General features: G+C 64.5%; 53 protein-coding genes, 2 tRNA genes and 2 rRNA genes (1 of these 57 running past the window's edge). 23 read left to right on the forward strand and 34 right to left on the reverse strand.

From position 1 onward, the window contains the following. Both NKJ34_RS03980 and rrf read left to right on the forward strand, forming a co-directional pair. Window positions 1–121: ribosomal RNA gene (locus tag NKJ34_RS03980) — 23S ribosomal RNA — on the forward strand; the annotation flags it as partial. 118 nt (window positions 122–239) lie between these two features. Next, window positions 240–361, forward strand: a 5S ribosomal RNA gene (gene rrf / locus NKJ34_RS03985). Window positions 362–563: 202 nt separating this feature from the next. Here rrf and NKJ34_RS03990 read toward each other — a convergent pair. From NKJ34_RS03990 to NKJ34_RS04005, 4 genes are all read right to left on the reverse strand, one after another. Further along, window positions 564–1,019 (reverse strand): YbhB/YbcL family Raf kinase inhibitor-like protein, encoded by a 456-nt coding sequence (locus NKJ34_RS03990; RefSeq protein WP_253736989.1) that lies wholly within the window; start codon window positions 1,017–1,019, stop codon window positions 564–566. 50 nt (window positions 1,020–1,069) lie between these two features. Continuing rightward, entirely contained in the window at window positions 1,070–1,276 is a 207-nt protein-coding gene (locus tag NKJ34_RS03995; protein WP_253736990.1) for an HVO_2922 family protein, read from the reverse strand. 114 nt (window positions 1,277–1,390) lie between these two features. Next, window positions 1,391–2,848, reverse strand: coding sequence for an APC family permease (locus NKJ34_RS04000; protein ID WP_253736991.1), 1,458 nt, complete (start codon window positions 2,846–2,848; stop codon window positions 1,391–1,393). A gap of 79 nt (window positions 2,849–2,927) precedes the next feature. Then, complete coding sequence (locus NKJ34_RS04005; protein ID WP_253736992.1) at window positions 2,928–3,251, reverse strand: DUF8124 family protein; 324 nt, start codon at window positions 3,249–3,251, stop codon at window positions 2,928–2,930. 161 nt (window positions 3,252–3,412) lie between these two features. On the opposite strand from NKJ34_RS04005, the gene NKJ34_RS04010 reads away from it, so the two are divergent. Beyond that, window positions 3,413–4,603 (forward strand): redox-regulated ATPase YchF, encoded by a 1,191-nt coding sequence (locus NKJ34_RS04010; protein WP_253736993.1) that lies wholly within the window; start codon window positions 3,413–3,415, stop codon window positions 4,601–4,603. On the opposite strand, the gene NKJ34_RS04015 is transcribed toward NKJ34_RS04010, so the two are convergent. Both NKJ34_RS04015 and NKJ34_RS04020 read right to left on the reverse strand, forming a co-directional pair. Next, window positions 4,600–5,124 carry a CinA family protein gene (locus NKJ34_RS04015; protein ID WP_253736994.1) on the reverse strand — a complete coding sequence of 175 codons (525 nt, stop codon included), beginning with the start codon at window positions 5,122–5,124 and terminating at the stop codon, window positions 4,600–4,602. The two genes, NKJ34_RS04010 and NKJ34_RS04015, sit on opposite strands and share 4 nt — an antisense overlap. A gap of 49 nt (window positions 5,125–5,173) precedes the next feature. After that, window positions 5,174–5,557, reverse strand: coding sequence for a winged helix-turn-helix domain-containing protein (locus NKJ34_RS04020; RefSeq protein WP_253736995.1), 384 nt, complete (start codon window positions 5,555–5,557; stop codon window positions 5,174–5,176). Between the two features lie 164 nt (window positions 5,558–5,721). On the opposite strand from NKJ34_RS04020, the gene NKJ34_RS04025 reads away from it, so the two are divergent. Next, complete coding sequence (locus tag NKJ34_RS04025; protein ID WP_253736996.1) at window positions 5,722–6,294, forward strand: halocyanin domain-containing protein; 573 nt, start codon at window positions 5,722–5,724, stop codon at window positions 6,292–6,294. A gap of 26 nt (window positions 6,295–6,320) precedes the next feature. Here the strand turns inward: NKJ34_RS04025 and NKJ34_RS04030 are convergent, their stop codons facing one another. From NKJ34_RS04030 to NKJ34_RS04080, 11 genes are all read right to left on the reverse strand, one after another. After that, a complete protein-coding gene (locus NKJ34_RS04030) occupies window positions 6,321–9,362 on the reverse strand; it encodes an FAD-binding and (Fe-S)-binding domain-containing protein (RefSeq protein ID WP_253736997.1) in 3,042 nt (1,013 codons plus the stop codon). Window positions 9,363–9,453: 91 nt separating this feature from the next. Continuing rightward, a complete protein-coding gene (locus NKJ34_RS04035) occupies window positions 9,454–10,584 on the reverse strand; it encodes a Gfo/Idh/MocA family protein (protein WP_253736998.1) in 1,131 nt (376 codons plus the stop codon). Between the two features lie 3 nt (window positions 10,585–10,587). Further along, the gene (locus tag NKJ34_RS04040; RefSeq protein ID WP_253736999.1) at window positions 10,588–11,556 is read right to left on the reverse strand and encodes a sugar phosphate isomerase/epimerase family protein; all 969 of its coding nucleotides are present in this window, start codon (window positions 11,554–11,556) and stop codon (window positions 10,588–10,590) included. Between the two features lie 79 nt (window positions 11,557–11,635). Next, window positions 11,636–12,730, reverse strand: coding sequence for a Gfo/Idh/MocA family protein (locus tag NKJ34_RS04045; protein ID WP_253737000.1), 1,095 nt, complete (start codon window positions 12,728–12,730; stop codon window positions 11,636–11,638). A gap of 147 nt (window positions 12,731–12,877) precedes the next feature. After that, complete coding sequence (locus NKJ34_RS04050; RefSeq protein WP_253737001.1) at window positions 12,878–14,056, reverse strand: ABC transporter ATP-binding protein; 1,179 nt, start codon at window positions 14,054–14,056, stop codon at window positions 12,878–12,880. Between the two features lie 4 nt (window positions 14,057–14,060). Then, window positions 14,061–15,065 carry a carbohydrate ABC transporter permease gene (locus NKJ34_RS04055; protein WP_253737002.1) on the reverse strand — a complete coding sequence of 335 codons (1,005 nt, stop codon included), beginning with the start codon at window positions 15,063–15,065 and terminating at the stop codon, window positions 14,061–14,063. Next, complete coding sequence (locus NKJ34_RS04060; protein ID WP_425491753.1) at window positions 15,065–16,093, reverse strand: carbohydrate ABC transporter permease; 1,029 nt, start codon at window positions 16,091–16,093, stop codon at window positions 15,065–15,067. The genes NKJ34_RS04055 and NKJ34_RS04060 overlap by 1 nt, the downstream gene beginning before the upstream one ends. Before the next feature lie 30 nt (window positions 16,094–16,123). Further along, complete coding sequence (locus tag NKJ34_RS04065) at window positions 16,124–17,569, reverse strand: extracellular solute-binding protein (protein WP_253737003.1); 1,446 nt, start codon at window positions 17,567–17,569, stop codon at window positions 16,124–16,126. Between the two features lie 156 nt (window positions 17,570–17,725). Then, complete coding sequence (locus NKJ34_RS04070; protein ID WP_253737004.1) at window positions 17,726–19,432, reverse strand: L-lactate permease; 1,707 nt, start codon at window positions 19,430–19,432, stop codon at window positions 17,726–17,728. Window positions 19,433–19,687: 255 nt separating this feature from the next. Next, window positions 19,688–21,517 carry a PAS domain S-box protein gene (locus tag NKJ34_RS04075; protein ID WP_253737005.1) on the reverse strand — a complete coding sequence of 610 codons (1,830 nt, stop codon included), beginning with the start codon at window positions 21,515–21,517 and terminating at the stop codon, window positions 19,688–19,690. A gap of 1 nt (window position 21,518) precedes the next feature. Further along, a complete protein-coding gene (locus tag NKJ34_RS04080) occupies window positions 21,519–23,003 on the reverse strand; it encodes an ATPase domain-containing protein (RefSeq protein WP_253737006.1) in 1,485 nt (494 codons plus the stop codon). A 150-nt stretch (window positions 23,004–23,153) separates the two neighbouring features. On the opposite strand from NKJ34_RS04080, the gene NKJ34_RS04085 reads away from it, so the two are divergent. Continuing rightward, a complete protein-coding gene (locus tag NKJ34_RS04085) occupies window positions 23,154–24,008 on the forward strand; it encodes a hypothetical protein (protein WP_253737007.1) in 855 nt (284 codons plus the stop codon). On the opposite strand, the gene NKJ34_RS04090 is transcribed toward NKJ34_RS04085, so the two are convergent. Then, window positions 24,009–24,221 (reverse strand): YgaP-like transmembrane domain, encoded by a 213-nt coding sequence (locus NKJ34_RS04090; protein ID WP_253737008.1) that lies wholly within the window; start codon window positions 24,219–24,221, stop codon window positions 24,009–24,011. 275 nt (window positions 24,222–24,496) lie between these two features. On the opposite strand from NKJ34_RS04090, the gene NKJ34_RS04095 reads away from it, so the two are divergent. Both NKJ34_RS04095 and NKJ34_RS04100 read left to right on the forward strand, forming a co-directional pair. Further along, window positions 24,497–26,188 (forward strand): Na+/H+ antiporter NhaC family protein, encoded by a 1,692-nt coding sequence (locus NKJ34_RS04095; RefSeq protein WP_321169443.1) that lies wholly within the window; start codon window positions 24,497–24,499, stop codon window positions 26,186–26,188. Between the two features lie 33 nt (window positions 26,189–26,221). Further along, complete coding sequence (locus tag NKJ34_RS04100) at window positions 26,222–26,716, forward strand: asparaginase domain-containing protein (RefSeq protein ID WP_253737010.1); 495 nt, start codon at window positions 26,222–26,224, stop codon at window positions 26,714–26,716. Window positions 26,717–26,720: 4 nt separating this feature from the next. On the opposite strand, the gene NKJ34_RS04105 is transcribed toward NKJ34_RS04100, so the two are convergent. Next, a complete protein-coding gene (locus NKJ34_RS04105; RefSeq protein ID WP_253737011.1) occupies window positions 26,721–28,148 on the reverse strand; it encodes an FAD-dependent oxidoreductase in 1,428 nt (475 codons plus the stop codon). A 114-nt stretch (window positions 28,149–28,262) separates the two neighbouring features. On the opposite strand from NKJ34_RS04105, the gene NKJ34_RS04110 reads away from it, so the two are divergent. Continuing rightward, entirely contained in the window at window positions 28,263–28,418 is a 156-nt protein-coding gene (locus tag NKJ34_RS04110) for a DUF1289 domain-containing protein (RefSeq protein WP_253737012.1), read from the forward strand. 12 nt (window positions 28,419–28,430) lie between these two features. Here NKJ34_RS04110 and NKJ34_RS04115 read toward each other — a convergent pair whose 3' ends face one another. The 4 genes from NKJ34_RS04115 to NKJ34_RS04130 are packed head-to-tail and all read right to left on the reverse strand — an operon-like array spanning window position 28,431 to window position 31,694. Then, window positions 28,431–29,447 carry an amino acid ABC transporter permease gene (locus NKJ34_RS04115; protein WP_253737013.1) on the reverse strand — a complete coding sequence of 339 codons (1,017 nt, stop codon included), beginning with the start codon at window positions 29,445–29,447 and terminating at the stop codon, window positions 28,431–28,433. Next, window positions 29,444–30,178 (reverse strand): amino acid ABC transporter ATP-binding protein, encoded by a 735-nt coding sequence (locus NKJ34_RS04120; protein WP_253737014.1) that lies wholly within the window; start codon window positions 30,176–30,178, stop codon window positions 29,444–29,446. The genes NKJ34_RS04115 and NKJ34_RS04120 overlap by 4 nt, the downstream gene beginning before the upstream one ends. Continuing rightward, a complete protein-coding gene (locus NKJ34_RS04125; RefSeq protein WP_253737015.1) occupies window positions 30,175–30,891 on the reverse strand; it encodes an amino acid ABC transporter permease in 717 nt (238 codons plus the stop codon). Before NKJ34_RS04125 ends, NKJ34_RS04120 begins: the two co-directional genes overlap by 4 nt. A gap of 5 nt (window positions 30,892–30,896) precedes the next feature. Next, window positions 30,897–31,694: a transporter substrate-binding domain-containing protein gene (locus NKJ34_RS04130; protein WP_253737016.1), complete on the reverse strand. Its 798-nt coding sequence runs from the start codon at window positions 31,692–31,694 to the stop codon at window positions 30,897–30,899. 283 nt (window positions 31,695–31,977) lie between these two features. Between NKJ34_RS04130 and NKJ34_RS04135 the strand changes: the two genes are divergently transcribed. After that, entirely contained in the window at window positions 31,978–32,490 is a 513-nt protein-coding gene (locus NKJ34_RS04135; RefSeq protein ID WP_253737017.1) for a hypothetical protein, read from the forward strand. Window positions 32,491–33,457: 967 nt separating this feature from the next. Here NKJ34_RS04135 and NKJ34_RS04140 read toward each other — a convergent pair. The 3 genes from NKJ34_RS04140 to NKJ34_RS04150 all read right to left on the reverse strand — a co-directional run bounded on the left by NKJ34_RS04140 (window position 33,458) and on the right by NKJ34_RS04150 (window position 35,505). Continuing rightward, window positions 33,458–33,528: transfer RNA gene (locus tag NKJ34_RS04140), tRNA-Gly, on the reverse strand. A 187-nt stretch (window positions 33,529–33,715) separates the two neighbouring features. Next, entirely contained in the window at window positions 33,716–34,750 is a 1,035-nt protein-coding gene (locus tag NKJ34_RS04145; RefSeq protein WP_253737018.1) for an NAD(P)/FAD-dependent oxidoreductase, read from the reverse strand. Window positions 34,751–34,803: 53 nt separating this feature from the next. Beyond that, a complete protein-coding gene (locus NKJ34_RS04150; protein ID WP_253737019.1) occupies window positions 34,804–35,505 on the reverse strand; it encodes a class I SAM-dependent methyltransferase in 702 nt (233 codons plus the stop codon). 130 nt (window positions 35,506–35,635) lie between these two features. Between NKJ34_RS04150 and NKJ34_RS04155 the strand changes: the two genes are divergently transcribed. Next, window positions 35,636–36,718, forward strand: a complete 1,083-nt coding sequence (locus NKJ34_RS04155) for an NAD(P)/FAD-dependent oxidoreductase (protein ID WP_253737020.1) — start codon at window positions 35,636–35,638, stop codon at window positions 36,716–36,718. A 66-nt stretch (window positions 36,719–36,784) separates the two neighbouring features. On the opposite strand, the gene NKJ34_RS04160 is transcribed toward NKJ34_RS04155, so the two are convergent. After that, window positions 36,785–37,402, reverse strand: a complete 618-nt coding sequence (locus tag NKJ34_RS04160) for a histidine phosphatase family protein (protein ID WP_253737021.1) — start codon at window positions 37,400–37,402, stop codon at window positions 36,785–36,787. 120 nt (window positions 37,403–37,522) lie between these two features. Between NKJ34_RS04160 and NKJ34_RS04165 the strand changes: the two genes are divergently transcribed. The 3 genes from NKJ34_RS04165 to NKJ34_RS04175 all read left to right on the forward strand — a co-directional run bounded on the left by NKJ34_RS04165 (window position 37,523) and on the right by NKJ34_RS04175 (window position 40,504). Further along, a complete protein-coding gene (locus NKJ34_RS04165; RefSeq protein WP_425491772.1) occupies window positions 37,523–38,875 on the forward strand; it encodes a putative ATP-dependent zinc protease in 1,353 nt (450 codons plus the stop codon). 125 nt (window positions 38,876–39,000) lie between these two features. Continuing rightward, entirely contained in the window at window positions 39,001–39,654 is a 654-nt protein-coding gene (locus tag NKJ34_RS04170) for a hypothetical protein (RefSeq protein ID WP_253737023.1), read from the forward strand. 58 nt (window positions 39,655–39,712) lie between these two features. After that, window positions 39,713–40,504, forward strand: coding sequence for a helix-turn-helix transcriptional regulator (locus tag NKJ34_RS04175; protein ID WP_253737024.1), 792 nt, complete (start codon window positions 39,713–39,715; stop codon window positions 40,502–40,504). Between the two features lie 245 nt (window positions 40,505–40,749). On the opposite strand, the gene NKJ34_RS04180 is transcribed toward NKJ34_RS04175, so the two are convergent. After that, window positions 40,750–41,787 carry a deoxyhypusine synthase gene (locus NKJ34_RS04180; protein ID WP_253737025.1) on the reverse strand — a complete coding sequence of 346 codons (1,038 nt, stop codon included), beginning with the start codon at window positions 41,785–41,787 and terminating at the stop codon, window positions 40,750–40,752. Window positions 41,788–41,841: 54 nt separating this feature from the next. Continuing rightward, window positions 41,842–42,120 carry a hypothetical protein gene (locus NKJ34_RS04185; protein ID WP_253737026.1) on the reverse strand — a complete coding sequence of 93 codons (279 nt, stop codon included), beginning with the start codon at window positions 42,118–42,120 and terminating at the stop codon, window positions 41,842–41,844. A gap of 119 nt (window positions 42,121–42,239) precedes the next feature. Here NKJ34_RS04185 and NKJ34_RS04190 point away from each other — a divergent pair, with 119 nt between their 5' ends. Beyond that, window positions 42,240–43,010 carry a creatininase family protein gene (locus NKJ34_RS04190; protein WP_253737027.1) on the forward strand — a complete coding sequence of 257 codons (771 nt, stop codon included), beginning with the start codon at window positions 42,240–42,242 and terminating at the stop codon, window positions 43,008–43,010. A 1-nt stretch (window position 43,011) separates the two neighbouring features. Continuing rightward, on the forward strand, window positions 43,012–43,641 hold the full coding sequence (locus NKJ34_RS04195) for an RNA 2'-phosphotransferase (protein ID WP_253737028.1): 630 nt from the start codon (window positions 43,012–43,014) through the stop codon (window positions 43,639–43,641). A gap of 120 nt (window positions 43,642–43,761) precedes the next feature. Here NKJ34_RS04195 and NKJ34_RS04200 read toward each other — a convergent pair whose 3' ends face one another. Further along, window positions 43,762–45,168 carry an NCS2 family permease gene (locus tag NKJ34_RS04200; RefSeq protein WP_253737029.1) on the reverse strand — a complete coding sequence of 469 codons (1,407 nt, stop codon included), beginning with the start codon at window positions 45,166–45,168 and terminating at the stop codon, window positions 43,762–43,764. Between the two features lie 301 nt (window positions 45,169–45,469). Here NKJ34_RS04200 and NKJ34_RS04205 point away from each other — a divergent pair, with 301 nt between their 5' ends. The 3 genes from NKJ34_RS04205 (at window position 45,470) to NKJ34_RS04215 (ending at window position 48,779) form a co-directional block, all read left to right on the forward strand. Continuing rightward, complete coding sequence (locus NKJ34_RS04205; RefSeq protein WP_253737030.1) at window positions 45,470–46,804, forward strand: 5'-deoxyadenosine deaminase; 1,335 nt, start codon at window positions 45,470–45,472, stop codon at window positions 46,802–46,804. Window positions 46,805–46,877: 73 nt separating this feature from the next. Then, complete coding sequence (locus tag NKJ34_RS04210; protein ID WP_253737031.1) at window positions 46,878–48,233, forward strand: cation:proton antiporter; 1,356 nt, start codon at window positions 46,878–46,880, stop codon at window positions 48,231–48,233. 114 nt (window positions 48,234–48,347) lie between these two features. After that, window positions 48,348–48,779 carry a hypothetical protein gene (locus NKJ34_RS04215; protein WP_253737032.1) on the forward strand — a complete coding sequence of 144 codons (432 nt, stop codon included), beginning with the start codon at window positions 48,348–48,350 and terminating at the stop codon, window positions 48,777–48,779. 378 nt (window positions 48,780–49,157) lie between these two features. Here NKJ34_RS04215 and NKJ34_RS04220 read toward each other — a convergent pair whose 3' ends face one another. The 3 genes from NKJ34_RS04220 to NKJ34_RS04230 form a co-directional block, all read right to left on the reverse strand. After that, entirely contained in the window at window positions 49,158–49,715 is a 558-nt protein-coding gene (locus NKJ34_RS04220) for a metal-dependent hydrolase (protein ID WP_321169442.1), read from the reverse strand. 233 nt (window positions 49,716–49,948) lie between these two features. After that, window positions 49,949–50,806 carry an aldo/keto reductase gene (locus NKJ34_RS04225; RefSeq protein ID WP_253737034.1) on the reverse strand — a complete coding sequence of 286 codons (858 nt, stop codon included), beginning with the start codon at window positions 50,804–50,806 and terminating at the stop codon, window positions 49,949–49,951. 502 nt (window positions 50,807–51,308) lie between these two features. Further along, window positions 51,309–51,383: transfer RNA gene (locus NKJ34_RS04230), tRNA-Arg, on the reverse strand. A 123-nt stretch (window positions 51,384–51,506) separates the two neighbouring features. Between NKJ34_RS04230 and NKJ34_RS04235 the strand changes: the two genes are divergently transcribed. From NKJ34_RS04235 to NKJ34_RS04245, 3 genes are all read left to right on the forward strand, one after another. Next, complete coding sequence (locus NKJ34_RS04235) at window positions 51,507–52,358, forward strand: geranylgeranylglycerol-phosphate geranylgeranyltransferase (RefSeq protein WP_253737035.1); 852 nt, start codon at window positions 51,507–51,509, stop codon at window positions 52,356–52,358. A gap of 151 nt (window positions 52,359–52,509) precedes the next feature. After that, window positions 52,510–53,118 carry an RAD55 family ATPase gene (locus tag NKJ34_RS04240; RefSeq protein ID WP_253737036.1) on the forward strand — a complete coding sequence of 203 codons (609 nt, stop codon included), beginning with the start codon at window positions 52,510–52,512 and terminating at the stop codon, window positions 53,116–53,118. A gap of 70 nt (window positions 53,119–53,188) precedes the next feature. Beyond that, window positions 53,189–53,611, forward strand: coding sequence for a CoA-binding protein (locus tag NKJ34_RS04245; protein ID WP_253737037.1), 423 nt, complete (start codon window positions 53,189–53,191; stop codon window positions 53,609–53,611). Between the two features lie 23 nt (window positions 53,612–53,634). On the opposite strand, the gene NKJ34_RS04250 is transcribed toward NKJ34_RS04245, so the two are convergent. Then, a complete protein-coding gene (locus tag NKJ34_RS04250; protein WP_253737038.1) occupies window positions 53,635–53,943 on the reverse strand; it encodes a DUF5798 family protein in 309 nt (102 codons plus the stop codon). An 80-nt stretch (window positions 53,944–54,023) separates the two neighbouring features. Between NKJ34_RS04250 and surE the strand changes: the two genes are divergently transcribed. Next, window positions 54,024–54,812 (forward strand): 5'/3'-nucleotidase SurE, encoded by a 789-nt coding sequence (surE, locus tag NKJ34_RS04255; protein ID WP_253737039.1) that lies wholly within the window; start codon window positions 54,024–54,026, stop codon window positions 54,810–54,812. A gap of 137 nt (window positions 54,813–54,949) precedes the next feature. Next, window positions 54,950–55,961, forward strand: partial view of a succinylglutamate desuccinylase/aspartoacylase family protein gene (locus NKJ34_RS04260; protein ID WP_253737040.1) — the 5' portion only. It continues 14 nt past the right edge of the window; only the first 1,012 of its 1,026 coding nucleotides appear in the window; it begins with the start codon at window positions 54,950–54,952; the stop codon falls past the right edge of the window.

Consider the following 55,961-nt stretch of genomic DNA (forward strand, 5'->3'; position numbering starts at 1 on the left):
CATGAAAAAGACGTACCACAGAGGTCACTCGTAGAAGACGAGTTCGATAGACTCGGGGTGTGCGCACCGAGGCAACGAGGTGTTGAGCCCACGAGAACTAACAGACCGAGCCACAATCATACTATGCACTGACCCATTGTAATGGGTCCAGGCGCAAACTGGATTGCACGTATTCACACGATCGTACGGACCGTTCGACCGACTTGGACTTGCAGTGGTTCGACTCCACTGGTCGGCGTTACGGCGGCCATAGCGACGAGGTTCCACCCGTACCCATCCCGAACACGGAAGTTAAGCTCGTCTGCGTACCACGCAGTACTGGAGTGGGAGACCCTCTGGGAGCCGTGGTTCGCCGCCCCTACTCATCGGTGATTCCGCTGGAATCACCCTCATACCGTGATCCACACGGATCACACTCATACCAAGCCCGCAAGCAATAGCTATCGCTTGTGGGCTTTTTGCATTTTTGTACGTGACGAGCGATAGCTCCCGGTTGTGGCTGGCTGCTCAACCATTCGTCTAATTCGAGAGCGGCTGGGCTGTCTGGTATTGGATGTGTCTGATCAGGGTGCGTACGTTCCCTCAAGCTGGGTCTCGTCGACAACGTGGCCCTGGATCGCATCTAGGAGACTATCCTTTGTTGCCCCGGCGTCGAGATCGACCTGTTGGCCGAGGGCATAGAGGCGGAACCGGTAGCTGTGTTTACGGTCCGGCGGGTTTGGGCCACCGTATCTGCGCTCCCTGTAGTCGTTGTGGCCTTCGACAGCGTTCGTAGCGTCCGAGTCTTCGGGAATGGTTTCGGTATCGGGATCGATGTTCCAGACAACCCAGTGGTCCCAGACTTTACCTGCCGGTTCGACGGCATCTGGATCATCGACGATCAGTGCTAACGACGCGGCGTCGTCGGGGACTGCATCGATCTCCAGCGGGGGGTTGACGTTGCGTTCCGTGTACCCGTATTCGCGGGGAATCGACTCGCCGTCCTCGAACGCCGGACTCACGAGTTGCAGTTGTGCCATCGGTTGGCACTCGGCGTCGACATGAGTAAGTGTGCTGGCCGCCCGCGCTGCTACTCGTGGGTGTCTGTCGGTATGTCGACGGTCACGACGTCGGCCTCCGGCGCGTTCCGTTTGACGCTGTTGAGTCCCTGTTCACACTTCTGACGGCTGGCGTACCCCTCGCCGCTGTCAGCGATGATGTTCCCGTTTCGATGGACGAGTCGCCACCGCCACTGTCCCGCGTTGTCCTCGTAACATTCGAAGGTCGCTGAGGCCATGGCTTGCTGTCGGTCGAGTAGCCACTTCGGTCTGGTGGTGCCATCGCACCGAGGTGTGTTCGACCGGTCGACGAACGCCCAGTCGGGTTCCAACGAACGCCGAGCCGACTTCGGCTATTCGAAAGCACCGAACCAGAAGACGATGCCGACGATGACCGCGAGGATGCCGAGCATCATACTCACCGCTTCAAGACTGGCGAGCAGCGCGAGATTCGAGCCGATCGCGACCAGCGGAACCCATGGAACACCAGGAACGCGAAACCGACGCTCGCGGTCGGGCTCCCGACGTCGGGACTGAATCAGTGCCACGTTCACGAAGATGAGGCCGCTGAGAAGGAGAAAATCCGCGAAGTGGGCCAATGATTCGAGGCCGAGCACGATCCCCTCCGGCTGGCCGGTCCGCCCCGGTGCCGTCCCGAAGAGGACCGTAAAGCTCAGAAAAAACACGAGGATTAGCCCGCCGGTCACGACGACCGCGGTCGACGGGACACCCGACTGTGGGTCGACCCGTCGGACCGGATTCGGAAGGTGGTCGCGCCGGGCCATCGCCAGTTTCACTCGTGAGCCAGCCAGAATCGTCGCGTTGGCCGCCGAAATCATCGAGACCAACGCGCCGACAATGAACAGGTAGTAGCCGACATCTCCAAGGTAGTATTCGGCCGCACGCGCCATCGCGACCTCTCCGTTTTCGCTGAGGAACCGAGTAGCAGTGTCCGTGGAGGCAAGCCCCGTTCGCTCGGCGAGAAACGAGAGAAAGGCACTGTCGTTGATCGCGACAACGACCACAAGGACGACGAGCACGTACAGCACGGTCACGAGTCCGATACTCAGGAAGATCGCCCGCGGAACGGTCCGCTCGGGGCGTTTGATCTCGCCCTCGCTGGTTGCGATCGCCTCGAAGCCGAAGAACGTGATGAACACGAGCCCGGAGGTGAGCGCAATGTCACCGTACTGAGTGATGTTCTTCGAAAGCGAGGTTTCAACGACAGTCGACTCGAAACCCTGGAGTCCGCCGTACAAGAACAGGCCAATGAGTGCGATTTTGAGCCCGGTCACGACCAGCTGGAACAGCCCAGTTTCCTCGGCGCCGGCGAGATTGACGCCGATCAGCAGGGCGAGCACGCCGACACCCGGCAGCCAAAACGGGAGTACATCACCGATCGAGAGGGCCGGTAGGAGGAATCGGGCGAACCAGTCGACGAAGCTCGCGAGATAGAACGCCGCGCTCGCGGGGTAGCCGAGAATCATCAGCCAGCCGATGAGATACGACCACTCGGAGTCGAACACCTCGGCGACGTAGGCGTAGCCACCGCCGTCGACGGTATAGATAGTCGCGAACTCGGCGTAGGTCAGCGCGGTAAACGAGGCGACAATCGCCGCGAGCCCGAACGAGACAGCCGCCGCTGCACCGACGTTGGCGACCGCAAGACCGGAGAGGACGAAAATTCCGCCCGCAATCATCGTCCCGACGCCGATTGCGGTGGCTCCAAGCAGGCCGATCTCACGGGAGAGCTCGTCGGTCGACTCCGCTACCGACTCGGAAGAGTTTCTGTCGGGGGACACAGTAGCCACATCCGAGTCGAGTCGTCGTGCTGCAGTGGCCTAATATTGTGGACAGTCGGACCTACACCACTGTCGGAAGCGATTGCGATCAGGATTGCTCGTGGCTTTCGTCACCGCTGTCGACGAAATCAGGCACCGACAGATCGTGTGAGACGACGGTGCCGTCCGACTGCAGGGTGACACTCCCGAGCGTCACGGTATCGCCGGGCGATCCCTCCGCGGCGATCGAGCACAGCGTCGACTCCTGATCGAGGTGGTCCCACGTCACCTCGGCGACGAGCTGCTGGAAGGCTTCGGGATCGCGCCACCCCGAGTCGATATCGCTCGGGACGCGGACGACGAACTCCAGTTCCGACTCGGTGACGTGAATGGCGACCAGAAAGCGGTCGCCGTCGCTGTCGTCGGCGGTCATAGTCTCCCTTCGACAACCGCAGGCAAAACGACTGTGGGTCGACGGCGAACGGCCGGCGAGTAGTTTCCCCCTACTCACCGGTAGCCCGTGGCTAACGGTAGCACAACGCGGAGAGCCCGGAGGTAGAACGGTTTTTGCCGACCGAGCGGCCACCACGGGTAATGAGCTACAAGATCGGCCTGGTGGGCAAGCCATCGGTCGGCAAATCCAGTTTCTTCAATGCGGCGACGATGAACGACGTTCCCGAGGGAGCCTACCCGTTTACGACGATCGACCCCAGCGTCGGCGAGGCCTACGTCCGCGTCGACTGTGCGGCCCCGGAGTTCGACGAGAGTTGCACCCCAAACGTTGGCGTTTGTGAGCACGGCACGCGGTTCGTCCCGACCAAACTCGTCGACGTCGCCGGCCTCATCCCCGGCGCACACGAGGGCAACGGCCTCGGCAACCAGTTCCTGACCGACCTCAACGAGGCCGACGTCCTGATTCACATCGTCGACTTCTCGGGGAAGACCGACATTGAGGGTGAGGCCACCGAGGGCCACGACCCGAGGGACGATATCGACTTCCTCGAAGACGAACTCGACATGTGGTATCTCGGCATTCTGGAGTCGGGCATCGAGAAACACGAGACGAAGTATCAGGGGGCGGAGGCCAAGATCGAGGTCGACCTCGCCGAGCAGATGAGCGCGTTCAAGACGAACAAAGACGAGATCAAGCAGATCATCCTCTCGCTCGGCCTCGAACTGGATACCGAGACGTGGGACGCCGACGACCGGGAGGCGCTGGCCCGCGAGATCCGAAAGCGCACGAAGCCGATGCTGATCGCGGCCAACAAGATGGACACCCCCGAGGCACAGGCCAACTGGGAGGAAATCACCACCGATCCCGACTACGACCATCTCACGTTCGTCCCGACGAGTGCCCACGCCGAGAAGGCGCTGAAAACCGCCGCCGAGGGGGGCGTGGTCGACTACACGGCGGGCGACGACGATTTCGAGATCGTCGACGATATTTCGGCCGAACAAGAGGCCGGCCTCGAACAGATCCGGGAGTTCGTCGGCGAGTACGGCGGCACCGGGGTCCAGCAGGCCATCGAGACTGCGCTGTTCGACGTGCTCGGAAGCATTGCGATTTTCCCCGGCAGCGCCAACGGGAGTGCCGACGAGAAGGGCGTCTTCCGGGATTGCTTTATTCTGCCCGAAGGGTCGACAACCGAAGACTTCGCCTACTTCCTTCACTCCGATATCGGTGAGGGACTCCTCCACGGGATCGACTGCCGGAGCAACCGACAGATCGGGTCGGACCACGAACTCGACCACCGCGATGTCGTCGAGATCGTCTCGACCAACTAATCGTCCGCCTCGACGTCGTCGATTGCGTCGGCGAGCGCATCCAGCGCCGCCGTCGCGCTCTGCTTGGCGACCGCCTGCCGGTCACCGTCGAAGACGTGTCGATCCGCGCGCGCGAACGACGACTCGCTGCCCCACGGTCCGGCGTAGGCGACGCCGACGTAGACGAGGCCGACCGGCTTTTCCGCTGTCCCGCCAGTCGGCCCCGCGATGCCGGTCGTCGACACACCCCACGTCGTGCCGGCGGCATCACGGATTCCGCGGGCCATCTCGCGGGCGACCGACGCGCTCACTGCGCCGTCGGCGTCGAGTGACTCGCGGGAGACACCGAGTTCCTGCTGTTTGGCCGTGTTCGAGTAGGCGACGATCCCGCGGTCGACGTAGTCGCTCGCGCCGGAGACGTTCGTGAGTCGGACACACACGCGGCCACCGGTCAGTGATTCGGCGACCGAGAGGGTTTCCCCTCGGTCCCGGAGGCGGTCGCCGACCGTTTTCGCGATCCCATCGGTCGGGGTCGTTGGCATGACCGTGTTGTCTCGGGGCGGGGGCTTGAACCGTTCGGCTGTCGAGGCGTCAGGTTTCCTCGCGGATCTGTGTCCAGAGCTCTTCGAGCCGCTGGTCGGCCGTCGACTCCCGGCTCGGTCGATCGATGTCGGCACTCAGGCTGTGATCCTCACTAACCCAGACCCCGATCTCGCTGAAATCGAGCTCGTATCGCGTGGTGTGTTGGCCGCCCTGTCGGATCTGTGTCGACTCGGTGACGAGCGATGCCTCGGTGAGATGGTCGAGTTTACGGTACATCGTCGACAGCGGAATATCGCAGGCTTCCGACAGCTCGTTGGCGGTCATCGGCTCGGAGAGGGTTTCGATGATCCGTCTGGTTGGCTCGTCACCGAGCACGTCGAGTACGTCCTCGGTCCGGAACTCGTCGTCCCGAGCCGACGGGTCGCGAACCATTATACACTGGTAGAGCCGACACTCGGATAAATATACTTATTAGTCGCTGCTGTCGGTTCGCCCGCACCGTATTCCGGCCGCCACCGTGGCCTCGATCACCGTCCTCCTGAGCGCAAATACCTGTCCGTTTAGGTGTCTCGAACACGTACAATAGACGAGTCGTTATGACTGACACAAGCCGCTACGATCGACGAACTGTTGTGCGCGCTATCGGCGGATCGACCCTCGCAGTCGGCCTCGCCGGCTGTGCAGGGAGCGAGCCGACTGCCGACGACGAACCGACCGACGAATCGACGGACGATGGAGACGCCGATGCGGACACCGGCGGCGACGGCGACGCGGACGCCGGCGGTGACGCCGACGAGTCGGTTCCGGACGCCGTCGACAGCTACCTCAGCGACAACGATGCCCGCGGCTACGACGGAGCGGCCGTCGACGCGACCGGACAGGACACCGTGACCGTCTCGGTCGGTGCCGGCGAGATCGGCCTCGCGTTCGATCCGGCGGCCGTCCGTGTCGACGCCGGGACGACTATCGTCTGGGAGTGGACTGGCGAGGGCGGCGATCACAACGTCGTCGCTGCCGACGAAAGCGACTTCGACGTCTCGCCGCAGGAAGAACTGATCGCCGACGCGGGCCACACCACCGAGGAAACCTTCGACGAGGCCGGCAACTTCCTCTACCTCTGTGAGCCCCACGTGGGCAACGGCAAAGTCGGCGCAGTTATCGTCGAATAACCGACCAACGGCCCGACACGTCCCGATCAGTCGAGCGCAGCGTCGACTTTCTCGATCGGGTGTGGCGGTTTGCCGTACTGTTTCTCGTAGTCCGCCAGCTGTGAGCGGCAGGACGTCCCCGGCGCGACGACTTCGGTGGCCGGCGACTCGTCGACGGCGTCGAACAGTAGCTGGCCGATCGCCTGACTCATCGAGTAGTGTTCGGCCTCGTAGCCGAAGGAGCCGGCCATCCCACAGCAGGTCGTATCCAGCACGTCGACATCGTAGCCCACTCGCCGGAGAACGCCCACCGCGTGGTGGTCCCGGCTGGCGGCCGTCTGGTGGCAGTGGCCGTGGTAGGCGACCTCACTGTCGGCGTCGGCCTCCAGTGCCCCGTCGAGGCGGAAGCTGTCGAGATACTCCATGACGCTGTAGGTGTTGTCGGCGACTGCCTCGACGTCCGGCCCCGACAACAGGTCGAGGTAGTCCTCCTGATACATGACCGCATCCGAGGGCTCGACGCTGACGACGTCCCAGCCGTCGTCGATCAGTGGTGCCAGCGCCTCGACGTTCGCCCGTGCGGTCGACCGCGAGTGGTCCAGCAGGCTCTTCGAGTGGGCCGGTCGACCGCTGTCGGTGACCTCCTCGGGGATGGCGACGTGGACGCCGGCGGCTTCGAGCGTCCGCACCGCGGCCTTGCCGACCTCCGGCTGGGTGTAGTTCGTGTACGGATCGGCGATCACCAACGCCTTCCGGTCGGCCTCGGCGGCCGACACCGTCGGGGTCCGACCTCGGTCCCACTTCTGGAGCGTCTCGCGTTTGAACGTCGGCAGTTCGCGCTCGCGGGCGATTCCCAGCGTCTTCTCCAGCAGCACGTTGCTGCCGGGGAGTTTCGCCGCGAGGTTCGAGAGCGGCGCGAACGTGCTGCCGAGACTGTAGAGCGTCTCGACGTTGGCGAACACCCGGTCACGGAGGGGGATCCCCTCCCGGTTGTGGTGTTCGTGTTTGACCTCCGTTTTGAGTTTGGCCATGTCGACGCCGCTTGGGCAGTCCCGTTTGCAGCCCTTACAGCCGATACAGAGATCCAGCACCTCGTGGGTGAACTCCTCGCTGAACACGTCGTCGGGGAGATCGCCGCTCATCGCCCGGCGGAGCATGTTGGCCCGGCCGCGCGTGGAGGTGATCTCTTCGTGTTCGGTCGCCCGGTAGGTCGGACACATGATCGACCCCGTCGTATCCTGGTGGCCGGTACAGCCCGCACAGCCGTGGCAGAGTTCCGTCATCCCTTGGAACCCGTTTTCGGTCTTCCAGTTGAGTGTCGGCTCGAAGCCCGCATCGAAGCTATAGTCGCTGTCGTAGCGGAGGTTCTGGGTGGGGTCGAAGTCCCCGCTGACGTTGCCGGGGTTCAACAGCCCCTGTGGGTCGAAGGCGGCTTTGAGCTCCTTGAACGACGCCCAGATCGCCTCGCCGTACAGTTTCTTGTTCCATGTCGTCCGGGCGCGGCCGTCGCCGTGTTCGCCCGAGACCGAGCCGCCGTACTCGATGACGAGATCGGTGACGGCGTCGGAAATCTCGAACATCGTCTCGACGCCGTCGTCTGCTTTGAGGTTGATCAGCGGTCGGATGTGGAGCACACCCGGACCGGCGTGGGCGTAGTAGGAGGCGAAGGTGTCGTACTCGTCGAACAGCTCCTGGATGTCGGCGACGTACTCCGGGAGGTTTTCGGCGGGGACAGCGGTGTCCTCGACGAACGGCCAGTGTTTGTCGTCGCCAGTACGGGACAGCAGGATCGGCAGGCCGGCCTTCCGCATCTTCCAGAACTTCGCTTGGCGGTCGTCGTCGTAGGCCTCCAGCGCGTCGACGGCCTGCAACTCGTCGGTCGTCGTCACGGGATCGTCGCTGGGGTCGACCGCGGCCTCGTAGTCCGGTAGTCGGTCGGCCAGCAGATCGGCGACCTTCTGTTTGCCGTCGTCGACCGACTCGGCGTAGAACTCGACGAGCAGCGTCGAATCCGTGCCCTCCGGCAGCGTCCCCACGGCCTCTTTGAACTCCGGGGTTTCGCGGGCGAGATCCAACAGGACGTCGTCCATCACCTCAACCGCGGCCGGATCGTGGTCGAGGATCGGCGCGACGTCTTCCATCGCCGACAGCACGTCGTCGTAGGTCAGCAGGACGACCGAGGTCTCGTTGGGGACCGGTTCGAGCGAGACGGTCGCCTCGGTGACGATGCCGAGGGTCCCCTCGCTGCCGGCCAGCAGCCGCCCGACGTTGACCTCACCCCGTTTCTCGGCGTCCTCGAGGAGTTTGTCGAAGTTGTACCCCGAGACGTTCCGCATCAGGTCCGGATAGCGGGCCTCGATCTCCTCGCGTTGGTTCCGAAGGACGTCCGAGACGACCCGGTAGACCTGTTGTTCGATCCCCGGATCGTCGGCCGCGGCGGCCGCTTCGGCCCGTTCGTGGAGTTCGTCGACGGCCATCCAGTCGAAGGTGGTCACCGTGCCGTCCGCGAGGACGACCTCGACCGATTCGAGGTAGCCGTCGGCCTTCTCGTATTTCAGCGAGTGCGCACCGGTGGTGTTGTTGCCGATACAGCCGCCGAGGACGCTCTTGTCGCCCCACGCCGGATCGGGGGCGTATTTGAGGCCGTGGTCTTCGAGGCGGTTGTTCAGCCGTGCGAGGGTGATCCCCGGCTCGGCGGTGGCCGTTTCGGCCTCGGGGTCGACCGAAATCACGTCGTTGAGTTCCTTTTTGAATTCGAGGACGACCGCCTCGTTGACCGTCTGGCCGGCGAGGCTGGTGCCGCCGCCGCGCGGCAACACGGGAATCCCCTCGGCGGCGCAGTACTCCATGACCGCCTGCACGTCCGCGGTCGACGTCGGAACGACGACGCCGATCGGTAGCTGGTTGTAGGCGCTGGCGTCGGTCGCATACAGGTTGCGGGTGTAGCTGTCGAACCGGACGTCGCCGTCGACCAGCGCTTCGAGGTCGTCGACGAGGTCGGGCCGCTCGACATCTCCGCTCCGATAGTCGTAGTTGCTCCGGGCGTCCGCTGCCGGATCGGACGCCGCAGTTGGTTTCGGTTTACTCATGGTAGCAGTTAGCTAGCTTTGTCTTCGTAATTCGGATGAATTACTGTTTGGGTCTCTCTTGGCAGTCGGGAACGGTACCAGGGGTCGGAGGTCAGGCCACGTCGACCCACGCGCCGCGGTCGTCGCTGCGCTCGATGGCGTCGAGCACCTCTTGGACCCGGTAGGCTTCGTCGAAGGACGGCGAGAACTCCTCGCCGGCGTCGACTGCCGAGAGGAACTCGAAGTTTTCGTGGACGAAGGTGTGTTCCCAGCCGACGACGTGGCCCGGCGGCCACCAGTGGTCGACGTAGGGGTCGGTCTCGTCGGTCACGAGCACGGTCTCGTAGCCGCGGCTCTCTCCCGTGAGGACTTCGAGCTCGTTGAGCCGCTCCAAGGAGAACTTGAGGCCCCCCTCCGAGCCGTGGATCTCGATGGTGTGGTCGTTCTTGTGGCCGGTGGCGAACCGGGAGGCCTCGAACGTCCCGACCGCGCCGTTTGCGAACTCGGCTTGGGCGCTGTAGGCGTCGTCGACCGTCACCGGTCGGTGTTCCTCGACGGTCCCCTCGTCGTCGTAGACCGGCCGTTCGTCGACGAACGTCTGGAGGTGGCCCGACACCCGCTCAATGTCGCCCGCCTGCTCGCCGACGAGGAACCGCACGAGGTCGACGGTGTGGGCCCCCAGATCGCCGAGCGCGCCGGAGCCCGCGAGGTCGGCGTCCATCCGCCAGGCCCACTCCGCGTCGGGGTCGACGAGCCAGTCCTGCAAGTAGCGGCCGCGAACGTGGTGGATCTCGCCGAGGTCGCCCGACTCGATCAGTCGCTTGGCGTACTGGATCGCCGGAACGAACCGGTAATTAAAGGCACAGCCCGCCGGCACGTCGGCCGCCGCCGCGGCATCCCGCATCGCCTCGGCTGCCTCCAGTGTCGGGGCCAGCGGCTTCTCACAGAGGACGGGCGTCCCGGCTTCCAGTGCCGCAATCGAGGGCTCGGCGTGGAGGTGGTTCGGTCCGAGGTTGTAGAAGACGTCGACCTCGTCGATCACCGCGGCCCAGTCGGTTGCGGTGTGCGAAAAGCCGAAGCGGTCGGCCGCATCGGCCAGCGCGTCTTCGTCGCGGCCGATCAGCGTGTGGCGCTCGACGGCGGGCGCGTCGGGAAAGAACATCGGCAGCCGGGCCAAGGCGTTCGAGTGGGCCTTCCCCATAAACCGGTAGCCGAGCATCCCGATCGTGAGTGGCTCCGACATGGGTTACTCCGCCCAGTAGGCGTCGCCGGGTTCGGTTTCGAACATGGCTCGCGAGAGGACGTCGACGGCCTTCTCCAACCCTTCGGTCGCCGATGTGAGCGAGTCCTCGTGCTCGATGGAGAGTGCACCCTCGTAGCCGACCATCCGGAGCGTCGAGACGACGTCCTTCCAGTGGCTCTCGCCGTGGCCGTAGCCGATCGATCGGAACAGCCACGACCGGTTGGGCTCATCTGTGTAGGCGGTCGTATCGAGGACGCCCTTCTCGCGGGCCTGTGGCTCGTAGATCTTGGTGTCCTTGGCGTGGAAGTGGTGGATCGCGTCCTCCTCGCCGAGTAGTCGGATCGCGTCGGTGACCTCGATGCCCTGCCAGTAGAGATGCGAGGGGTCGAAGTTCGCACCGATCCGCTCGTTGGTCAACTCACGGAGCCGCAGCATCCCGTGAGGCTCGTACACCAGCATGTTGGGGTGCATCTCGATGGCGACGTCGACGCCGTGGTCGGCGGCGACCTCGGCCAGCTCGGTCCAGTAGTTTTCGGCGACGGTCCACTGGTACTCGTGGGCGTCGTCGTGCTCGACCGGCCACGGGGCGGTGATCCAGTTGGGGACCTCGTCGTTCGGTCCGCCGGCGGGGAGCCCCGAAAAGCAGGTGACCGTGCCGACGTCGAGTTCGGCGGCCAACTCGATGGCCTCACGGAGCTCGCGGTCGGCTTCGGCCGCCCGCTCGTCGTCCGGATGCAGCGGGTTGTTGTGAGTCGCCAGCGCGCTGATCGACAGGTCGTACTCCTCGAGCAACCCCAGGAGGTCGGCCTGTGCGTCCTCGTCGCCGAGCAGTGCTTCCCGGTCGACGTGGTCCTCGCCGGGGTAGCCACCGACGCCGAGTTCGACACAGTCGACGCCGATGTCGGCGAAATACTCGAATGCCTCCTCACGTGGCCGGTTACCGAGCGGGACGGTTAGTACACCAAGCTCCATGTGAGAAGTAACTACTACACCCCGAATAAATGTTTATGAAAAATTTATATATGGGACGTTTCAGCCGGCAGTCGGGGAGTTACTGCTCCGGCGGGGTGGCCCGGACGGGGTCGGGCTCCAGCGAGACAGCCGTGCCCTCCTCGGAGGACCGGTAGATGGCATCGATCACGCGCTGGACGGTGAGTGCCTCGTCGACGGTGTTACGTTCGGGGGCCGCGCCGCCGACGTGATCGAGGAAGTAGCCCAGTTCGGCGCGGTGGGTGTCGGTCGACTGGGTACGGATTTCGGCGTCGGTCAGGTGATCGGTGCCCGCGCCGTCGGCCTCGAACAGCGTGAGATCGTCGCTGGCGCGATCGAACCGCGCGCCCGCCTCGGTGCCCCGGAGGACGAACTCGTCGTTCGTTGGGCGGTTGGTCGCCCACGCGACGTCCAGCGAGATCGTCTGGCCCGCCTCGGTCCGAATGAAGGCGCTGGCCGAATCGTCGACATCGAACCCCTCGGGGCCGACATCATCGCCCCACATCTCGACGTAGGCGTAGTCCTCGCGGGTGCCGAACTGCGAGCGCGCAGTGCCCGAAACCTCGGTGACAGTCGGGAAATCCAGCAGGTAGAGCGCCAGATCGATGGCGTGAACGCCGATGTCGATCAGCGCGCCGCCGCCGGCGACCTCCTTCGAGGTGAACCACGACCCCCGGCCCGGAATTCCCCGGCGACGGACGTAGTTGGCCTCGACGTGGGTCAGTTCGCCGAATCGGTCGGCCTGCTGGTACTCTTTGATGACCTCCACCGGCGGCGCAAACCGGTTGTTGAAGCCGACCATACAGAAGCCCTCGGCGGCGCGCGCCGCCGCGGCGATCCGCTCGGCACTGTCGACGGTGTGGGCCAGCGGCTTTTCGAGCAACACGTCGACGCCGGCCTCCAGGGCCGCGACGGCGTACTCCTCGTGGAACCGGTTGGGTGTGGTGATCAACACGGCGTCGACCGCCGCGAGCAGTTCCGCGTCGTCTTCGTAGGTCGGGACGTCGTATTTCTCGGCGAACTGGCGGCGTGCCTCGCCACTGATGTCGACGCCGCCGACGAGGGTCGCTTCGTGGTCGGCGAGCCGGTCGGCGTGGTGGTGGCCGATGCCACCAAGTCCGACGATCCCGACTCGCAGTGGTGTGTCTTGACTCATTGCTAAATAGTTACTATAGGTGTTGTTAAAGTTCACGCTACATGCCCGGTCGGGGTTCGGACCCGATGTTCGTGGGGTGCCTCCCGTTTCGGGTCCGTCCCGACCGCCGTCGAGCGGGGGAAAACCGCCGTCAGCAGGACGCAGGACTCAGTCGCTGGAGCTGACCCCCGTTTCGGCCGTCGACGCGTCCGTCGGGTCGGCAAGCCCGTGGGCGATCGCCTCCCCCGAGATCGCATCGAAGAGGTGGACCTTGCTCCGGTCGAGGACGACGTTGATCGTGTCGTTCTCGCCGAGTGTCGTGTCGGGGTCGGTGCTCATCAGCAGTTGATCGTCGGACTGGGTCGAATCCATCGAGGCTTCGGCGTCCTCGCTCAACAGCAGGTAGATGAACACCTCGTTGCCCATCGGTTCAAGCACGTCGGTCCGCGCGTCGATCTCGGCGGTCGGATCCTCGACCGTCGACACCTTCCCCACCTCGTAGACGTCTTCCGGCCGAATCCCGAGGGTGACCTGCGAGCCGACGCTCACGCCAGCAGTCGCCGGGTCGAACTCCACGCTGATGTGCTCGGACTCGAAGCCGTCGGCCGTTACCTCGCCGTCGACGAAGTTCATCGACGGCGAGCCGATGAAGCCGGCGACGAACTTGTTGGCGGGCTCGTTGTAGCAGACCAGCGGCGGGTCGATCTGCTGGAGCTGGCCGGAGTCGATGACGGCGATCCGGTCGGACATCGTCATCGCCTCGGCCTGATCGTGCGTGACGTAGATGATCGTCGTATCCAGCTCCTTGTGGAGCCGCTGGAGCTCCGTGCGCATGTGAACCCGGAGCTTGGCGTCAAGGTTCGCCAGCGGCTCGTCCATCAGGAACACGTCGGGGTTGCGGACGATCGCCCGCGCGATGGCGACGCGCTGTCGCTGGCCGCCCGACATCTCCTCGGGCATCCGGTCCTGCATGTCCTCCAGTTGGACGACCTCGGCGGCGTGGTCGACCCGACGCTGGATCTCCTCGTCGTCGTAGTCACGGAGTCGGAGCCCGAAGCTGATGTTGTCGAAGACGTCCATGTGTGGGAACAGCGCGATGTTCTGGAACACCATCGAGATCCCACGGTCTTTCGGCGGGAGGTCGGTGACGTCCCGACCGCTGATGTTGATCGTCCCCTCGGTGGGTTTGGTCAACCCCGCGATGGTCTCCATCGTGGTCGACTTGCCACACCCCGATGGACCGACGAAGGTGACGAACTCGCCGTCCCTGATGTCGAGGTTCATGTCGTCGACTGCCGTTACGTCGTCGTACCGCTTGGTTATGTGTTCGAGTGTAACGTTTCCCATGGTGTTACTCCTTGAGTGCGCCCGCTGTGAGCCCGCTGACGATCTTTTCCTGTGCGACGACCACGAGGATTGCCACCGGCAACACGCCGATGATGCTCGCGGCCGCCATCACGTTGAACAGTACCTCGTATTGGCCCTGATACTGGAGGATCCCGTCGACGATGGGAGCCCAGTTGTTGGCGCTGCCGTCGGTCATGAGGAACGAGAAGAAGAACTCGTTGTAGACCGCGATGAACGTCAACACGCCCGCGGTGGCGACGCCGGGGGCTGAAAGCGGCATGATCACGCGGAACAGCGCGCCGAGCCGCGTGGTGCCCTCGATCCGGGCGGCATCTTCGAGCCCGTCGGGGATCTGCGAGTAGAACGTCGTCAGGATGAAGATCGCCAGCGGCATGAAGATCGCGCTGAAGGGGATCACCATCGCGTACGGCGTGTTGTAGAGGCTACCGTCGGCCAAGATCGGCCGTAACACGTCGACGTTGGTGTTGAACAGCTCGTTCAGCGGGATGAAAAACGCCGCCGGTGGGAAAAAGGAGACGATCAACACCAGCAACATCAGCGGTTGCTTACCCGGGAACTGGAGCCGCCCGAAGACGTAGCCCGCGAGGCTGGCGACGACGATGACGACGATCGTCGTCACCGTCGCGATCACGAAGCTGTTGAACATGTAGCGGTGGAACGGGATCAGCGTGAACACGTCGACGATGACGCCCGGATTCGTTCCCATCGTGAGATCCCCCTGTGCCAGCAGCGAGGGATCGAATCCAGAGGGAACCAACCCCACGTCCTGGAGGTTGTCACGGGGGGTCAGCGCCACCATGAACAGCCAGTAGAACGGGAACAGCGTGGTGACGAGGAAGAACACCGTCGCCGTGTAGAACAACGCTTTGTAGGCCCGTTTCGGGTTTTGGATCGCTTTCGCCGCCCACGCCTCGAAGGGGCCGCGATCGATCTCCGGTTCTTCGTCGTCGTCGGTCAGGACCGTCTCTGTCGGTTGGTCAGTCGACATTACATGAACCCTCCTTCGGAGTCACGGAATTTCACGAGATAGACGGCGATGAAGACGCCGATCGCAGCCGCCGTCAGGAACGCGACCGCCGCGGCGGTGCCGTAGATTCGGGTGCCGCCGAACAGCCCATCGATTACCAGACAGGTCATCGAGGGGACGGTCGAACAGCCTGCCGTCGACTCGATGATGCCGTAGACGCGCATGGCGTCCATCGTCCGGAACAGCATCGCGACGATGAGCGCGGGCATCACGATCGGCAGGGTGATCAGTTTGAATCGCTGCCATGGGGTCGCCCCAGAGACCTTCGCCACGTCGTAGAGGCTCCGGTCGACGCTCTGGAGGCCCGCGAGGATCAACAGCGCCATGAACGCCGAGGTCTTCCAGACGTCGGCGATCAGGACGATGAAAAACGAGTCGCTACTGGAGGCCAGTGGGTTGTCGCCGAACAGGCCGAGCGCCTGCATGATGTCGCTGCCGAAGCCGACGGTCGGCTGGAACATGAGGAAAAACAGCATCCCTTGGATGACGATCGGGATCGCCCACGGCAGGATGATCGCCACGCGGACCCAGCGTCGACCCTTGAACTCCTGATCGAGGACCATCGCCTGTCCGAAGCCGATGGTGGTCTCGAAGACGACGCTCAGGATCGCAAACGCGAGCGTGACAAACAGTGCTTGGCGGAAAAACGGAGTTCCGAGTTCGACGAACGGGAAGTTGGATGTGAGTGCAACGTCGATTACTTCCCGGCTCAGCCGCGTCTCTCCCGTGAGGACGTTGATGTAGTTTTCCAGTCCGACGAACCCGCCGAGCGGCTCGGCACCGCGGGTCTCGTCGGCCAGCAACGACATCCGAAACGTCGACAAGAGGGGATAGAACGCGACCAGTGCCAAAAGCAGGAAGCCGGGAATCAACAGCAGGTAGGCGTAGGCAGCTTCACTGAGGTTTTCCATCCACGTGAAGACGCCGCTGAACACGCCACCGCTGTCGTCCCCGGAGTCGACCGGTGTGTTGGTGTGGTCGGTTGCCATGCGAATAAGGAATGTGGTGTTGGTGGGTAGTTATCGGGTGTCGCTTTCTTCGAGCTGGGCCGCCAGATCGTCCATTGCCGTTTGGGGCGTTTTCTCCTGGGTGTAGACGTCGTGGACCTCTTGGAAGATCAGTGACGACTGGTTGGGCCACAGGTCGGTCACCGGCCGAGCGATCGCGCTTTCAGCGGCGACTTCGAGCGTGTCGATGTAGCGGCCGACGGGACCGACTTCGTCCTCGCCGACGTTGCTCATGACGCTCGGGATCGGCGGCAGGTTCCCCGCGTACTCGAAGATCGCCAGCATGACCTCCTCGCTGGTCCAGGCTTCGATGACCTGCACCGCGTCTTCGGTCTTCTGTGAGTTGGGGTTCAGCGTCAGGTGCCACCCACCGAGGGCCGCGCGGGTGCCACCGAGGTTGTCGTACTCGGATTCGCTTTCGGGGACGCCGTACGGTAGTGGCATCGTCCCGAGATCCTCGCCGAAGGCCTCGTCGTTGTTGGTGATCGCGTACGGCCAGTTGCGGTGAGCAATCGCGTTGCCCGCCGTGAACGGACCGCGGGCGTCCTCTTCGGTCCACTGAACGATCGAACTCGGAGCGATCTGTGCGTACCCCTCGGCCGCCTCGGGGTCGTCGCTGCCGTACATGAGCGCCCGCATCATGCGCAGGGCCTCGATGACGGGCTCCTCGTCGACGGTAACGGGTCGCTCGCCGACCGGACCGAAGAGGTTCTCCCGGCCGCCGAAGTACGCGCCGCCGAAGCTCGACATCGTCTCGTTGAACGTACAGCAGGACAGCCCCTCGTAGGCTGCCGCCTGCGTCGTGAAGCCGTAGTCGATATCCTCGTTTTGGCTATGGACGTCGGCGACGGCTTGGGAGAACTCCTGCCAAGACATGGCTTCGGTCGCCCAGTTGTTGCTCTCCGGACTGTACCCGGCGTCCTCGAAGAGGTCTTTCCGGTACTGCATCACCGGGTAATCCGGGAAGATCGGCACGCCGTAGAGATCGCCCGACTCGGGATGCTCGGCGGTCGCGACCGACGCCGAGAGGTATTCGTTGCGGATCCGGTCGAGTACGTCGCTCGACAGCTCCTCTTCGAGGTTCGCCAACTGCTCGCGAACGATGAACGGGATCGTCCACCCGCTGTCCATCATGAACAGGTCCGGCGACGAACGCCCGGCGTTCAGCGCCGAACTGTAGGTCTGTCGGCGGCTGTCGGTCTCGAAGTCCTCGGCCTCGATCGAGACCTCGATGTCGTTGTCGAGTCCGGCCTCCCGGAGCGCGGCGACGATCTCCTCGGAAGCGTCGACCATCTCTTGGTCGGCCGAGACGACGACAGCACCACTGCCACCGTCGCCGCCGCCACCCGTACAGCCGGCTACGCCGACCGCGATCCCCGATGCCCCTGCCGCCTGTACGAACCGCCGGCGCGAGATGCCGGCGGATCTGTCGCGTCCGTGTAATTCAGTATCGAACATTACGTTTAGCAATGTCGTATACACATTATATATATTTTGGTGTTGTATACAACTGCCATTATTAGTTTTATTTTTTACATATTTACCGCACTGGCAATGGTCGGAATCGGACGAGAGAACAGTTATCTCGGCAGAACAGTCGGTCGACCGGAGCGGCTAGAAGAGCCCCGGCCAGATCACGTACACGCCCAGCGTAGTCAGGAGGCCGCCAGCGACGAGGTAGTAGGCGACCGGGATGAGATTGAGGCGCACGACCCGGCCGGTCGCACCGACGAGGCCGACGGTCGCCAGCGCGGCAATCACGTTGTGGATGGCGATGGTGTTGCCGATCGCCGCGCCGATCGTCTGGGCCGCGACGAGGATCGTCGCCGGCATGCCGAGAGCGGTGGCGACCTCGAACTGGAAGGCGGCGAAGGTGATGTTGCTCACGGTGATCGAGCCAGCGACGAACGAGCCGATCATGCCGACGACCGGCGCGACCAGTGGGTAGGCCGCCCCGACCGTCGACGCCGTGCTGTCGGCGAGGACGACGATCATGCTGGCGTCGACGGCGGTCGTGGCGGCGTCGGTGTTGAGCATGATCTCGACCATGGCGATGACGAACATCAACACCACCGCCGGCGAGACGATCTTCCCGGCGGCCTCACCCCACGCGCCAGTCACCTGCTGGCGGTCCATCCCGAACAGCGGAATGGCAATCAGCGCGCTGGCGAGTAGCCACGTGCCGGGGACGTAGGCCCACCTGATCGCCCCTTCGAGGCCGGTGCCGAAGACGTCCCAGCCGATGGCCAAAAACGGCCCCTGCTGGAGGAACGCCGCGATCGGGTCGACGACGCGGGTGGCGATCAACAGCACCGAGAGGATGATGTACGGCGACCACGCCCGGAGCAGTCCCATCGAGGCAATCGACCCGTCGTCGCCGGTGCCGGCCTCGGATTTGGCCTCCTCACCGCCGGGTTCGATCGTGCCGACCCAGTGGTCGGGCCACGTCTCCCGGTCGGGGAACTCCCAGTCGTCGCTCGGTTCGAGGAAGCCGGCCCGCAGCAGGCCGACGACGACCCCGCCGCCGAGCATCGAGGCGAACAGCGAGGGGAGTTCGGGCCCAATCAGGTAGGCCGCCCCGACGTAGGGAACCGCGAAGGCGATCCCCGAGACGATCGCCAGCGGGAGGACGCCGACGGCGGGTTTGAGGCTGCGCTCCTCGCCGAAGAAGTAGACGACCATCGCCACGGCGACAAGCGGCATCAGGATCCCCAACAGCCCGTTCAACAGCGCCGCATAGATCCCCGCCTCCGCGGAGAACTCCGTGACCGTCAGGCCGGTCCCATCAAGGATTCGCCCCTCGACGGCCGACAGCGGCTGCTGGAAGCCGACGATGATCGGGGTGCCGACCGCGCCGAAGACGGTGGCGATGGCGTGGCCGATCAGCGCGGCGATCACCGCCGCCAGCGCTGGGAACCCCAACGCCAACAACAGCGGGGCGACGACCGCCGCGGGCGTCCCGAAGCCGGCAACGCCCTCCATGAACGTCGCCAGAAAGAAGCCGAGCAGGATGACCTGCACCCGTCGGTCGTCGCTGATCTGTGCGAAGCCGGCGTTGATCCGGTCGACCGCCCCCGAGCGCATCAGCGTGTATAACAACACGAGCGCGCCGAAGACGATCCAGAGGATCTCGATGGCCGCCATCGCACCCTTGATGCTGGCGGCGGCGATGTAGGTCGGCGGCAGCTCCCAGACCACGAACGCGATGGCCGCGGCAGTCCCCCATGCGACGGGCATCACTCTGACTGCGGGCCACAACAGCCCGACCAACAGCGCGGCGACGATCAACAACGGGAGTGCCGCAAACAGCGTTTCACTCATCGGAACCCCACAGATAGCCGTGTCGACGGTTCGACGCGACGCCGGACCGTACCCTATGTACACACATAACCTATCACGATTGATCCCGGTTCGAGGTATAAATCACGCGTCAGCGGTGAGTATTTCATGGATCTTGTTGATAGAACTGTCCGGCCGACGGCGACGGGATGTGAGCCGATCGGACGTGAGTTCGGCAGCCATCGATCGGGGTGTGGCCGGTCGTCGCTCCGCTGGCGGCGGTCGACAGCTAGCCGGTCACTTATCCGCGGTCGCCCGCGGCAGCCGCAGGGTGACACGGGTTCCCGACGGCCGGTTCTCGATGGAGACTTCGCCGCCAAGCAGTGAGACCGTCCAGTAGACCAGCCACAGTCCCAGCCCCGTCCCGTGGCGTAGCGGGGTCTCCTCGCCGGTTTCGATCGTCGCCCGCTCCTGTTCGGGGATCCCGGCCCCGTTGTCGACGATGATGATGTCGACCCACTCTCCGGAGCGGTCGGAGTCGGTCGGGGTGGCGGTGAGTCCGACCCGCGGGGTCGCCCGCTCGTTGTGGTCGGCGGCGTTGTTGAGGAGTTCGGTCAGCGCCACCCGGAGTCGGCTGTCGGCTTTGACCGCGATGGGATCGATGTCGGCGACCGACAGCTCGGCGTCCGGGTAGGCCGCCCGGAACTCCGTGGCGACCGTCTCGAACAGCGTCCGGAGGTCGGCGGTGGCCTCTCCCGGCGGTTCGTGGTCGAACAGCGAGTCGATGGTGCCGGCCTTCCGACTGAGAGCCGCCAGTGCCGCCGCCCGCTCGGCGATCGCGTCGACGAACGACCGGCTCTCGGGGTCGTCGATTCGCTCGTTGAGCAGGTCGGCGTTCCCCTCGATGACGTTCATCCCGTTGCGGAGGTTGTGGCGCAACACCCGGTTGAGCACCGATAGCTGCTGTTCGCGGAGCCGGCGGTCGGTGACGTCGGACTCGATGGAGACGAAGTGGGTGATCTCGCCGTCGTCGTCGGTGATTGGCGAGATCTCCTGTTTGACACGGTAGAGCTCGCCGGATTGCCGCTTGTTGATGATCGTCGCCTCCCACCGCCGGCCGTCGAGGATCGTCTCCCACAGCTCGGCGTAGAAGCCCTCGGTCTGCTTGCCGGATTTCAGGATCCGCGGGGTGCGGCCGACCGCCGTCTCGCGGCTGTAGCCCGTCTGGTCGACGAACGCCGGGTTGACGTACTCGATGATCCCCTCCCGGTCGGTGATCACGACCGCCTGACCGACGTTCTCGACGGCCTTGCGGAACAGTTGGAGCTGCTGTTCGCGTCGCTTTCGGCCGGTGATATCCCGGGCCGACAGCACGACCGCCGTCTCGCCGTCGTAATCGAGCGTCGACCCCGAGACGTCGAGATACCGGCGCTCGCCAGCTTTCGTGACACACGTTAGCTCGCCGGAGTATCCCTCTCCCGCCTCGGTGACCTGATCGAGGAACGCCCCGAACGTCTCGTCGTCGCCCCGGATCGTCTCCCGTGGATCCAGCGCGCGGAGCGCTTCGCGGCTGTACCCCGAGAGCTCGCTTGCCGCCGGGTTACATTCGATGATCTCCTCGCCATCGGGCGTGACGACGAACAGCGCGTCGTTCGTCGCGTCGAACAGTCGCTGGAACCGCAGCCGGCTGCTGGCGTACTTCTCGCTGAGTTCGACCGACTGCCGGCGGCGAGCCAGCAAGTTCCCCAGCCGCCGGTATAGCGTCGACCGGTCGACGGGCGCGGTGACGACCTCGTCGATCAGTGGCGGCTCGGCGTCGTCGGGTTGCCGGACCGTCGTCTGCTCGGACCGCCGGAGGAGGACGACCGGGCAGAACGTCGGATGCTGGTCGGCCTTGCGCGCTTCGAGCGCCGACCGGGCCGTCGAGAGCCTGCGGTCGCCGACGAGATAGCAGTCGACCGGCTGCAGCGTCTCGTCGGTCACGACCTCGTAGCGGTGCTCGAGCAGTGACGTCAGCGCCTCCCGATCACCGTCGCCGTTGACGAGCAGTTGGATTCGGGGGGTGTCGTCGCTCGGCTCCGCGGCCCCCGACTCCCCGACGATATCGTCGTTCGGCTGGTCCGACATCTCACTCGTCTCGTCGGTGGACCGGCGAGCCGTCCATGATCCCTTCGATCCCGTCGAACGCCCCCGCGACCGTTAGCCCGCGATCGCTCTCGATCGTCACCCGGTGGAACCGGCTGTCGAAGTCCCCCAGCCGCTTTTTGACGACGCCGATCGCCCGTTCGAGCCGCCCGTCGACCTCGACGTAGGTCAGAAAGACGAGGTTGTCGGCGATGTAGCTGGTGTCGGTGCTGGTCGCCCGCGGCATGCCCGTGAGATGGTCGGCTTCGTCGGTGATCAACACCGCGATCTCGCGGTTCTTGAGCACGCGTGTCAGCCCGTGGAGTCGCCTGACCAGACGGCTCTCGTCGCCCTGCATCGAGATCTTGTACCCCGAGAGGCCGTCGATGAGGATCACGTCGGGGTCGTGCTCGTCGGCCTCCGCCAACACGTGCTGACCGAACTCCTCGGCCGACCGTACCAACGGCTCGAACTCGGTCAACCGCAGCGACCCGCGGTCGATGTGCTCCGACACCGGAATGTCGAGGTTCTCACACCGGTAGCTGAACTGTTCGATCGTCTCCTCGAAGAGGTAGCCGAGGGCCGTCCCGCCGGCGTCGACGATCCCATCGAGGATCTGTGCGCCGGTCGTCGACTTGCCGACCCCGGTCGGTCCGCTGATAAAGGAGACGGCTCCCCGTTCGATGCCGCCGCCCAGCAGATCGTCGAGGGCCGCATGGCCCGTCGACAGCAGCGCCGGATCGAACGTGCGGTTCCGGTGTTCGGGGATCACCTGCGGGTAGATCTCGATTCCGTCTTCGCGGATCTCCAGCCCGTGGGTGCCGTCGATCTGTCCGATACCCCGGTGTTTGGGGACGGCGATCCGGCGCTCGCTCTCGTCGAGATAGAGGTTGACGATACCGTCGCTGAGCGACTCGAAATCGTCGCCGGTGTGGTGGCCCTCGTTGCCGTGGGTGGTTTTGGTGACGACGGTGGTCACCTGTCGGTCCCTGAGGAACCGGATCAGCGACTGGAGGCGCTTGCGGTACTGGTACTCGTCGCGTTCGACGTACTGGAGCTGCGTGATCGGGTCGATCAGCAGCCGGTCGGGGTCGGTCGCCTCGATGACCTCCTTGATGTCCTTGGTGAACCGTTCGGACTCGATCTCGGTGGTCTCGACCAGTTCGTAGGCGATGTCCTCGGCGAAGAAGTCCGTTCCCGGTCCGATATCGAGGAACTCCGCCTCGGCGATGTCGATGTTCAACTGGTCGGCGTTGACCACGATATCGCCCTTCGATTCCTCGCCGTGGATGTAGACGACCGTCTCGCCGTTTTTCAGTCCCGCCTCCAGAAAGTGCTGGCCCAACAGCGATTTGCCAGTGCCCGAAACGCCCTGAATCAGGTAGATTCGACCGTGGATATACCCGCCGTGGAGCAGCTGATCGAGCTCCGGAATCCCCGAGCTGACCGGTTCGATCCCCCTGCTCGGTGTCCCGTTCGACTCGTCCATTAGATCACCCATATACGATTCGGTTATCCTGAGTTTACCGTATTTCCGAATAAGGGTTTGGGTCACTGTCTTCCCGGCGGCGTCGACTGTCGTCGACCGCTGAAATAGGTTTATTCGACCGACGGCTGTTGTCCCGGCTAGACGCCCTCCATGATCCGGGAGGCCTACCACTCGCTCGTCCATTCGGTGCGGGCGTCGGCAGCCGGACTGACAGCCGCTCACCCCGCGGTTGCACCCGCGGTCTACCGGCTCCGGGATTGCGGTGCGCGGCTATTCGTCGACGCCACCCGACTCCGAGTCCGACTCCGCCACGCCGCTCCGACCGATCCCTACCGGCTCTACCGGGTCGACCCCGCAGCGATCATCGACTCGATCTCGTGGCAGGAGCTCACTCCCGACCGGGGAGAGGCGATCCCCCACCCGCTGCGGCTCCCGAACTACCACTTCGCCGGCGGGGTGCTGAGCGGCGACTGGGACGTCGACCGCCATCCCTTCGCCGACTCGGTCGTCTACCGCTCGTTCCGGGCCCACTTCGAGGTCGGCGTGCCGTGGCCCGAGACCGACCTCTACGGCCAGTGTCTCGATACCATCGACGCCGGCGGGACGCCGTGGGGGTGTACCACTCCCGCCGACGTCGACCGGCGTTGCCGAGAGATCGATCGGCTCTACGAGCGGGTCGACCGCGAGGGGTACCGGACGCAGGCCGAGCTGCTCGCCTCGGGGAGCGACGCGCCGCTCGACCACGCCCGGCCCAACAAATACACTCGGACGGTCGACGGCGAGATCGCCCTCGTCGTCGGCCGTGACGGCGAGCTCCTGTTCTACGACGGCCGCAATCGCCTCGCGATCGCCAAACTGCTGGAGCTAGAGACAGTGCCGGTCGTCATCTTGGCCCGCCACAGCCAGTGGCAGGCACTCCGGGACCGCGTTGCCGCCGGCGAGCGGTCGCTGGCCGGGGTGCCCGACCGGTTGCAGTCGCATCCGGATCTGGTCGACCTGCGGTAGCTACTCCTCGGCGGTGTCGATACCGAGGGCCTCGTTGAGTCCGCAGAAACAGGTCGTCGCGTTGAAGCCGAGGCCAAGCGCCCCGGCTCCCGCGACCAACAGCGTCAGGTAGTTCCGATTCCGGAGCGCGCTCACCGCGACCACCGACAGCAGCGCCGCGAGCAGCGCGCGAACGAGCCGATCCGTACCGCCGACGTTCTGTTCAGGCGTCATAGCAGTCCCTTGGGTCGACTGGCATATGTAGCTTCGCCAACCCGCAGTCGACGATCGCTGCCTGCCCTCACCAGTCGACGCTGGCTCGACGAGCGACTCGTCACTGTGGTCGACCGTCCGAACTGTGTTCCATTCCAAACCGAATTTTTGAAGCGAGATTCTTCAGAGCCTGACCATACTTAGATTTATTCGGATGTAGTTTGTCAACAATAGTCATGACTGAGCACTTTGGAATTCTCGCACTGGCACCGCCATTGCTGGCGATCGTGCTGGCGATGACGACCCGGCAGGTGTTGGTGTCGCTGTTCGCTGGCGTCTGGATCGGGGCGTTGCTCGTCGCCGGGTGGAACCCCATCGGTGCCACGGCGCTGACGATGGACTGGCTCGTCGAGGTCCTACGGACCCCGTTCAACACCAAATTCGTCATCCTGATCCTCTTTATGGGGGCCGGGGCGGCGTTCATCTATCGGTCGGGTGGCATTCTAGCCTTGGAACAGACAATTGGCGACCGGGTAACCACCGCCCGCGAGTCGCAGATCCTCACGTGGCTGATCGGCGTCTTCATTTTCTTCGATTCGTATACGAGCACCGTCGTCACGGGTAACGCCACGCGCGAACTCGCCCAGGACAACGACTCCTCACGGGAGATGCACGCTTACGCGCTCGACTCGACGACCTCGCCGGTGACGACGTTCGGCCCGGTGTCAAACTGGATCGGCTTTCAGGTCTCGATGATCATCGTCGGCTTCGAGGCGACACAGGCCACCGTCGACCAGCTCGGGGTCACCGCTTTCGGGCTGTTTCTCCAGTCGATCCCGTGGAACATCTACTGTTTCATGGCGTTTTTCATGGTCGGCTTCATCGCCATCACCCAGCGGTTTTTCGGTCCGATGCTGAACGCCGAGTGGCGCGCCCGGTCGACCGGCCGGACGATCCGCGAGGATGCGACGCCGCTGTCGGACGTGTCGGCCGACGTCGGTGAACCCAGCGATAAGAACCCCTCGCTGATGAACTTCTTTGCGCCCATCCTCGTGTTGCTCGTGGTTGGGTTGGTCTCGATGTGGTATCTCGGCGGCGGCCCCCAACCCGACGTCGACATCGCGACGGCGTTTCAGGAGACCGACGTCGCCCTCGGCCTGCTGTACGGCTCCTTTGCGTTCATGCTCACCGGACTAGTCGGCTCGCTGGCCTACCGGACAATGGATCTCGAAGAGGCCAGCGAGGTCATCATTGATGGCTTCAAAACCATGGTCATCGCAATCGCGATCATCGTTCTCGCCTGGAGCATCGGGCTGGCCGCCGAGAACGTCGGCACCGCCCAGTACATCGTCGACCTACTGGTCGGCAGCGGCGTTCCCGGGAGCTTCCTGCCGTTGATCATCTTTATCGCGGCGATGTTCGTCGCGTTCACGACGGGAACCTCGTGGGGGACGATGGCGATTTTGACGCCGCTGGCGATCCCGCTGAGTTTCGAACTCGTCGGCCCGTCGGTGCTGCCGGTCGTGATCGCGATGCTGTTCGGCGGGGCGATCTGGGGCGATCACAGTTCGCCGATCAGCGATACCACTGTCATGTCGTCGATCTTCGCCGGCTCGGACCACATCGACCACGTCAATACACAGATCCCCTTCGCCGCGACGGCCGCCGGTGTCACCGTGATCGTGCTCTTCCTGTATGGGTTCGGGATGCAGAGCCCGTTCGTCGCACTCCCGCTCGCGTTCGTGTTGACGGCCGCCGCGGTTGTCGTCCTCAACAAGCTTGATGCCCGCCGCAAGGGACTCCCCGAGGTGATGCCGACCGCCGAGGAGATCGACTCGGGGGCCGTCGACATCGACCGGATCGAACGCGGCGAGGTCGACGGGGCCAACGGCAGTTACGACCACCTCTCGGCGATCCCGGCGGTGACCGTCGGCGTGGTCGTCGCTTACCTCCTGCTCGTCTTCGGGTTCGCGATGCTCGGCGGCTGATCGGTCGACGATGACCACGACCCAACTCGGACCATGGACGACACGTACATCCACTTCCTGACCACGGGTGGCACGATCGACAAGGAGTATCGCACACGGCGCGGGACGCGCAACCTCACTGTTGGTCCGCCTGCAGTCGAGCGGATCCTCGACACCATCGTCCCCGAGCCGACCTTCGAGTATGCCGTCGAGACCGTCTGCAAGAAGGACAGCCTCGATGTCGACGCCGACGACAGGGCACAGGTCGCGGCGGCGTGTCGGGAGGCTCCGGGCGAGCAGGTCGTCATCACCCACGGCACCGACACGATGACGGAGACGGCTGCGGCGCTGGACGGCGACAAGACGGTTGTACTCACCGGTGCGGCCACACCCCAGCGGATGGTCGACTCGGATGCGGCGTTCAACGTCGGCACGGCCATCGGTGCGGTCCAAACGCTCGATTCCGGCGTCTACATCGCAATGGGCGGCGGCGTCTACCCACACGACGCCGTCGAAAAACGCGACGACGGACAGTTCGCCCCGAAATAGCTTTTCAGTCGTCCAACTGGCCGTTCAACACCTTCGCTGCGACCAAAATCGGATCCCACACCGGACTGAACGGCGGCGCGTAGGCCAGATCCAGCCGCTCGACCTCCCCGACGGTCATCCCGGCGTCGAGCGCCGTCGACAGCGTATCGATCCGCACCGCCGCCCGGTCGGGGCCGACGATCGATCCCCCGAGCAGACGTTCTGTCTCCCGATCGGCGACGAGCGTGACGTCGGTTTCGGCCGCTCCTGGATAGTACCCCGAGCGCGACCCCGCAGTAATCGTTGCCGACACCGGATCGAACCCCGCCGCGGTCGCTTCCGCCTCGCTGACGAGTCCCACCCGACCACACTCCTGATCGAAGGCTTTGACCACTGCCGTCCCAGCGATATCGCCGACCGGCGTCGGCTCGCCCGCCACCGTCGACCCGATCGCACGGCCGGCGCGGTTGGCCGTCAGCCCCAGCGGGAGCCACGTCTCCTCGCCGGTCACCGTATGCCGGGCGGTCGCACAGTCACCTGCTGCGTAGACGTCGTCGAGGTTCGTCCGGCCGTAGTCGTCGGTCCGAAGCGCCCCGCCCGTGCCGAGGTCGACCCCGGTTTCGGCGAGCAACTCGGTGTTGGGTTCGATACCGACGCCGACGACCGCGAGGTCGACGGCCAACTCCGCGCCGTCGAAGGCGACGGCTTCGATCCGGTCGTCGCCGACCAGTGCGTCGACCGGCGTCTCGGTGTGGACGGTTACTCCCTTGTCTGCGAGTTCGGTCTCGACGCGCTCGCCGACCGCCTCGCCGAACGGCCGCAGGACGTGCTCGGAGCGCTGGAATAGATGGACCTCGAGGCCGCGGCCGACGAGGGCTTCGGCCATCTCGACGCCGACGTAGCCACCGCCGACGATCGCCGCCGTTTCGGGCGCAGCCAATTCGGCGTTGTACGCGACTCGCTCCCGATCTACCGGCGTGTCGTCGACCCGTCCGAAATCGTACTCGTCAGGGTCGGCGATGTAGGCGTCGATGGCTGCGGCGGCGTCCATACTGTGGAGCGTGAACGCGCCGTCGACCCCTCGAACGTCGAAGGAACCAGTGGTCGCCCGGCCGCCGGTGGCCACCAGGAGATCCGAATAGGGTTGGTCGAACGTCTCATCGTCGCTCTCTACGCGGACCGTTTTGGCTTCGGGGTCGACGCCCGTTACTTCGTGGCCGCGCCGGAGATCGATCCCCCGCTCGTCGGCCTCGGCGGGCAACAGCGACAGTAGATCGGCCATGCGGTCGACCCGGCCCTCGATGAAGTAGGGCATCCCGCAGTAGGCATAGGAGATCCACTGGCCCTTTTCGAAGACGATCACCTCTCGGTCGGGGGCGGCCCGGCGGCACTTGCTGGCGGCACTCAGCCCGGCGGCATCGGCACCGACGACGACGAACGGATCGGTCGACATACCGTGGAGTTCGCCTACAACTACAAAAGGCTCAGTCGGTCGTGCGGCGCTGACGACCACGCTGGTGGCCGGGACCGAACCACGGAAGTAGGTCGGCGCGCTCTATTCGGTCGAATGGTCAGTAGTCCCTGTATCAACGTCTGTACGGTCGACGACGGCGTCTGCACGGCCTGTGGGCGGACGCTCGAAGACATCGCGAACTGGGCAGCGATGACCGAGGCCGAGCGCATTGAGCGAATGCGGGCACTCGACGTGCCAGCGGACTCCTGACCTCCGGTTCTGCTACTCTCGACCCGTCGACGTGCCGACTCCGGGCAGGGCGACCCGGTCTTCGAGCCGCTGCATCGCTATCGCGGTCGTCAGCACCAATCCGAGATAGCAGAGTCCGACGACGACGTAGATCTCGGTGTACTGGAAGGTATCGGAGCCGATGTCCCGTGCGCGGCGGAACATATCGGGAACCGTGATGAAGGCGGCCAGCGAGGAGTATTTGATGAGGTAGACGAACTCGTTGGTCCAGCCGGGGATGGCGAACCGCAGCCCCTGCGGGAGGACGACGTGGCGGATCCCCTCGCGTTTCGAGAGGCCGACCGCGCGGGCGGCCGTGAGTTGTCCTTCGTCGACCGACTGGAGCGCCGCCCGAATATACTCGGCCTGATACGCCGAGGAGTTGACCGTGAAGGCAATGATGGCGACGACCGCCGCCGACCGCGGCGCTCCCGGTAGCTCCATCAGGCCGATCCCGCTGACGAGCCCCGCCAGCGGCAGCCCGAAATAGAAAAAAAACAGCTGGGCCAACAGCGGCGTCCCGCGGATCAACTCGGTGTAGGCCAGCGAGAGGCTGCTGCTGATCGGTCCGCCGTAGACGCGTGTCACGGCGAGCGGGACCGCGATCACCAGCCCGAACGCCATCGAGATGACCGTCAGGTAGACCGTAATAAACGCCCCCGCGGCCAGCGCCGGCCCCGTCGACGTGGCGAACGCCGCCAGCTCGAAGGGCCACGCCAGCCACTCGACGAGGACCCCTGCCGGGCCGACGGCGGCTGCCACGCCGCCGAGAGCCTCGGCGACTGCCGCGAACGGTTCGGCCGGAATCCACGGCTCGCGGGCCCCGACGCGGACCTCCGAGCGGATCAGGTCCGGCAACCCGATGGCCGTAAACACACTGTCGAGCAGCGTGTTGTGGGCTGCCCAGCGAGCCAGCAGCCACAGCCACAGCGCCCCACCGACAACCCCGGCGACCACCTTCTTGCGGCCGCGAATCGTTCCGACGGCCGCGTCGACGGTGTCGGCGCTCATTGGTGGAGGCCGGTCAGCTCGCCGAGGAACGTGCCCGTCCGTTCGTGCTCGGGGTTCTCGAAGAGCTGTTCGGGCGGTCCCCGCTCGACGATCTCGCCGTCGTCGAGGAAGGTGATCGTGTCGGCAGCCGACCGGGCGAACCCCATCTCGTGGGTGACACAGAGCATCGTCATCCCCTCCTCGGCGAGGTCCTTCATCACCGTCAGCACCTCGCCGATGAGTTCGGGATCCAGCGCGCTGGTCGGCTCGTCGAAGAGGATGAGTTCGGGGTCCATCGCCAGCGCGCGGGCGATCCCGACCCGCTGTTGCTGACCACCGGAGAGTTCAGCCGGGTAGGAGTCGGCCTGATCGGCGAGACCGACCCGGTCGAGGTAGTCGTCGGCCTTCGCGTCGGCCTCCGCTTTCGAGAGGCCCAACACCTCCCGAAGGCCGAGGGTGATGTTGCCGCGGGCGGTGAGGTGTGCAAAGAGGTTGAAGTCTTGGAAGACCATGCCCACGCGGCGGCGGAGTTCGTTTTCGTCGACCCCGTGGATCTCCTCGTCGTCGAGGTAGATCTCGCCGCTGTCGATCTCGGTGAGCCGATTGACACACCGCAGCAGCGTCGACTTCCCCGAGCCGCTTGGCCCGACGATGACCTCGACCTGCTGGCGGTCCATCCCGAAACTCACATCGTGCAGTACCGGTTCGTCGCCGTAGGATTTGTCGACGCTGTCGACGCGTAGTAGACTCATGAGTTACCTCCCGGAATCGCATACCGACTGTAGATGTAATCGAGCGTGCGGTTCGTCGTGAACGTGAGCACGAAGTAGATCGCGCTGATGGCGATGATGACCTCGATCACCGCGGTGTCGCGGCCGGGCTGGAGGTAGAGCCGCTCGGCGCGGGTCAGCAGTTCGGCCAGCCCGATCGCGAAGGCGACGCTTGTGTCTTTGAGGACGATCGTGAACTCGTTTTGGAACCCCGGCAGCGATCGGCGGACCGCCTGCGGGAAGACGACGTGCTGGATCGCCTGTAGTTTGGTCATCCCCACCGACCGGGCGGCCTCCAGTTGGCCCTCGCCGATCGACTGGATCGACCCGCGGAACACCTGCGCCTGATAGGCTGCGCTCCGGAGTCCGAGCGCTAGCGTCGCCGCGACGAACGCGTCGACTTTCACGCCGACGACTGGGAGGGATCCCAGCTGCGGAATCGGTAGCGCGAAGTAGAACAGCACGATCAGGACGACGATCGGCGTTCCACGGAGCAGCACGCCGGCGGTACTGACGGCCTCTGCCAGCCATCCCTCGCCGTAGACCTCGATGGCACCCGAGGGAAACCCCAGTGCGAACCCGAGGGTGAGACTCGTCGCTGTCAGGAGGACCGTGACGACGACGCCCAGCGCGATCGTCTGCCAGTTGGCGAATATAAATCCCCAGTCGCTTGCCTGCAGCACGGCCGGCTCCATCGTCGTTACTCGAACCACTCGGCGACGAGTTCGTCGTATGTGCCGTCGTCCTGCAGTTCGGCGAGCGCGTCGTTGATGTCGGCCAGTCGGTCGTCGTCCTGTCGCATCCCCATCCCGTAGACCTCACCGGTCTCGATGGTAAACGCGATGCTGACCGCCCGCCCGTCGGCGAAGTTCTGCGCCACGGGAATGTCGATGATCAGTGCGTCGACGTTGCCGTTTTCGAGGTCTTGGACGCCGAGCGTGTAGTTGTCGTACTGTCGGGTGTCGTCCGCAGAGACGATCCCATCGTCGACCAGCGTATCGACCTCGTCTTGGCCGGTCGTCCCCGACTGGGCACCGACCCGCTGGTCCGCGAGGTCGTCGACGCTCTCGGGACTGAGATCACTGTCCTCGGCGACGAGAACCGCCTGATCCGACTCGTAGTAGGGGTCGGTGAAAGCGATCTGCTGTTGTCGCTCCTCGTTGATCGTCATCGCCGCGGCGATCAGGTCGAGGTTGCCCTGTGTCAGCGAGGGGATTAGCGAGTCGAACTCGATTTCGGTCCACTCGCCGACCTCGTACCCAGCGCGCTCGATGGCCGCTTCCGCGAGGTCGACGTCGAAGCCGACGAGTTCGCCGTCCTCGGTGTACTCGAACGGCGGGAACCCGGGGGCCGTCCCGGGGTTGATGACTTCGGTGCCGTCGTCCTCGCCGTCCTCGCCGTCGCCGCTGCCCGTACAGCCCGCGACCGCACCAGTCGCGCCGACCGCGCCGACTGCTTTGAGATAGCTCCGTCGATCGATAGTGGCATCAGGTGTCATATTACTGTACTCGTAGGAGTCGGTGTTTAACGTTTCGACACGGAGAATGTTGGCAATCACACACCATCCGCACGATTCATCACTAGGCTGTTTCGATCCCGCTGCGCGTCACGGCTCCGGCAGCCGATCGACCCCGCACTGTCGGTAGCCGGTCCGCCGAATCGGCCGCAATCGGGACCGAGGCGGCTGCTGCGGGTCGACCGGCCGATCCGGCGGTTACCCGTACAATATATCAGAGATAATGAAATATACTTTTGAACGTTACTGTTTAACGACATAATATATGTCGGAGTCCAACACGGAGCGGCCGGACGACACGCCCTGTCAGATGGAGATCGTGTTCGATCAGTCGACGCCGCCCGACGACTGTCGGACCACCGGCAACCGCGTGCGGTGTGCGCCGGTCTCTCACCACGCCGACCCGCTGTCGATCGAGAGCGGCGTCACGATCTGCAAGGAGTTCGGCTACGACGAGATCAAGGGCAGTGGGATGATGCGGGCCGGCGACATCGTCCAGCCGGCCAACCAGCTCGATTCCGAGTTCGGCGACCGCGTCACTGGCGGCCTGTTCGCCGACGTGATGACGCCGGCCCACAGCGCCTATCCGATGACCGTCTTCCACGGTTTCCGGCTCGTGCCCGCCGTCGACGGGTTCGGTTTCGCCACCTCGGTCGGTTCGAAAGTCGAAAACCACTTCGAGACGGCCGATCTCGTCCGGACGAGTCACAACCGGCTGACCGTCATCACCAACACCGATCAGTTCTCACAGCGGCTGCTCAAATCACACACCGACTGATACTGGTTATTGTAGACGGTTACCGCTTCGACCGCCGCCCGGTGGGCGGTCGAGCGGCAACTTCCTACAATAATCCGTATGAGTGGCGGCCCCACTCCGGTCGCTTTGCTGACTACCCCGATGTGCCCTCCCGGTCCGATTCGCCCTCCCGCTTGGTCGACCGCCGGCCGTATTGGTACGGTCCCCCGGCTCACGTGTCGACAGCACGGCCCGAAGCTGGCGGGCGCTGTGGGAGCGACACCGTTGACAGGCGGGACCTCGGACGATTGTACTCGGCAGCGATGAAGGAGTGGGTGGCCACCGGAAGCCGGTGGTGGGACAACAGGAACAGCCGGAACGTGGTGCCTCAGCGGCGACGTCGGCGCGAGGTCCGCCGGAAGACGACGTTCGACGACTCCCGCAGGCGACCGTAGCGTGTCGAGCTGTGGGTCGTCGACCGGAACCGTTCGTACTGGTTCTCATTACTCGTCGTTCGTTTGTTTTTTGCTGGCTTTCGTACCATCATCACACTCAATTCAACGGCTCAGGTATGTATTTGTGTGACTAACGCGGCAATATATCGAGCATGCTCGAAATTCCTTGACGCTGCGCAAAGAGAAACTCGGTTCGGAGTAAATAGTTCGGATCTCGGGCCGCCGATGCGAGTATATCTGTGTGTTTGTAAACTATAACAGATATTAAGGCTCGTTTTGAGCGATTCTATGTGCGATTGGTGGAAGAATATTCATTATAGTCTCCCAGCCGTCCTTCCCGGATATGAAACCGAGGCCGTAGGTGGGGCCGCAGTCGGCGTGGCGTGTCGACTGGGGTGTGTAGGGTCTCACCTATTTCGCGCGGCAGAAATGCGCCGGCCGGGATTTGAACCGGAGCAAGACGGTCGCGCTCACCGCGTTCGCGCGCTGCGACTCGCAGGGTTCAAATCCCTCTTGTCGATTCCTGCGGCTCGCGGAGTTGCTCGCCGCAGGAATGCGCCGGCCGGGATTTGAACCCGGGCCATGAGCTTGGAAGGCTCAGGTCCTACCACTAGACCACCGGCGCGCGAGACGTCGACCGCGGCAACACGTCGCGTTCCAACGCCGCTGTATCGACGTACCCCACAGTTCTCGACCGGCCATTAATTACCTTACCGTTTCGCCGCGAGCGTCATACTGGTTATCGGAGACGGTTCCCGCACCGACCGCCGCCCGGTGAGCGGTCGAGCGGTACCTTCCTCAAGTACTCCGTCTTAGTCGTCGCCGAAACTCCGGGCCGCAGCCTGTAGATCGGCCGACACCGCCGGGACCTCGCTTTCGGCGACCGGCCCTTCGGCCTCGATCTCCGCGAGTGATTTGGGATACGTCCGCAGTTCCTTGTGGATCGCCAACCCCGCCTTCGCGCCCTTGCCCATCGCCACCGGTACCTGATTGTGGCCCGGCGTGATGTCGCCGACCGCATAGACGCCCTCAACGCTGGTTCGGCCGTGATCGTCGACGACGACCGTCCCGTCGTCGTTCAGTTCACAGTCCAGCGCCTCCGCCAACTCGGTGTTGTAGTTCGAGCCGTACATGGCGAAGCCGCCCCTGTACTCCCGGACCGTCCCGTCCTCGAACTCGAAGCTTTTGAGCCAGCCGTCGTCGCCTTTGGTCATCCCCGTGATGTCCTCGTGGATGACGTCGACCGGGTGGGCCTTGACCAGCCGCTGGGTCTCGTCGCTCCACTCGATGTCGTCACCGCGGGTGAGGATGTCGACCTCGTCGGTGAAGTTGAGCATGATCATCGCCACGTGGGCGGCGGCCTCGCCGGTCCCCATCACGTACACCGATTCGTCGATGAACATGTAGGCATCACAGTGGAGACAGTAGTGCAGTCCCTTCCCGGTCCGCGGCAGCGGCGGCTCCGGGCGCTCGTCGGAAAACCCGACGCCGAGGACCACGCGGTCGGCGAGGACGTCCGCCGAGTTCCCACGCAGGTGGAACCGGCCGTCATCGGTACGTTCGATCTCGGTGACGAGGTCCCGGATGACGTCGCCGCCGTACTCTTCGACCTGCTCGGTTGCGGTCCCGAGGAACTCGTTGCCCGAGACGTCCTCGGTGACGCCGATCACGTTGTGTGTGTCGAGCATCATCGCCGCGCGGCCGCCCCCGCGGTCCACCACGACAGTATCGTGGCCGAGTCGCGTGGTGTACAACGCCGCCGACAGTCCGGCCGGTCCCCCGCCAACGACCGCGACTTCGTAGCTTTCAGCGCCCGATTCGGCGTCCGCTCCCTCTGTCTCACTCATTGTCCTCCCTACGAACTCCGGTTATATAAGCACCCCACAGTTGTGCGCGACAGTTACAATACACGGTCCGGCGGCGACACCACGGCATAACAGTTCCCACTGGAGAGTCGGCAGTCGACCACCTCGACGTCGCTGGCCGCCAGATCCGCCCGGAACTCCTCTGGATCGTAGATGTGGTAGTAGCGTCCGACCTGTTTGCCGCCCGGAAGCGTCCAGTCGACGGTCGTGTCGAACCCCTCGGTTGCGTCGAACCGGTCGTGGGCGGTACTCCACGCCGAGACGAGACCCCGGCCGCCGGGAGCCAGCACTCGGCCGACCGCCGAGAGGCTCTGTTGTCGGGCGTCGCGCGTGGGGAGATGGTGTAGCGTCGCCACGTAGACCACCTGCGAGAACCGGTCGTCGCCGAACGGGAGTCGGGCGGCATCGCCGTGGACGAGGTCGACCTCGAACCCGCGCTCGGCGGCCCGCTGGCGGGCCTCGGCGAGGAGGCCGCGGCTCACATCGAGGCCGACGACATCGGCTCCGGCCTCGGCGAGCGCTTGGGCGTGTCGACCGTTGCCACAGCCGAAATCGAGGGCGCGGTCGAGGGAGCCACAGCGGTCGGCTTCGTCGCTGATAAACGACGCCACTTCCGGCCACGCGTACTCCCGTGTCTTGGCGAAGTGGTCGGCGATCCGGTCGTAGACGGCCTGTAGGTCCTCGGCCGGTGGCTCGGCCGTCTCGCCGTCGCCGTCGATCCGCCGGTCGGCAGTCATTATCCCTCGTCGGCGCTGGGGCGGCAAAGCGTCTGTGGATCCGAGCGGTGTCGAGGGTGGCCGGCCGGATATTCCGGCACGTACGGAACACAGCACAACCTACATAGGACTCGTCTTCCTACCTACGGCCATGTCAGACACCGATGCAGTCGTCGAACACCGACCGCTGGTGATCGCCGGAACCGGGATCGCCGGGCTCTCTGCGGCCATTTATGCCGCGCGATCGAACAACAACCCACTCGTGTTGGAGGGCGACGAACCGGGTGGCCAGCTCACGCTCACCACCGACGTCGAGAACTATCCGGGCTTCCCCGAGGGGATCTCCGGACCGGAGCTCATCAACAACATGAAAGAGCAGGCCACGCAGTTCGGTGCGGACACGAAAAACGGCGTCGTCGACACCGTCGGCGTCGAAGGCGAGGGCACCGACCGCCAGTTCCGGATCACCCTCTCGAACGGTGACGTCTACACCGCCGACGCGGTGATCGCCGCCTCCGGGGCGAGCGCCCGCACCCTCGGTGTGCCGGGCGAGGACGAACTCATGGGCTACGGGCTGTCGACGTGTGCGACCTGTGACGGCGCGTTCTTCCGCGACGAGGAGATCGTGGTCGTCGGCGGCGGCGACGCTGCCATGGAGGAAGCCCACTTCCTCACGAAGTTCGCCTCGAAAGTCTACATCGTCCACCGCCGCGAGGAGTTCCGCGCCGAGGACGTCTGGATCGACCGCGTGATGGACAAAGTAGACGACGGCGAGATCGAGATCATGCGCAACACCGAGGTCACCGAACTCCATGGCAGCCAAGCCGATGGCCTCGATTCGATCACGATGGTCCGCAACCCCGAAGGCCACCCGACGGACAAACTCGACGATCCCGAAACCGAAGAGTTCGAGTTCGACGCCGGGGCGATCTTCTACGCCATCGGTCACACCCCAAACACCGACTATCTCGAGGGCACGGGCGTCGAAACCAACGACGAGGGCTACCTCAGAACCCACGGCGGCGAGGGCGGCAACCAGACCGCAACCGGCGTCGACGGGCTGTTCGGCGCGGGTGACGTGGTCGACTTCCACTACCAACAGGCCGTGACCGCCGCGGGGATGGGTTCGGAGGCTGCGATGGACGCCGACGCCTATCTCGAAGACCTCGAACGCCAGCGGGCCCAGTCGGCCGCCGCGGGTGTCGACGCGGCAGCCGCCGAATCCGACGACTGATCGACGATACCGACGCTGTTCTCGCAATCGTCTCCGATCGGAACTCGTGGCTGGACTGGCCGACCGTTATTCGAGGTGGTCGACGCGCCCCGAGAAGTCCAACTCCCAGGCGCTGCCGTTCTGTTCGATCCGTGTGAGCCCGCACAGCGGCGCGTCGACGCCGTCGGTCGAGCCGACTAGCCCGCGGGTCACGCCCCCAATGGTCAGCCCGTGGCCGATCATGAGGACGCGTCCGTCGTGGGCCGCGGCGATCCGCCGGGCGGCCTCGCCGGCCCGCTTCTCGGCCTCGTGGTGAGCTTCGGGGAACCCCGGTTCGACGAACGGCTCGTCGGGCTGCCGGATGGGATCGAAGTAGCCCGCCAGCGTCCGGTGGGAGAGGGTTTCGGGCTCGCTGTCGAACCACTCGGCGTTCCGATGTTCGCCGAGGCCGGGCTCCAGCCGCGCGGTGCCGCCGAGTTCGCCACAGATCTCGGCGGTGGTCTGGACCGTCCGCAGGAACGGCGAGCAGTAGATCGCCTCAAAGCCCATCCCGCGGTCGGCGAAAAACCGGCCGACACGCCAGGCCTGCCACCGACCGAGTTCGGTGAGCCCCGGATCGTGTACCCGGTCGGCGGTCAGCTCCCAGTCGGGGTCGACCGTATCCTGTCGTTGGCCGTGCCGTACGACCCATACGCTCTGTCCCATGTGAACGTCATACAGGCCCCGATATATCTAGTTGATGGCAGTCACGGGGAACCGACCGGGCAGTGACTGGGTAGGACACCGGCGCAGACCGGTGTTTCTATCCCTGCGTGGTCGGTAGCTATCGCCATGACTGACGCCCCAGTTCGGGTCGGTGTGTTGTCGCTCCATACGAGCAAGGAGACGAAGGCGATCCTCAACGCGGTCGAAGACCTCGGTCACGAGCCGGTGTGGCTCCGCCGGGAGAACACCGCCATCAGCATCGAAAACAGCGAGGTCACTCTCGAACCCGATGTCGACATCATCGCCAACCGCCTGCTGCTGTCGAATACCGAGGAGCCAGCCGAGGGGTTGGGGCTCGCGACGACCTTCGAGCGGATCCGCCCGATGCTCAACACGCCCGACGCCGTGTTGGGTGCGATCCACAAGTTCGCCACCGGCGCGACGCTGGCCGACTGGAACATTCAGGTGCCCGACGCCCTGCTGGCGCTGTCGAACGACCGTCTCAACGAGGGACGGGAGCGGTTCGGCGATGTCGGGGTTTATAAGACCGCCATCGGCACCCACGGCGGCGGCACGTGGAAGGTCGACCTCACCGAGCCGGTGAATCCAAAAGTCGGCAACCGGCAGGCCTTCCTGCAGGAGCTGATCGACCGCGACGACGAGGCCCACCGGGACCTCCGGATCTACACGGTCGGCGACGAGATCATCGGTGCGATGTACCGCTACGCGCCGGAGGGCGACTGGCGAACCAACGTCGCCCTCGGTGGGTCGGTCCAAGACGCCAGCGGCGACCTCCCCGAGGAGGCCGCCGAGACCGCCCTCTATGCGGCAGACGTGTTGGGCCTCGACTACGCGGGCGTCGACCTCGTCGAGGGCCACGACGGCTGGTTCGTCCTCGAAGTCAACCCCACCGCCGGGTTCAAGGGGCTCTACGAGGCGACCGAGACGAGTCCCGCACCCTACATCGCCCAACTGGCGATCGAGGAGGCTGGCGGAACGGTCGACCCCGAGCGCGTCGAGGGGCTCTCGAACACGCTCGACGACTCGATGCCGTCGTCGATGCCCCGGCCCGAACCGCCGACCAGCGACGAGGTCCCCATGATCGGCTACATCGAGGACGTCGTCGTCATCGGCACCAGCGGCTCCAAACAGACCCTCGCCAAGTCGGATACGGGCGCGACCCGCAGCAGTATCGATACCAGTCTCGCCGCCGAGATCGGCGCTGGCCCGATCAAAAGCATGACCAGAGTCCGCTCGGGCAGCAGCAAAACCGGCAAAGCGCGGCCGGTGGTCGACCTCGTCATTGGGATCGGCGGCAACCAGCACACCGTCACCGCGAGCGTCGAGGACCGCGGGCATATGGACTACCCGCTGCTGCTCGGGCGAGACATTTTGCAGCATTATCGTGTGGACGTGCGTCGACGGGCCGACAGCGACCACCCCGCGGGCCGCGAGTCGGATCTCGAAGAGTGACCGCGAGACCGCTTGAAACAGTGCGACAGCCCACATGATGACGATCTGTGTTTGCGTGGTGGAACCGTGAAGTAACCACTTCACTCTCAGATAAGGCTACATTCGTGGGAGACTTCTAACGAGTTATGCACCACACACGACGGCAATACCTCCGCTACATGGGGGGCGCTGGCTCCGTACTCGCCGCCGGGCTCGCCGGCTGTACCGGCCGTAGCGGCCCCGACGACAGCCAGAACGAAACGCCGCCATCGGGGACCGACGGGACGAACGGCTCCGGTGGCACGCGCCCCGAAGGGACGGGCGGCCCCGGCGTCAGTCTCGTCTCGACTGACGAGGACCCGGACCTCCCTGTTCAACCGAGCGTCGAGATCGTCCGTGATACCGCCACCGAGGACCACCCGCCGCGACTCCAAACGACGCTCACGAATACGAGCGACGAGGCGGTGCGCGTCGGCGAGGGGCGCGCGGTCCACTTCGAGTACGTCACCGACGACTCCGGGTTGCTCACACTCCTTCCGGGCAACGGCGACACCGAGTATCCCGCCGAACCAGACTGCTGGCGGCTGACCGAGGGGATCGCCACCACTGAGGAGTACCGAACGTTCGAGATCGAAGCGGGCGAATCGAGCAGTCGACCCGTCGACCTGTACGCCACACCTGACGCCGACGGCTGTCTGCCTGTCGGCGAGTATCGCTTCGAGTCGACGATCGCCGTCGTCGGAGCCGATGCTGAGGCAGAATCGTCCGCGACATGGGGGTTCTCCGTCCTTCTGGAGTAGTGTCCGGACGAACAGCACCAACCAGAATACTTGAATTACCTGCCTGTCTGTCTTTTGTATGGATAGCTTCTGCGACAGCATCGAACGGATCTCGTATCTGGCTCGGGCGGAGTCCAGAATTCGCGTTCTGAACCGGTTGTCAGCCTCGGAACTGATCGAACGGCGGGGATTATGTGCGTCGCTCTCGCTGTCGCGCTCGGCAGTCGTTCGCGCAGTCGACTCCCTCGAAGAACGGGGGTGGGTCGCCGTGGAGCCCGACGGCGTTCGCCTGACACCAGTCGGGCGGCTCGTCATCGAGGAGTTCCTGGAACTGGTCGACTCGATGGATACGATCACCGATCTCGCCCCCTTTCTCGAGTGGTTCCCGCTCTCGGAGTATGACCTTGATGCCACCGATCTCCAGGACGGCACCGTGACCGTCGCCGTCGACGGCGACCCCTACGCTCCGGCGCGGGAGCACACGAACCGCATCCGGACTGCCAATCGGTTTCGCGCCCTGCTCCCGTCGATCGGTCGGGATGCGATCACCGAGGCCCACCGGGGGATCATGGCCGGTGAGCTCGAATCGACGCTGATCGTCTCACCGACCGTCGAGAGACGGATCCGAAGCGATCAGTTCGCCCCGCAGTTCGAGGAGATGCTCTCGACCGGTCGGCTAACCGTCCGTATCGCCGAATCGATCCCCTTCTTCCTCGGTCTGGCCGACGACTGGGCGACACAGATTGGCGTCGAAGACGACGACGGGCTCCCCCGCGCGCTGCTCGACACGTCGAACGAACGGGTCCGGTCGTGGGGCGAGGAACTGTTCACCGACTACCGCCGTTCGGCAACCGATGAGATACAACTGTAAACGTGTTGTGTGCTAGTTGCACAGTGTGCAGCGCGTAGCGTTATATTCTGTAACGGGGACCGTTACACTGCCAAGAGGTCCCCAATCCCGCCCCCTTTGGTCCCCGCTGCCCCCTCCATGGATCTCTTGGTATCGCTTTACTATGAATTGATTCTGTCAGTTACACGACTTTCCGATAGGTAGATATGCGGCACTGCGTAGACGCGACAAGTCCGCTGACGGAGTGGTGTGGCTATAACTGTCGGCTACTTGCCCAGCCGCTCACGCGCCGCCGCCACGATCAGCGGGAGGTGCACTGTCGCATCTCCGAGCACCGTCACGTTGCGGGCTTCCTTCGTCAGTTTCCCCCACGACCGCGCCTCATCGAGCGTCGCTCCCGAGAGCCCGCCCGTCGACGACGAGTCCATCGTGATCTGGACGCCGTAATCGTACGCGCCGGGGGTCACAAGCATCGTCTGGAGCGTGAAGTTCTTCGGGACGCCGCCGCCGACCAGCAGACAGCCCGCGGTGTCGGCGTCGTAGGCCAGATCGGTGAGGGGCGTCATATCCGCCAGCGCGTCGAGGGTGAGATCCGAGATCTGCGAATACATCCACGCCTGCAGCCCGAAGACCGAATCCTGCACGGCCGGACAGTAGATCGGTACGTCGTTTTCGTACGCGGCTGCAGCGATCCCGGCGTCCTCCTCGATTCCCTCCGCCTCGTTACGCTCGGCGTTGGCCTTCCCCAGTTCGGCGCAGAGTTCCGCAATGCCGACCGAGTCCTGCTCTGCCAGCGGCGGAAAGACGTTGTCGCGGAGATGCGATTCCAGCAGCGAGAAGTACTCCTGTGGGAGGTAGACATTATAGATGCGGTCGACCTGTTCGTCGCGCAGTTGCTCGTCGAACTCCCGCTCGTCGAGGTCGGGATGCTCGTGGTCGCCGTGGTGGTGTTTGCCGCCGATGGCCTCGATAGCGTCGTGGGTCAGGTTCGCACCCGTGGTGATCAGCGCGTCGACGTGACCATCGCGGATCAGGTCGGCGACGATCTGCCGCATTCCAGTGGGGACCATCGCCCCCGCCAGCGACATGAAGACGGTACAGTCGTCGTCCGCGAGCATCTCGGTGTAGATGTCGACCGCCTCGTGGACGCCCGCCGCGCCGATGCCAGCGTGGCCGTACTGGTCGGCCAGTTCGCCGACGCTCATGCCGGCCCAGACGTGGCTGTGGCCGATCGGATCGTGGTCGAACGTCGTTCGCTCGGGCTCCTCGTACTCGTTGCCCTCGGCGTCGTGGTCGTCAGTCATGGCTCGGTGTGGGTCGGCCATCGGTTTGAACCGTGCGATCGGCCACAGTGTTCCTCACTCCTCGTCGTCGGGTACCGGATCGGTGTCGCCGTAGCGATGGTGGGGATCGGTGCCCTCGATCTCGGCCGACCAGTGGGCTTCGGCCTCGTCGTAGAGCCCGTCGGGCGTGTCGGGCTCGTGGTCCTCGAACTCCCCGAACCAGTGGCTCTCGCTGTCGCCGTAGACGTCACCCGGCTGGACCGCCTCCGGGTCCGCCGGCTCGTGGGCCATCTCGTCGCCGTAGCGGCCGTCCTCCGACTCCTCCTCGTCGTCGACTATCTCCGAATCCGACATGTATGGTCACTCACCAGTATGTGACAATACTGCATACTAAGCGTGTCGCTGGCGGCCACTGTCGACCGGCGGACCAGTCAGTCCTCAACACACATATGTCGGGGGCGTCTCTGGGGGGTATGTACCTCGCCGACGAAGCGTGGCCGGATCTCGGAGCCTACTTCGAGGCGGAATCGCTCGCGCTCGTCCCGCTCGGGTCGACCGAACAGCACGGCCCCCACCTGCCGGAGGGGACCGACCACATCATCGCCGAGGGGTTCGCACGGGCCGCGGCCGAAGAGACCGGCTTCCTCTGTACGCCGACGATCAACATCGGCGTCAGCCCACATCACCGCCAGTTCCACGGCACGATGTGGGTCGACGCCCCGGCCTTCCGCGAGTACGTCGAATCGTTCACCCGGAACCTCGCGTCCCACGGCATCGACCGGGTGATCTACGTCAACGCCCACGGGGGGAACGTCGACCACCTCCGGGAGGTCGGCCGACGGCTCCGCGACGACGAAGAACTGTACGCCATCGAGTGGATGTGGAACGAGAGCATTCCCGAGTTGGTCGACGAGGTTTTCGAACACAACGGTCCCCACGGCGGGCCGAAGGAGACCGCACTGATCCAGCATCTGCGGCCGGATTTGGTCCACGACGACCGGCTTGCCGAGGCACGGAACGGCGGGCTGACCCGGTTCGACGCCGACACGGGCCGCCAGCACGGCGCGCGGACGTTCTACGATGCCATCGACAACACCGACAACGGCGTCCTCGGCGACCAAACCGACGCCACCGCGGAGAAAGGCGAACAACTGTTCGAGGCCGCCACCGACCAGCTCGTAGCGCTCTGTGAGTGGCTGGCCGACCAGCCATTTGACGACCTGATGCCGCGCAACCACGTGTAGCATGGTCGACCTCCGAACCTGCGGGACCCACGGTCCCTTCGAAGGCGAGGGCTGTCCCGGCTGTGGGGCCGCCGGCATGCTCCTCCTGTCGACCGAGCGCCGAACCCGCGTCTCGAAGTTCTGTAGCGGCGCGCTCCGTCACTTCCCCGCCGACGCCGGTCTTGGTCTCGACGACGCGGGGTGGACCGACTGGGAGACGCTCGTCGACCGGACACGAGCGAACTACGAGTGGCTCGACGAAGCGGCCCTCGCGGCCCTCGTCCGGCTGGATCCGAAAGGGCGGTTCGAACGCGATGGCGACCGGGTGCGGGCCGCCTACGGCCACTCGGTCGACGTCGACCTCGATACCGGCGGCACACCGGTTCCGGACGTGCTCTACCACGGCACCACCCCGGACGCACTCCCATCGATCGAGAGCGAGGGACTCCGACCCATGTCACGCCAGCACGTCCACCTCAGCGGGTCGGTCGCGGCCGCCCGTGAGGTTGGCCGCCGACACGCCGCCAAGCCGGTCGTGCTCCGGGTCGACGCCGCGGCGCTGATCGCCGACGGCTCGACGATCACGAAACGCGGTACCGAGGTGTATACGACCGACCACGTCCCGCCGGCATACGTCGAGCGGCTGGACTGATTCCACGTCGACCGTCGTCGAGTAGGTACCGCCTACCAGTTCGTAGCTACCGTCTACCAAGGTGTAGGAATCGGCTACCGACACGGCGCTTCGACTGTCGAGTGCCGGCAGGGGGAGCGATCAGAGCAGCAGCCCGCTGGTCTGGACGTAGAAGTAGACCGCGAGGGTGGCAGCCATCACCCAGTGGCCCGGCCGGACGGTCTCGGGGCCGTCGGCGACGGCTTTGATGAGCGGGTAGCTGATGATCGCGATGGCGATCCCATTGGCGATCGAGTAGGTGAGCGGGATGACCATCACGGTGAGTGCCGCGGGCACCGACCACGTCGGATCGCTCCAGTCGATGTCGGAGACGCCCTCGAACATGATGACACCGACGATGATCAGCGCGGTAAAGGAGGCGTAGGTCGGGATCGCCGCCGCCAGCGGCACCAGCGGAATCATCAGCAGGAACAGCCCAGCGACCGTCAGCGTCGTCAGCCCGGACCGGCCGCCGGCTTCGACGCCGGTCGACGATTCGACGAACGTCGTGATCGTCGAGGTCCCGAGCATCGCGCCGACCGTCGTGCCGATCCCATCGGCCATCAGCGGCTTGTTCATCTCGGGGAGCGTGCCGTCCTCGTCGAGGAAGTCGCCGTACTGGGCGATACCGATCAGCGCGCCCGCAGTGTCGAAGAAGTCGACGAAGAAGAACGTCAGCACGACCAACCCGAACGTCGCCGGGTCGGTCGTCCGCAGTCCCTCGACGAACGCGCCGGCCAGCGGCGTGATGTCGTACTGGATGCCGGCGATCATCGAAACGAGTCCCTGTTCGTTTACCTGTGTGAGGACCGACTCGTCGACCAACACGCCCGGAGAAACCAGCCCGGCGAACGTCGCAACGTAGCCCGCGACCGCGGTCGTCAGGACGCCGATGAGGATCGCGCCGGTCGTGTTGCGCGCCCACAACACCAAGATCAGTGCCGCCCCGAGCGTTCCGAGGATCGCGATCGGGTTCGTCCCGATCTCCCCGAGAGTGACCAGCGTGGCCTCGTCGTTGACGACGATCTGGAGCTCTTGGAGCCCGATCAGCAGCAGAAACGCTCCGATCCCGGCCCCGACCGCCAGTTTCACCGGCTCGGGGAAGATGTTGATCACGTACTCACGGGCCCCGGTTGCGGTGAGGGCGATGAAGATCAGCCCCTCGACGAACACCGCCGCCAGCGCCGTCTGCCACGGGACGCCCAGCCCCAACACCACGGTAAACGCGAAGTACGCGTTGAGCCCCAACCCCGGTGCCAGCGCGAACGGCCGGTTGGCGTACAGCCCCATCACGACCATCGAGATCGCCGACGTCACGATCGTGACGATCGCGAGCATCTGGAAGATCTCGATATCGGTGTACCCCTCGATCTGGATCGCCTCCGAGAGGATTGCGGGGTTGACCACGATGATATACGCGATCGCGAAAAACGTCGTGAGCCCGGCAACGAGTTCTGTTTTAACGTTCGTGCCCTTTTCTGCAAGATCGAAGTAGGATTGTAAATCCATTCGTCTGAATGGGACTGGTTTGGTTGTCTACTTAAAACGTGTGATGGTGGTTCTACCGACCACTCTAGATGTATATGGTCTTATTATAGGAATATAAGCTCATTCGAACGGGTGCCGATACCCGCCCCCGAGGCTAAGTCACTACCCGCACGCTCCAGCCGGCTTCGACCGACGGTACCGGTCAGCCGTCGACCCGCCGAGAAAAAAGTAGTCGCCGCCTACTTATATACGGGCCGCCGGTCGACGGGGCGGTCGCTCCTCCCAGAAGGTTTATTCGCTCGACTATCGTTCATATGAGCCGATGTTTCTCTCTGGGACAGTCATCGTCGACGCCTCGACGGTGATCGAGGATGGCGCGGTTGTCGTCGAGGACGACCGGATCATCGCGGTCGGCGACCGCGAACAGCTCCGCGAGACGTATCCCGACCGCCGGGGGTATCATGCGGACATCCTCATGCCGGGGCTGGTCGGGAGCCACATCCACTCGGTCCAGAGCCTCGGCCGGGGAATCGACGACGACAGCGAACTGCTGGACTGGCTGTTCGACTACATCCTTCCGATGGAGTCGACGCTGACCGCCGAGGAGATGGCCGCCGCCGCCAGACTCGGCTATCTGGAACTGATCGAGAGCGGAACGACCACCGTGATCGATCACCTCTCGGTAGCCCACGCCGACCGCGCTTTCGAGGCGGCCGGCGAGATGGGGATTCGGGGGCTGCTCGGGAAGGTACTGATGGATCGGCGAGCTCCCAAGGGGCTGCTCGAAGACACCGAGGCCGCCCTCGCCGAAAGCGAACGACTAATCGAGCAGTACCACGGCAGTTTCGACGACCGGATCCGGTATGCGGTCACCCCGCGGTTCGCGGTCTCCTGTAGCGAGGCGTGTCTCCGCGGCGCCCGGCGGCTGGCCGACGCCTACGAGGGGGTGCGGATCCACACCCACGCCAGCGAGAACCGCAGCGAGGTCGAGACCGTCGAGGCCGACACCGGCCGGCGCAACATCGCGTGGCTCGACGAGGTCGGGCTCACCGGCGAGGACGTCGTGTTGGCCCACTGCGTGTGGACCGACGAGGCCGAACGCGAGTTGCTGGCCGAGACCGGCACCCACGTCACCCACTGTCCCTCCTCGAATATGAAACTCGCCAGTGGGATCGCCCCGGTCGTCGACTACCTTGATCGCGGGATCAACGTCGCCCTCGGCAACGACGGCCCGCCCTGCAACAACACGCTGGACCCCTTTACCGAGATGAAACAGGCCAGCGTCCTCCAGAAGGTCGACCGGCTGGATCCGACGGTGACGCCGACGGCGACGATCTTCGAGATGGCGACGGTCAACGGCGCGGCCGCCGCCGGCTTCGACGACGTGGGCGAACTCAAGCCGGGCTGGAAGGCTGATATCGTCGGCCTCTCGACGGACTCGACGCGGGCGACGCCGCTGCACGACGTCTACTCGTATCTCGTCTTTGCGGCCCACGGCGACGACGTCGAATTTACCATGGTCGACGGCGAGGTCCTGCTGGAAGACGGCGAGGTGACCGTCGTCGACGCTGACGAGGTCCGTCAGCAGGCCACCGAAATCGCCGCCTCGATGGATCTCTCGGAGGCCCGCGAGAACGCCCGAGAACTGAAACCCTGACCGGCGGGCGTCGCTCGCGGCGGGACTCGTTGCGGTGGGGCGACCCGCGGCTGTTTCGCCCCCGGCGGTCCGAATGCTCGACGTTCGTACCGCCTTCCGGCTCTCAACAGAGGGGCTGTCGACCACCGGGGAGCCGGACGACGACTGGAGCGCGACCTATGAGCCACGTCGTACATACCCTAACGCAGGAATGAGCGCCATCACAGACACACTGACCAGCGTGCTGGTCGTCCTCTGTATCGCCCTCGGCGTCAGACTACTGGTCCGGAACCACGAGCGCATCGCCTACGCGAGCGTGCTCGTTGTCGTCGGGCTGGGTGCTGCGTTCGTCGGCCCCGATCTCGGGCTCGAACTCACCAGTGACGTCATTTTCTTCCTGCTTCTGCCGACGATCATCTTTCAAGGAACGCTATCGATCGATGTTCGGGAACTCCGCCACGACGCGCCGCTGATCGCCGTGCTCACGCTCGTCGGACTGCCGCTGGCGGTCGTCATCTTGGGGGCCATCGGCACGGTCGCCTTCGGCTTCGAGTTGGGGATCGCGCTGCTGTTCGCGGCGATTATCCTCCCGACAGATCCGGCGGCGGTGCTGTCGCTGTTCGAGGAGTTCGATGTCGGCGAGCGGCTGGCGGTCACCATCGAGGGCGAGAGCTTGTTGAACGACGGGGTCGCCATCGTCATCTTCTCGTCGCTCCTGTCGACAGTCCAGGCGACCGACCAGTCGGTGGCCACCCTCGCCTCACTCTCGGGGATCGCTGGCTTCGCGGTCGACGTGACTCTCGTCGGCGGCGGTGGGCTCGTCCTCGGGATCGGAGTCGGCTACGCCGCTCACCAACTGGTCAACCGGCTCGACGACACGATGGCGATCCTGTTGACGACGATCGTCGTCGCCTATGGCTCCTTTCTCGTCGCCGACCACTATCTCGGTCTCAGCGGCGTCCTCGCCACGGTCGGGGCGGGGGTGGCGATGGGGGCTCACGAGGGGACTCACGCTCGGATGACCGGCCCGGAAGCGACTGTCGAAGAGGTCTGGAGCACGCTGTCGTTCCTCGTGTCGACCGTTCTCTACGTGTTGATCGGCTTGGCGACCAGCCCTGCGGCCTTCGTCGACGACTGGCGGCTCATCCTGACGGCGGCCGTCTTGGTCGTCCTCGTGCGGGCGCTCACGATCTACCCGCTGGTCTCGGCAACGAACCTGCTGTCGAGCCAGCCGGTCCCGTTGCAGTATCAGCATATCATGGTCTGGGGCGGGCTCCATACGGTGGTTCCGGTCGCGCTGGTGTTGGCAGTCCCCGAGAGCATCGCCGGCGGCCAGCCGCTCGAAACGATGGTCTTCGGCATCGCCATCATCAGTCTGGTCGTCCAAGGGTTGCTCATGCCGACGGTGCTGGATCTCACCGGCCTCGGAAGCGGCTCCGCCGATGACTGATCGTCGGTGGACGCCCACCAGTATCGTGCTGTGCGACGTGATCGGGACCGGAGTGGTCGACCCCGTGCTGTCCGCCGAGCCAACAATAATGTACCACCCTCGGAGTATGTCCGTATGGGACTGACCGATTGGATTCCGGGGCTGGGATCGACCGAGGCCGGTTCGGCAGACGACGTCGACACCTACTATTTGGCCGACGAGACGCCGTGGAATACCGAACTCCGAGAGTATCGACTGCTGATCGGCCCGGCGACCGAGACGGACGACGAGTGGACCGTCTATCGCTGCACCGACGACGATACGGAGATCCCACCCCAGACCGAACTGCTCGTGTTTCAGGAGGGCCGGGTCGTCCCGAACGACGGGTCGCCGTTTCGGCTCCATCTGGCCCAGTTGGTGTTGGGCGACCGTGTCGACAAGGAGGGTCTCGACGGTTATTTCGTGGAGTTTCCCGCGGAGTTGGCCGGCGAGCCCTACTCCGAACGCGGCCCGGTTGACGACGATGAACTGCGTCGGTTCCTGCGATCGGTTCCCGGCGACTTCTGATCTGGCAGACCGAAACCGGCTGCCGCGGCCGAGACCCGGTATCTGTTCGCCGCTGGCGTTGCGGGGATCAAAAAACATATATAAAACAAAAACATGTGATATGTTGTATGAAACGCACAGTAAAACGGATTTTATGCTCGCATGAGTACACCGAATCGGCAGTGTACCTTTCCGAAAAGAAATTAGTCGAGAGCTGTTCGAACTGCGGGACCGAACGCATCCGGTCGTTGGAGTAACGCCGCCACAGCCTGCCAGGTCGGCCGGCTTTCGATGTGGGCGGAAAAAGCGTGAGCGAGACGGCTCCTCGCCTGTCGACCGATCGGTCGATCAGAGCGGGACGCCACCGGCGAGCCCACTGCTGCGGGAACTACGACGCCGTCACGGGTTGACCGAGTGAACCTCCGATTCGGCGGGCAGCTCGTCTGCTGTCGTTCCGTCGGTCGGCAGGGGATCCTTCGACCGGAGGTACACCGTCCAGAACGTCACGATGCCGACTGCGATGAACGTGAGATTGGCACTCAGGTCTTTCGCGTACACCAGATTCAAGCTGTAGTGTGAATCGAACGGGAAGAACGGTCGGATACCCATCGGCGTGATGAGGTCGCCGAGTAGGTGACTGATGACTCCGCCCGACCCGACGACAAATCCGAATATCGCTCGTCTGAGACTCTCGTCGGGTGTGATTGGAGTCCCACCCCATCTGGTAGTGCTGACCACGGCGACGACAACGCCGAGACAACCCGCGGCCAGCAACGAGTGTGTCACTCCTCGGTGTGTGATCCACGGGACGACGAGGTCGACGTCGGGCACCAGCGTTACGAGGAGGGCGATCCCAACCCAACCGGGGACCTCAGCTCTGTGCCCCGAAGCGACGAGCAGGTTGACGAACGGTGCACACACAACCAACGTAATCCCCACATGTCCTATAGCTATCACAGTCTACACGGCAGGATTGTGGTGGTATTACTGTATTGTTTTTATACATACTAAATTTCTTGGTATGTTTTGGTTGCATATCTCTGCCAGCGCTTTGTTGTTCACGTACTCACAGTCAGCTAGATCCGGCCAGAGAACTTGAAAACGTACTTAAGAGGGTTTCACTATCGGAGACTGTCGTTTATTTAGTCGACCAGCAATATCATATGTATCTGACATATACGAACGGGTATCTACCGGTTGGTCGACGCGATCGCTGCCAACCGGCTATACTCCTCGTTCGAAAGCGCGATCGAGGCGGCAGCGACGTTCTCTTCGAGGTGGTCAAGGCTGCCGGTACCCGGGATCGGCAGCATCACATCGGAGTGTTCGAGCAGCCACGCCAGCGCGATCTGGTAGACCGTGGCGTCGTGTGTGTCCGCAACCTCTTGGATGGCGTCGACCCCCGAAATCGACCCAGCAGCGATCGGGAAGTAGGGCATAAAGCCAATCCCGTACTCTTCGCAGGCCTGAAGCACATCCTCGTGGTCGCGGTTTAACACGTTGTACTGGTTCTGGACCGTCGCGATTTCGACGTGCTCTCTGGCCTCCTCAAGCTGGTCGACGCTGACGTTCGAAAGGCCGACGTGGTCGATAAAGCCCTCGTCTTTGAGTTCGGCGAACGCCGTGAGGCTGTCCTCGAAGGGTGTGTCCGGATCTGGGCTGTGTAGTTGGTAGAGATCGATCGAGTCGACTCCGAGGCGATCACGGCTGACGAGCACCTGATTGCGGATGTAGTCGGGATCGGCGTGGTTGAGCCACTGGCCGTCGCTGTTTCGGAGCAGCCCGGCCTTCGTGGCGATCGTCACCGCCTCGGTATCGATTGCCTCACCGAGCAGGCGTTCGCTGACACCCGGTCCGTAGGAGTCCGCGGTGTCGATGAAGTCGACGCCGAGGTCGACGGCCTGCTGGGCGACGTCTTTCGCATACTGTTCATCGTCGGGTGGGCCGATGATTCCCTCGCCACAGAGACGCATCGCGCCAAACCCGAGTCGGTTCACTGTCAGTTCGCCATCGAGGTCGAACGTGCCGCTCTCGTTTGTGGATTCCATACCCCCGTTCGCGGCCCGAAACGTGTTATCTCTGGTGGTCAGCGATCTCCGAGACCGTGGGATCTCCTGCTGTCGACTTACGCTGGTTGGGTGTGCGATGGTTCGACTGTGTCGAGGACACGAACTCCGATGCGGTCATAGACCGGTGTGTAGCGAGTCTTGTTGTCGACGATCGGCGATCGGTGCACGCGGGTGCCGTCTCACCGAAAGAGGAGCCGCTGGTGTCGTTTCCGTCGGAGGAGAACCGCCCACGTGATTGCCCCGAGCCGTAGACGACTGTCGTCGACTTGATCTCTCCTCCACCCGCTTCGAGGATCTGGCGGGGCCCACCGCCCACTCAACATTTGCGGAGCCAATCGCCCGATAGCGACGGGCCGCAAGTTGTAACGACGTGGGAACCGAATCTATCGGTCGTTCTGGGACAACCGATTCAGGAAAAAACAGACTTATAAAAGGCTCTAAAGCAGAATTAGAATTAGCGGCGAAACGAATTGTGAGGAAGTGGGCGCTGCAGGATTTGAACCCGCGACAACTTGGTCCGAAGCCAAGCACTCTGTCCAAGCTGAGCTAAGCGCCCGCACCCGATTGTTCCGAATCTGCAATAATAAGGGCGTCGGTCTCGTCGCCATGGGTCGACTGCTCACACACGGCGCGGAGCGGATCCACGTCCTTTATTCGGTGACACTCACGACCGCCATGTATGGCAACGTTGGCGGCCCGTGGGCGGGCCTGTCTCGACCTCACACGGCCCGGGAACGCGATATCGGCCGGGCTGCTCACCGGTACCGGGGCGTTCGTCGCCGGCGGCATCACTGCGTCCCCAGTCGACGTCGTGGCCGCAGTGGTGGCAACGGTCACCGCGACTGGCGGCGGTAACGCGATCAACGACTACTTCGACCGGGAGATCGATGCGATCAACCGTCCCGACCGCCCGATCCCACGCGGGGATATCACGGCCCGCGGCGCGTTGTGGTTCAGCCTTGCGCTGTTCGCTGTGGCGACTGCTGCTGCATTGACCTTGCCGACGGCCGCGATCGCGATTGCCGTCTTCAACTTCGTCGCGCTGGTGGCCTACACGGAGCTGTTCAAGGGGCTGCCGGGGGTCGGCAACGCGTTGGTCGGCTATCTCACCGGGAGCACGTTCCTCTTCGGCGGCGCAGCGGTCGGCGACCCCTTCGGCGCGGTCACGCTCTTCGGCCTCGCAGCGGTCGCTACGCTCACCCGCGAGATCGTCAAAGATATCGAAGACATCGACGGCGACCGACAGGAGGGATTGCGGACGCTCCCGATCGTCCTCGGCGAGCGACCCGCGTTACTCATCGGAGGAACCGCTATGGGGCTCGCGGTCGTCGCCAGCGGGTGGCCCTTTCTGGTCGGCGAGTTCGGTGCGATCTACCTCGCGGTCGTGCTGCCGGCGGATCTGGTGATGCTCGCCGCGACCGTCCGGGCCCGAACGGACCCCTCGGCGAGTCAACGCTGGCTCAAGCGGGGAATGCTGCTGGCGGCGGTCGCGTTCGTTGCCGGTCGGGCGACGGTCGTCATCGGCGGGTGACTAGTCGGTATATCGACTAATCCGACTCGGATAATCAAAAAGAATATTACCCGCAACCGGTATGGTCCATTCAGTCGATGATTCCCGGACAGTCGGACCGATCTTCGAACATCTCCCGATCGAGCGACGCTGCGACTCGGGGGCTGGACTGATGTATCAGCTCTCCGCGGACCTTGACGAGGAGGTACTCCCGGGAACGAACATTCTGATATCGGGACCACCGCTGACCGGCAAGCGATCGCTGGCGCTCGATATCCTCGCCACCGGTGTCGAGAACGGCGAAGGGGCGATCATTGTCACCACCAAGGACAGCGCCACCCGGGTCCTCGAAGACTTCGCTCGCCGCACCGAATACGAGAGTCGCCCCGTTGCCGTCGTCGACTGCGTCACGCGCCAGCAGGGCGTCGGCGAGGTACGGGAGGACAAACGCATCAAGTACACCTCTTCGCCAGTTGATATGACTGGCATCGGGATCAAGCTCTCCGAGTTCTTACAGGCGTTCCATCAGGACCAAGGCATCAGCCACAACCGGATCATGGTCCACTCGCTGTCGACGCTGCTGATGTACGCCGATCTCCAGACCGTCTTCCGCTTCCTCCACGTCTTTACGGGCCGGATCCAGAGCGTCGACGGGCTGGGTGTCTTCTGTATCGACTCGTCGTCCCACGACGAGCAGGCGATGAACACCCTGACCCAACTGTTCGACGGCGTGATCCGCATGTCCGAAGACGAGCCGCCGGACATCCGACTCCAGCAGTAGTCGGCGCCCGCGCCGACTCGGCGTCCTCGCCGACTCAACGCTTTTGTCTCGCCCACACGAAGGGAGAGCCATGCCCGTCTCCGATGATGACTCGCTTCGAGAACTGTTGGCCGTCGATCGGATCGCGGTCGTCGGTTGTTCGAGCACGCCCGGCAAGGCCGCCCACGAGGTCCCCGCCTACCTCCAGCAGCAGGGGTACGAGATCGTCCCGGTCAACCCCTTCGCCGACGAGATTCTCGGCGAGACGGCCGTCGACTCCCTGAGCGAGGTCGACGGCGAGATCGATCTGGTCGACGTCTTCCGGCCCAGCGAGGAGGTCCCCGAGATCGCCGAGGCGACGATCGAGCGCAAGGAATCGGTCGGCGACGTCGAGGCGCTGTGGCTCCAGTTGGGCATCAGCGACGACGAGGCAGCCCGGAAGGCGGAAGCCGCCGGACTCGATGTGGTTCAGGATCGGTGTCTCAAAATCGAACACGGGCGGCTGACCGACTGACCCGAGGAGCCGTCGACCGGGAGTCAGGCGTCGGGTTCAGCCGGTTCGGCATCGTCGACGGCCGCCGCGTCGTCGCCTGCGGCTTCGGCATCGAGAATGTGGGCGTCGGCGGTGACCGCATCGAGGTCGATCTCGAGTTCCTCGGCGACGGCTTCGAGGATCGCCCGCTGTTCGACGATCTCGGTTTCGAGCGTCTGGACCCGCTCGCCGGTTTCGGTGACCGTCGTCTGTGTGGTCTCGACCTGCTCGCGGACCTCGTTGAGCCGGGAGTACATCTTTTCGGCGGTATCCGCGAGCATCTGGATCTTCTTTGTCGTGCTTCCGAGTCCCATACCCGACCATGTATGTCGGGCTTTGTGTCCTTTGTGGCTTGGAGCCGAGTCCTTTTCGTCCCGCCCCGCTTGACCCCTGTATGGACGAACCACGGATCCTGTTGACCAACGACGACGGGATCGACAGCGTCGGCTTCCGGGCGCTCTACGAGGGACTCGCGGATCTCGGCGAGGTCGTCGCGGTCGCACCTGCCGACGACCAGAGCGCGGTCGGCCGGACGATCTCCGAAGCCGTCGACGTCCGCGACCACGAACTCGGCTACGAGGTCGAAGGCACCCCGGTCGACTGCGTGATCGCGGGACTCGGAACCCTATGCCCGGATGCGGATCTCGTCGTCTCGGGCTGCAACAAAGGGGCCAACATCGGCGCGTACGTGCTGGGTCGGTCGGGAACGGTCAGTGCGGCCGTCGAGGCCGCCTTCTTCGAGGTGCCGGCGATCTCGGTCTCGCTGTACATCGATGGCGGCGACGACTGGGCGCAGTTGGCGACCGACCCCGAGGATTTCCGGCACGCGACCGCCGCGACGCGGTATCTGGTCGACCGCGCGGGCGAGGCCGGGGTCTTCGAGGCCGCCGACTACCTCAACGTCAACGTCCCCTACATCGAAACCGAGTCGGGCGTTCTCGACCCCAGTGAGATGGTCGTCACCCACCCCTCGACCCGCTACGAGATGGGTGCGGAACGCGACGGCGAACAGGTCGCCCTCCGGGACGGCATCTGGGAACTCATGCGCTCGGGGTCGATCACCGACCCCGAGGGCACCGACCGCCGGGCGGTCGCCGAGGGGAAGATCAGCGTCTCGCCGCTGACCGCCCCACATTCGACCGAACGCCACTCGGCGCTCGATCGACTGGTCGACGCCTACTGACTCCCCTACACCTCACCATCGGCCGCCCACGCCGGACGTATCGCCCCACTTGCCCGGGACGATCTGTCGCATCCATGGCGTGACAACTGTTACCGCCTCCCGGATGAATTTATATACACCCCGTCCAACGGACCCTCATGAGCGACGACGGGGCCTTCACCTACAACGGGGGGAAGGTCGACCGCGGCGAGACACAGAACATCCGGTATGGGATCAGCGAGACCTATCTGGGCGATCCAGTCCGGATTCCGGTGACGATTATCAACGGCGAGCGCCCCGGCCCGACCGCGTTTCTGTCGGCGGCGGCCCACGGCGACGAACTCAACGGGATCGAGGTCGTCCGGGAGGTCGCCCACGACTGGGATCTCTCGGAGTTGGCGGGCACGCTGGTCTGTCTACCGGTGCTCAACGTTCCCGGCTTTCTGGCCCAACAGCGCTACCTGCCGATCTACGACCGGGACCTCAACCGTTCGTTCCCCGGTCGACAGGGGTCGACCAGCGCCAAGCGAATGGCCCACCGCATCTTCACCAACTTCATCGAACCCTGTGATTTCGGCATCGATCTCCACACCTCTACACGCGGGCGGAGCAACATGCTTCACGTTCGGGCCGACATGGCCGACCCGGCGGTGCACCGTCTTGCACTGGCGTTCGGCACGAACGTCATCCTCGACAGCGAGGGGAGCGACGGCACGCTCCGCGGGGAGGCCACCCGCGACGGCATTCCCACGATTACCATCGAGATGGGTGAGGCCCACCGCTTCCAGCGGGGGTTGATCGACGAAGCGCTGGCGGGCGTCGAGAGCGTCTTCGCCGAGTACGAGATGCTCACCGACACGCCCGTCCGGTGGCCGGGGTGGCGCACGATCATCACCGGGGACCACGAGAAGACGTGGATCCGCGCCGACGTGGGGGGGATCGTCGACATGCACCCCGAGCGCGGGGCGTTAGTCCACGAGGGCGAGGTGATCTGTACGATCACCAATCCCTTCAAGAACGACAACGTCACGGTCACCGCCCCGTTTACCGGGCTGTTGGTCGGCATTCTCGAAAACCCGGTCGTCTATCCGGGCAACCCGCTGTGTCATCTGGTCGAGCTCTCCGGGCGGACCCGGCAGGTGGTCGAACGCCAGCAGCGCCCGACGGCCG

It is taken from the genome of Halohasta salina (genome assembly GCF_024178165.1).
Lineage (GTDB): Archaea > Halobacteriota > Halobacteria > Halobacteriales > Haloferacaceae > Halohasta > Halohasta salina.

Coding starts and splice junctions, on each gene's coding strand:
- NKJ34_RS03990 (WP_253736989.1), bottom strand. CDS start 1,019: ATGGCACAACTGCAACTCGTGAGTCCGGCGTTCGAGGACGGCGAGTCG.
- NKJ34_RS03995 (WP_253736990.1), bottom strand. CDS start 1,276: ATGGCCTCAGCGACCTTCGAATGTTACGAGGACAACGCGGGACAGTGG.
- NKJ34_RS04005 (WP_253736992.1), bottom strand. CDS start 3,251: ATGACCGCCGACGACAGCGACGGCGACCGCTTTCTGGTCGCCATTCAC.
- NKJ34_RS04010 (WP_253736993.1), top strand. CDS start 3,413: ATGAGCTACAAGATCGGCCTGGTGGGCAAGCCATCGGTCGGCAAATCC.
- NKJ34_RS04015 (WP_253736994.1), bottom strand. CDS start 5,124: ATGCCAACGACCCCGACCGATGGGATCGCGAAAACGGTCGGCGACCGC.
- NKJ34_RS04020 (WP_253736995.1), bottom strand. CDS start 5,557: ATGGTTCGCGACCCGTCGGCTCGGGACGACGAGTTCCGGACCGAGGAC.
- NKJ34_RS04025 (WP_253736996.1), top strand. CDS start 5,722: ATGACTGACACAAGCCGCTACGATCGACGAACTGTTGTGCGCGCTATC.
- NKJ34_RS04030 (WP_253736997.1), bottom strand. CDS start 9,362: ATGAGTAAACCGAAACCAACTGCGGCGTCCGATCCGGCAGCGGACGCC.
- NKJ34_RS04035 (WP_253736998.1), bottom strand. CDS start 10,584: ATGTCGGAGCCACTCACGATCGGGATGCTCGGCTACCGGTTTATGGGG.
- NKJ34_RS04040 (WP_253736999.1), bottom strand. CDS start 11,556: ATGGAGCTTGGTGTACTAACCGTCCCGCTCGGTAACCGGCCACGTGAG.
- NKJ34_RS04045 (WP_253737000.1), bottom strand. CDS start 12,730: ATGAGTCAAGACACACCACTGCGAGTCGGGATCGTCGGACTTGGTGGC.
- NKJ34_RS04050 (WP_253737001.1), bottom strand. CDS start 14,056: ATGGGAAACGTTACACTCGAACACATAACCAAGCGGTACGACGACGTA.
- NKJ34_RS04055 (WP_253737002.1), bottom strand. CDS start 15,065: ATGTCGACTGACCAACCGACAGAGACGGTCCTGACCGACGACGACGAA.
- NKJ34_RS04060 (WP_425491753.1), bottom strand. CDS start 16,093: ATGGCAACCGACCACACCAACACACCGGTCGACTCCGGGGACGACAGC.
- NKJ34_RS04065 (WP_253737003.1), bottom strand. CDS start 17,569: ATGTTCGATACTGAATTACACGGACGCGACAGATCCGCCGGCATCTCG.
- NKJ34_RS04070 (WP_253737004.1), bottom strand. CDS start 19,432: ATGAGTGAAACGCTGTTTGCGGCACTCCCGTTGTTGATCGTCGCCGCG.
- NKJ34_RS04075 (WP_253737005.1), bottom strand. CDS start 21,517: ATGTCGGACCAGCCGAACGACGATATCGTCGGGGAGTCGGGGGCCGCG.
- NKJ34_RS04080 (WP_253737006.1), bottom strand. CDS start 23,003: ATGGACGAGTCGAACGGGACACCGAGCAGGGGGATCGAACCGGTCAGC.
- NKJ34_RS04085 (WP_253737007.1), top strand. CDS start 23,154: ATGATCCGGGAGGCCTACCACTCGCTCGTCCATTCGGTGCGGGCGTCG.
- NKJ34_RS04090 (WP_253737008.1), bottom strand. CDS start 24,221: ATGACGCCTGAACAGAACGTCGGCGGTACGGATCGGCTCGTTCGCGCG.
- NKJ34_RS04095 (WP_321169443.1), top strand. CDS start 24,497: ATGACGACCCGGCAGGTGTTGGTGTCGCTGTTCGCTGGCGTCTGGATC.
- NKJ34_RS04100 (WP_253737010.1), top strand. CDS start 26,222: ATGGACGACACGTACATCCACTTCCTGACCACGGGTGGCACGATCGAC.
- NKJ34_RS04105 (WP_253737011.1), bottom strand. CDS start 28,148: ATGTCGACCGATCCGTTCGTCGTCGTCGGTGCCGATGCCGCCGGGCTG.
- NKJ34_RS04110 (WP_253737012.1), top strand. CDS start 28,263: ATGGTCAGTAGTCCCTGTATCAACGTCTGTACGGTCGACGACGGCGTC.
- NKJ34_RS04115 (WP_253737013.1), bottom strand. CDS start 29,447: ATGAGCGCCGACACCGTCGACGCGGCCGTCGGAACGATTCGCGGCCGC.
- NKJ34_RS04120 (WP_253737014.1), bottom strand. CDS start 30,178: ATGAGTCTACTACGCGTCGACAGCGTCGACAAATCCTACGGCGACGAA.
- NKJ34_RS04125 (WP_253737015.1), bottom strand. CDS start 30,891: ATGGAGCCGGCCGTGCTGCAGGCAAGCGACTGGGGATTTATATTCGCC.
- NKJ34_RS04130 (WP_253737016.1), bottom strand. CDS start 31,694: ATGACACCTGATGCCACTATCGATCGACGGAGCTATCTCAAAGCAGTC.
- NKJ34_RS04135 (WP_253737017.1), top strand. CDS start 31,978: ATGTCGGAGTCCAACACGGAGCGGCCGGACGACACGCCCTGTCAGATG.
- NKJ34_RS04145 (WP_253737018.1), bottom strand. CDS start 34,750: ATGAGTGAGACAGAGGGAGCGGACGCCGAATCGGGCGCTGAAAGCTAC.
- NKJ34_RS04150 (WP_253737019.1), bottom strand. CDS start 35,505: ATGACTGCCGACCGGCGGATCGACGGCGACGGCGAGACGGCCGAGCCA.
- NKJ34_RS04155 (WP_253737020.1), top strand. CDS start 35,636: ATGTCAGACACCGATGCAGTCGTCGAACACCGACCGCTGGTGATCGCC.
- NKJ34_RS04160 (WP_253737021.1), bottom strand. CDS start 37,402: ATGGGACAGAGCGTATGGGTCGTACGGCACGGCCAACGACAGGATACG.
- NKJ34_RS04170 (WP_253737023.1), top strand. CDS start 39,001: ATGCACCACACACGACGGCAATACCTCCGCTACATGGGGGGCGCTGGC.
- NKJ34_RS04175 (WP_253737024.1), top strand. CDS start 39,713: ATGGATAGCTTCTGCGACAGCATCGAACGGATCTCGTATCTGGCTCGG.
- NKJ34_RS04180 (WP_253737025.1), bottom strand. CDS start 41,787: ATGACTGACGACCACGACGCCGAGGGCAACGAGTACGAGGAGCCCGAG.
- NKJ34_RS04185 (WP_253737026.1), bottom strand. CDS start 42,120: ATGTCGGATTCGGAGATAGTCGACGACGAGGAGGAGTCGGAGGACGGC.
- NKJ34_RS04190 (WP_253737027.1), top strand. CDS start 42,240: ATGTACCTCGCCGACGAAGCGTGGCCGGATCTCGGAGCCTACTTCGAG.
- NKJ34_RS04195 (WP_253737028.1), top strand. CDS start 43,012: ATGGTCGACCTCCGAACCTGCGGGACCCACGGTCCCTTCGAAGGCGAG.
- NKJ34_RS04200 (WP_253737029.1), bottom strand. CDS start 45,168: ATGGATTTACAATCCTACTTCGATCTTGCAGAAAAGGGCACGAACGTT.
- NKJ34_RS04205 (WP_253737030.1), top strand. CDS start 45,470: ATGTTTCTCTCTGGGACAGTCATCGTCGACGCCTCGACGGTGATCGAG.
- NKJ34_RS04210 (WP_253737031.1), top strand. CDS start 46,878: ATGCTCGACGTTCGTACCGCCTTCCGGCTCTCAACAGAGGGGCTGTCG.
- NKJ34_RS04215 (WP_253737032.1), top strand. CDS start 48,348: ATGGGACTGACCGATTGGATTCCGGGGCTGGGATCGACCGAGGCCGGT.
- NKJ34_RS04225 (WP_253737034.1), bottom strand. CDS start 50,806: ATGGAATCCACAAACGAGAGCGGCACGTTCGACCTCGATGGCGAACTG.
- NKJ34_RS04235 (WP_253737035.1), top strand. CDS start 51,507: ATGGCAACGTTGGCGGCCCGTGGGCGGGCCTGTCTCGACCTCACACGG.
- NKJ34_RS04240 (WP_253737036.1), top strand. CDS start 52,510: ATGTATCAGCTCTCCGCGGACCTTGACGAGGAGGTACTCCCGGGAACG.
- NKJ34_RS04245 (WP_253737037.1), top strand. CDS start 53,189: ATGCCCGTCTCCGATGATGACTCGCTTCGAGAACTGTTGGCCGTCGAT.
- NKJ34_RS04250 (WP_253737038.1), bottom strand. CDS start 53,943: ATGGGACTCGGAAGCACGACAAAGAAGATCCAGATGCTCGCGGATACC.
- surE (WP_253737039.1), top strand. CDS start 54,024: ATGGACGAACCACGGATCCTGTTGACCAACGACGACGGGATCGACAGC.